48 protein-coding genes and 1 pseudogene (1 of these 49 running past the window's edge) are annotated in these 57,671 nt (G+C 31.0%); 31 read left to right on the top strand and 18 right to left on the bottom strand.

Going from position 1 to position 57,671, the window contains the following annotated elements:
* The 11 genes from MK851_RS13575 to MK851_RS13525 all read left to right on the top strand — a co-directional run.
* On the top strand, positions 1–414 hold the 3' portion of the coding sequence (locus tag MK851_RS13575; RefSeq protein ID WP_303510909.1) for a type IX secretion system membrane protein PorP/SprF. It extends 534 nt beyond the left edge of the window; only the last 414 of its 948 coding nucleotides appear in the window; the start codon falls outside the window, past its left edge; it ends in the stop codon at positions 412–414.
* 66 nt (positions 415–480) lie between these two features.
* Positions 481–1,311 carry a 23S rRNA pseudouridine(2604) synthase RluF gene (rluF, locus tag MK851_RS13570; RefSeq protein WP_320244377.1) on the top strand — a complete coding sequence of 277 codons (831 nt, stop codon included), beginning with the start codon at positions 481–483 and terminating at the stop codon, positions 1,309–1,311.
* A gap of 70 nt (positions 1,312–1,381) precedes the next feature.
* A complete protein-coding gene (tgt, locus tag MK851_RS13565; protein WP_303510913.1) occupies positions 1,382–2,512 on the top strand; it encodes a tRNA guanosine(34) transglycosylase Tgt in 1,131 nt (376 codons plus the stop codon).
* A 1-nt stretch (position 2,513) separates the two neighbouring features.
* On the top strand, positions 2,514–3,599 hold the full coding sequence (locus MK851_RS13560) for an LptF/LptG family permease (protein ID WP_303510915.1): 1,086 nt from the start codon (positions 2,514–2,516) through the stop codon (positions 3,597–3,599).
* Positions 3,586–4,485 (top strand): DMT family transporter, encoded by a 900-nt coding sequence (locus tag MK851_RS13555; RefSeq protein WP_303510917.1) that lies wholly within the window; start codon positions 3,586–3,588, stop codon positions 4,483–4,485. Before MK851_RS13560 ends, MK851_RS13555 begins: the two co-directional genes overlap by 14 nt.
* A 106-nt stretch (positions 4,486–4,591) precedes the next feature.
* Positions 4,592–5,545, top strand: a complete 954-nt coding sequence (locus tag MK851_RS13550; protein WP_303510919.1) for an acetyl-CoA carboxylase carboxyltransferase subunit alpha — start codon at positions 4,592–4,594, stop codon at positions 5,543–5,545.
* Positions 5,546–5,668: 123 nt separating this feature from the next.
* Positions 5,669–6,088, top strand: a complete 420-nt coding sequence (locus tag MK851_RS13545) for a hypothetical protein (protein WP_320244376.1) — start codon at positions 5,669–5,671, stop codon at positions 6,086–6,088.
* Between the two features lie 142 nt (positions 6,089–6,230).
* Positions 6,231–7,313, top strand: coding sequence for an efflux RND transporter periplasmic adaptor subunit (locus MK851_RS13540; RefSeq protein ID WP_320244375.1), 1,083 nt, complete (start codon positions 6,231–6,233; stop codon positions 7,311–7,313).
* A gap of 24 nt (positions 7,314–7,337) precedes the next feature.
* Complete coding sequence (locus MK851_RS13535) at positions 7,338–10,586, top strand: efflux RND transporter permease subunit (protein WP_320244374.1); 3,249 nt, start codon at positions 7,338–7,340, stop codon at positions 10,584–10,586.
* Positions 10,576–12,027, top strand: a complete 1,452-nt coding sequence (locus MK851_RS13530; protein WP_320244373.1) for an efflux transporter outer membrane subunit — start codon at positions 10,576–10,578, stop codon at positions 12,025–12,027. Before MK851_RS13535 ends, MK851_RS13530 begins: the two co-directional genes overlap by 11 nt.
* Positions 12,028–12,181: 154 nt before the next feature.
* Positions 12,182–13,054, top strand: coding sequence for a cation diffusion facilitator family transporter (locus MK851_RS13525; protein ID WP_303510926.1), 873 nt, complete (start codon positions 12,182–12,184; stop codon positions 13,052–13,054).
* A 52-nt stretch (positions 13,055–13,106) separates the two neighbouring features.
* Here the strand turns inward: MK851_RS13525 and MK851_RS13520 are convergent, their stop codons facing one another.
* A complete protein-coding gene (locus MK851_RS13520; RefSeq protein WP_303510928.1) occupies positions 13,107–13,739 on the bottom strand; it encodes a 7-carboxy-7-deazaguanine synthase QueE in 633 nt (210 codons plus the stop codon).
* Positions 13,740–13,825: 86 nt separating this feature from the next.
* Here MK851_RS13520 and MK851_RS13515 point away from each other — a divergent pair, with 86 nt between their 5' ends.
* From MK851_RS13515 to MK851_RS13500, 4 genes are all read left to right on the top strand, one after another.
* On the top strand, positions 13,826–15,346 hold the full coding sequence (locus MK851_RS13515) for a helicase HerA-like domain-containing protein (protein ID WP_320244372.1): 1,521 nt from the start codon (positions 13,826–13,828) through the stop codon (positions 15,344–15,346).
* 41 nt (positions 15,347–15,387) lie between these two features.
* Positions 15,388–15,948 carry a hypothetical protein gene (locus MK851_RS13510; protein ID WP_303510932.1) on the top strand — a complete coding sequence of 187 codons (561 nt, stop codon included), beginning with the start codon at positions 15,388–15,390 and terminating at the stop codon, positions 15,946–15,948.
* A 65-nt stretch (positions 15,949–16,013) separates the two neighbouring features.
* Positions 16,014–16,556, top strand: a complete 543-nt coding sequence (locus MK851_RS13505) for a hypothetical protein (RefSeq protein WP_320244371.1) — start codon at positions 16,014–16,016, stop codon at positions 16,554–16,556.
* Positions 16,557–16,748: 192 nt separating this feature from the next.
* Positions 16,749–17,117, top strand: a complete 369-nt coding sequence (locus MK851_RS13500) for a cupin domain-containing protein (RefSeq protein ID WP_320244370.1) — start codon at positions 16,749–16,751, stop codon at positions 17,115–17,117.
* Here MK851_RS13500 and MK851_RS13495 read toward each other — a convergent pair.
* Positions 17,085–17,774 (bottom strand): ZIP family metal transporter, encoded by a 690-nt coding sequence (locus MK851_RS13495; RefSeq protein WP_320244369.1) that lies wholly within the window; start codon positions 17,772–17,774, stop codon positions 17,085–17,087. The two genes, MK851_RS13500 and MK851_RS13495, sit on opposite strands and share 33 nt — an antisense overlap.
* On the bottom strand, positions 17,771–18,499 hold the full coding sequence (locus MK851_RS13490; RefSeq protein ID WP_320244368.1) for a class I SAM-dependent methyltransferase: 729 nt from the start codon (positions 18,497–18,499) through the stop codon (positions 17,771–17,773). The genes MK851_RS13495 and MK851_RS13490 overlap by 4 nt, the downstream gene beginning before the upstream one ends.
* Positions 18,500–18,612: 113 nt before the next feature.
* On the opposite strand from MK851_RS13490, the gene MK851_RS13485 reads away from it, so the two are divergent.
* Positions 18,613–19,794 carry a THUMP domain-containing class I SAM-dependent RNA methyltransferase gene (locus MK851_RS13485; protein WP_303510706.1) on the top strand — a complete coding sequence of 394 codons (1,182 nt, stop codon included), beginning with the start codon at positions 18,613–18,615 and terminating at the stop codon, positions 19,792–19,794.
* Positions 19,795–19,936: 142 nt separating this feature from the next.
* Here the strand turns inward: MK851_RS13485 and MK851_RS13480 are convergent, their stop codons facing one another.
* The 4 genes from MK851_RS13480 to MK851_RS13465 all read right to left on the bottom strand — a co-directional run bounded on the left by MK851_RS13480 (position 19,937) and on the right by MK851_RS13465 (position 23,408).
* Complete coding sequence (locus tag MK851_RS13480) at positions 19,937–21,238, bottom strand: serine hydrolase (protein ID WP_320244367.1); 1,302 nt, start codon at positions 21,236–21,238, stop codon at positions 19,937–19,939.
* A gap of 10 nt (positions 21,239–21,248) precedes the next feature.
* Positions 21,249–22,676, bottom strand: a complete 1,428-nt coding sequence (locus tag MK851_RS13475; RefSeq protein WP_320244366.1) for a serine hydrolase — start codon at positions 22,674–22,676, stop codon at positions 21,249–21,251.
* Position 22,677: 1 nt separating this feature from the next.
* Positions 22,678–23,112: a MarR family winged helix-turn-helix transcriptional regulator gene (locus MK851_RS13470; RefSeq protein WP_320244365.1), complete on the bottom strand. Its 435-nt coding sequence runs from the start codon at positions 23,110–23,112 to the stop codon at positions 22,678–22,680.
* A 62-nt stretch (positions 23,113–23,174) separates the two neighbouring features.
* Complete coding sequence (locus MK851_RS13465) at positions 23,175–23,408, bottom strand: DUF4242 domain-containing protein (protein ID WP_320244364.1); 234 nt, start codon at positions 23,406–23,408, stop codon at positions 23,175–23,177.
* 50 nt (positions 23,409–23,458) lie between these two features.
* Between MK851_RS13465 and MK851_RS13460 the strand changes: the two are divergent.
* Positions 23,459–24,105, top strand: a pseudogene (locus tag MK851_RS13460) (transposase); the annotation flags it as partial.
* A gap of 340 nt (positions 24,106–24,445) precedes the next feature.
* Here the strand turns inward: MK851_RS13460 and murB are convergent.
* Positions 24,446–25,456 carry a UDP-N-acetylmuramate dehydrogenase gene (gene murB, locus MK851_RS13455; RefSeq protein ID WP_320244363.1) on the bottom strand — a complete coding sequence of 337 codons (1,011 nt, stop codon included), beginning with the start codon at positions 25,454–25,456 and terminating at the stop codon, positions 24,446–24,448.
* Positions 25,457–26,647: a pyridoxal phosphate-dependent aminotransferase gene (locus MK851_RS13450; RefSeq protein WP_320244362.1), complete on the bottom strand. Its 1,191-nt coding sequence runs from the start codon at positions 26,645–26,647 to the stop codon at positions 25,457–25,459.
* A gap of 233 nt (positions 26,648–26,880) precedes the next feature.
* On the opposite strand from MK851_RS13450, the gene MK851_RS13445 reads away from it, so the two are divergent.
* Entirely contained in the window at positions 26,881–28,146 is a 1,266-nt protein-coding gene (locus MK851_RS13445; protein WP_320244361.1) for a retropepsin-like aspartic protease, read from the top strand.
* 45 nt (positions 28,147–28,191) lie between these two features.
* Here the strand turns inward: MK851_RS13445 and MK851_RS13440 are convergent, their stop codons facing one another.
* The gene (locus tag MK851_RS13440) at positions 28,192–28,596 is read right to left on the bottom strand and encodes a DUF1573 domain-containing protein (protein WP_303510686.1); all 405 of its coding nucleotides are present in this window, start codon (positions 28,594–28,596) and stop codon (positions 28,192–28,194) included.
* 186 nt (positions 28,597–28,782) lie between these two features.
* On the opposite strand from MK851_RS13440, the gene MK851_RS13435 reads away from it, so the two are divergent.
* Together MK851_RS13435 and MK851_RS13430 are read left to right on the top strand one after the other, a co-directional pair.
* Positions 28,783–31,422: a valine--tRNA ligase gene (locus MK851_RS13435; RefSeq protein WP_320244360.1), complete on the top strand. Its 2,640-nt coding sequence runs from the start codon at positions 28,783–28,785 to the stop codon at positions 31,420–31,422.
* Between the two features lie 160 nt (positions 31,423–31,582).
* Positions 31,583–35,347, top strand: a complete 3,765-nt coding sequence (locus tag MK851_RS13430; RefSeq protein WP_320244359.1) for a transglutaminase domain-containing protein — start codon at positions 31,583–31,585, stop codon at positions 35,345–35,347.
* Positions 35,348–35,412: 65 nt separating this feature from the next.
* Here the strand turns inward: MK851_RS13430 and MK851_RS13425 are convergent, their stop codons facing one another.
* Genes MK851_RS13425 through MK851_RS13410 form a run of 4 tightly spaced genes read right to left on the bottom strand, consistent with a single transcriptional unit; the run spans position 35,413 to position 38,307 of the window.
* Complete coding sequence (locus MK851_RS13425) at positions 35,413–36,141, bottom strand: head GIN domain-containing protein (protein ID WP_320244358.1); 729 nt, start codon at positions 36,139–36,141, stop codon at positions 35,413–35,415.
* Between the two features lie 22 nt (positions 36,142–36,163).
* Positions 36,164–37,234, bottom strand: a complete 1,071-nt coding sequence (locus MK851_RS13420) for a hypothetical protein (protein WP_303510676.1) — start codon at positions 37,232–37,234, stop codon at positions 36,164–36,166.
* Positions 37,221–37,751: a hypothetical protein gene (locus tag MK851_RS13415; RefSeq protein WP_320244357.1), complete on the bottom strand. Its 531-nt coding sequence runs from the start codon at positions 37,749–37,751 to the stop codon at positions 37,221–37,223. The genes MK851_RS13420 and MK851_RS13415 overlap by 14 nt, the downstream gene beginning before the upstream one ends.
* Positions 37,741–38,307 carry an RNA polymerase sigma factor gene (locus MK851_RS13410; RefSeq protein ID WP_408034060.1) on the bottom strand — a complete coding sequence of 189 codons (567 nt, stop codon included), beginning with the start codon at positions 38,305–38,307 and terminating at the stop codon, positions 37,741–37,743. Before MK851_RS13410 ends, MK851_RS13415 begins: the two co-directional genes overlap by 11 nt.
* A gap of 198 nt (positions 38,308–38,505) precedes the next feature.
* Between MK851_RS13410 and MK851_RS13405 the strand changes: the two genes are divergently transcribed.
* From MK851_RS13405 to MK851_RS13360, 10 genes are all read left to right on the top strand, one after another.
* The gene (locus MK851_RS13405) at positions 38,506–39,363 is read left to right on the top strand and encodes a hydroxymethylglutaryl-CoA lyase (RefSeq protein ID WP_303510666.1); all 858 of its coding nucleotides are present in this window, start codon (positions 38,506–38,508) and stop codon (positions 39,361–39,363) included.
* 2 nt (positions 39,364–39,365) lie between these two features.
* Complete coding sequence (locus MK851_RS13400; protein ID WP_320244356.1) at positions 39,366–40,172, top strand: hypothetical protein; 807 nt, start codon at positions 39,366–39,368, stop codon at positions 40,170–40,172.
* A gap of 37 nt (positions 40,173–40,209) precedes the next feature.
* Positions 40,210–41,769, top strand: a complete 1,560-nt coding sequence (locus tag MK851_RS13395; RefSeq protein WP_303510662.1) for a bifunctional metallophosphatase/5'-nucleotidase — start codon at positions 40,210–40,212, stop codon at positions 41,767–41,769.
* A 130-nt stretch (positions 41,770–41,899) separates the two neighbouring features.
* Entirely contained in the window at positions 41,900–43,081 is a 1,182-nt protein-coding gene (locus MK851_RS13390; protein WP_320244355.1) for a DUF4856 domain-containing protein, read from the top strand.
* Between the two features lie 104 nt (positions 43,082–43,185).
* Complete coding sequence (locus tag MK851_RS13385) at positions 43,186–44,286, top strand: imelysin family protein (RefSeq protein ID WP_320244354.1); 1,101 nt, start codon at positions 43,186–43,188, stop codon at positions 44,284–44,286.
* The gene (locus tag MK851_RS13380; protein ID WP_320244353.1) at positions 44,279–45,646 is read left to right on the top strand and encodes an HTTM domain-containing protein; all 1,368 of its coding nucleotides are present in this window, start codon (positions 44,279–44,281) and stop codon (positions 45,644–45,646) included. Before MK851_RS13385 ends, MK851_RS13380 begins: the two co-directional genes overlap by 8 nt.
* Positions 45,621–48,113: a TonB-dependent receptor domain-containing protein gene (locus MK851_RS13375; protein WP_320244352.1), complete on the top strand. Its 2,493-nt coding sequence runs from the start codon at positions 45,621–45,623 to the stop codon at positions 48,111–48,113. The genes MK851_RS13380 and MK851_RS13375 overlap by 26 nt, the downstream gene beginning before the upstream one ends.
* A 243-nt stretch (positions 48,114–48,356) precedes the next feature.
* Positions 48,357–48,884 carry a hypothetical protein gene (locus MK851_RS13370; RefSeq protein WP_320244351.1) on the top strand — a complete coding sequence of 176 codons (528 nt, stop codon included), beginning with the start codon at positions 48,357–48,359 and terminating at the stop codon, positions 48,882–48,884.
* Positions 48,885–49,093: 209 nt separating this feature from the next.
* A complete protein-coding gene (locus MK851_RS13365) occupies positions 49,094–50,599 on the top strand; it encodes an ATP-binding protein (RefSeq protein ID WP_320244350.1) in 1,506 nt (501 codons plus the stop codon).
* A 3-nt stretch (positions 50,600–50,602) separates the two neighbouring features.
* Complete coding sequence (locus MK851_RS13360) at positions 50,603–51,346, top strand: response regulator transcription factor (protein ID WP_320244349.1); 744 nt, start codon at positions 50,603–50,605, stop codon at positions 51,344–51,346.
* Here MK851_RS13360 and MK851_RS13355 read toward each other — a convergent pair whose 3' ends face one another.
* The 3 genes from MK851_RS13355 to MK851_RS13345 all read right to left on the bottom strand — a co-directional run bounded on the left by MK851_RS13355 (position 51,347) and on the right by MK851_RS13345 (position 53,082).
* Positions 51,347–51,616 carry a hypothetical protein gene (locus tag MK851_RS13355; RefSeq protein ID WP_320244348.1) on the bottom strand — a complete coding sequence of 90 codons (270 nt, stop codon included), beginning with the start codon at positions 51,614–51,616 and terminating at the stop codon, positions 51,347–51,349.
* 5 nt (positions 51,617–51,621) lie between these two features.
* Positions 51,622–52,209 carry a hypothetical protein gene (locus MK851_RS13350; RefSeq protein ID WP_320244347.1) on the bottom strand — a complete coding sequence of 196 codons (588 nt, stop codon included), beginning with the start codon at positions 52,207–52,209 and terminating at the stop codon, positions 51,622–51,624.
* Between the two features lie 117 nt (positions 52,210–52,326).
* Positions 52,327–53,082 (bottom strand): hypothetical protein, encoded by a 756-nt coding sequence (locus MK851_RS13345; protein WP_320244346.1) that lies wholly within the window; start codon positions 53,080–53,082, stop codon positions 52,327–52,329.
* 247 nt (positions 53,083–53,329) lie between these two features.
* Here MK851_RS13345 and guaB point away from each other — a divergent pair, with 247 nt between their 5' ends.
* Complete coding sequence (gene guaB, locus MK851_RS13340; protein ID WP_303510631.1) at positions 53,330–54,805, top strand: IMP dehydrogenase; 1,476 nt, start codon at positions 53,330–53,332, stop codon at positions 54,803–54,805.
* A 207-nt stretch (positions 54,806–55,012) separates the two neighbouring features.
* On the opposite strand, the gene MK851_RS13335 is transcribed toward guaB, so the two are convergent.
* Positions 55,013–57,478: a TonB-dependent receptor domain-containing protein gene (locus MK851_RS13335; RefSeq protein WP_320244345.1), complete on the bottom strand. Its 2,466-nt coding sequence runs from the start codon at positions 57,476–57,478 to the stop codon at positions 55,013–55,015.
* Positions 57,479–57,671: the final 193 nt, after the last annotated feature.

Raw genomic sequence — 57,671 nt, 5'->3', positions numbered from 1 at the left:
GATTTTCAAACGGGAGAACCAGAAGTATTGAGAAAATATATACTTTTTACATCTTACACTTTTACGAAATTAAGCAGAAACTTTGAACTAGAGCCATCAATGTTAGTGGAGTATAGAGAAGCAGACAAACGTTCTAGAACGGATATGAATATTAAAGCTAGAAGAGGAATAAGAGATGGGTATGTTTGGGCTGGTTTAAGTTACACGTTCTTAAACGACCAGTTTTTTCAACCAAATGCTATTGCTCCATTACTTGGTTTAAAGAAAAACAACCTGTATATGTCGTATGGTTTTAGTATCAATATGAATAAAACGCAAGATTATAATTACGGAACACACATGATTACACTTGGGTTTGATTATGAAAGAAGACCAAGTTTAGCACGTTGTACTCAAAAAATGATCATGTTTTAATAATAAAAAACATAAATTATCAAATCCTCAAGTGTTAGCTTGAGGATTTTCTTTTTCTTTGTATTAATGGAAAAAAATAACGATACATCAATAAATCTAAATAAATATATCAGTAGTACAGGTATTTGTTCACGTCGTGAAGCAGAACGCTTTATTACGGAAGGAAGAGTTACCATAAATGGAAACCCTACCCAGTTAGGAAACAGAGTTCATGAAGGAGATGTGGTAAAAATTGATGAAAAACCATTAAAAGCAAAGCCTAAAACTATTTATATAGCGTTAAACAAACCAGTAGGTATTGTTTGTACTACAGATAGTAAAGAGCGGAAAAATATAGTAAAGTTTGTAGGGCATCCGCAACGATTGTTTCCTATTGGTCGATTAGATAAACCTTCAGAAGGATTAATTTTTTTAACCAATGATGGTGATATTGTAAACAAAATATTACGAGCAGGGAATAACCACGAAAAAGAATACATTGTTTCGGTTAACAAACCATTCGATGAACGCTTTATAAAAAGAATGAGTAATGGAATTCCAATTTTAGGAACTGTAACAAAAAAATGCAAGGTAGAACGTGTAAATGATACTACATTTAAAATAACCTTAGTACAAGGCTTAAACCGTCAAATAAGACGCATGTGTGAATACTTGGGTTACGAAGTAAAAAAATTAAAGCGCACACGTATTATGAACGTAACTTTAGGAAGTTTAAAAGTAGGAGAGTGGCGAGAATTATCATCTAAAGAAATGGATGAAATTAATCGTCTTGTAGCAGGTTCGTCAAAAACATACGAAGAAGCAGAAAAAAAGACTAAAACTACTTCTCCTCAAAAAACTAAACCCAAGAAGAAAGTAGATTTCAAAACTAAGTTTGGAAGAAGAAGAAAAAGTTAAAAATCAGTAATAAGAAACTTTTAACTATCTACTTTTAAACATTCAACTTACATGTGTATCTTTGCCACTTATGCAATTTGACTTAAAAATAACAGATCCAAAAAGTAAAGCACGAGCAGGTGTTATTACTACTGATCACGGAATCATAGAAACTCCAATATTTATGCCTGTAGGTACAGTAGCTACAGTTAAAGGAGTACATCAATCAGAATTAAAAGATGAAATCAACCCTGATATTATTTTAGGAAATACATATCATTTATACTTACGTCCAAAATTAGAAACTTTAGAAGCTGCAGGAGGTTTACATAAGTTCATGAATTGGGACCGTAATATTTTAACTGATAGTGGAGGATACCAAGTATATTCTTTATCAGGGAGAAGAAAAATTAATGAAGAAGGAGTTAAATTTAAAAGTCATATAGATGGATCTACGCATTTTTTTACACCAGAAAATGTAATGGAAACACAACGTACCATCGGGGCAGATATAATTATGGCTTTTGACGAATGTACACCGTACCCTTGTGATTATAACTATGCAAAGCGATCTATGCATATGACACATCGCTGGTTAGATCGTTGTATAAAACACTTTGAAAAGACACCTCCAAAATACGGATACAGTCAGTCTTTATTTCCAATTGTACAAGGAAGTACATACAAAGATTTACGTAAACAATCAGCAGAATATATAGCAAATTCAGGAGCAGAAGGAAATGCTATTGGAGGACTATCAGTAGGAGAACCTGCAGAAGAAATGTATGCAATGACTGAAGTAGTTACAGCAATATTACCTGAAGATAAGCCACGCTATTTAATGGGAGTTGGTACACCAATTAACATTCTAGAAAATATAGCATTAGGAGTTGATATGTTCGATTGTGTAATGCCTACACGTAACGCACGTAACGGAATGTTATTTACAGCACACGGAAGCATTAACATCAAGAATAAAAAATGGGAAAAAGATTTCTCTCCAATTGATGAAATGGGAATTACTTGGGTAGACACCATGTACTCTAAAGCATACTTACGTCACCTTTTTGCTTCAAGAGAAATGTTAGGAAAACAAATAGCTTCTATTCATAATTTAGGATTTTATTTATGGTTGACTCGAGAAGCACGTAAACACATTATAGCAGGAGATTTTGCAGAATGGAAAGATAAGATGGTAAAACAAATGGATAAACGTTTGTAATTTGAAAATACTAGATTGGTACATATTAAAACGTTACTTAACAACTTTCTTGTTTACATTACTTGTTTTAATACCTATAGCAGTAGCTATTGATATTGCAGAAAAGGTTGATAAGTTTTTACGAGAAGAAAACTTAACACTGTTTGAAATAGTTAACGATTACTATAAAAACTTTATTATTTATTATGCTAATACATTTATGCCATTAGCATTATTTATAGCAGTTATACTATTTACTTCTAAGCTAGCAAGTAATACAGAAATTGTAGCAATTAATAGTTCTCAAGTATCATTTACACGATTTTTATATCCATATTTTATAGGAGCAACTATAGTTTGTGCAATTGCACTCTCAATGAATCACTTTTTTGTACCTTCAAGTAGTAAAACAAGGAAAGCTTTTGAAAAAAAGTATTTAAAGAAAAAAAAGTATGCAGATACTTCCATTCGCGAGTTTAGTTTACAATTAAATGATAGTACTTATGTATATATCCAAAACTTTGATTTAAAAAGAAATTCAGGGTATAACTTCTCAATTGACTTATATGAGGGTATTAAGTTAAAAAGAAAACTTACTGCTGATAATATTAATTGGAAGGAAAAGGATAGTACATTTAAACTATATAACTGGAAAGAACGAAAAATTTTTAAAGAAAGAGATAGTATCTTTTCAGGAAGAAGCTTAGATACCACATTTACATTTACACCAGAAGATTTTAATTACAAGAATATTATGGCACAAGAAATGAACTCTCCAGAGTTGGTTAAGTTTATTGAAGTGTCTAGAAAAAGAGGAATAAAAAACTTAAACGCTTATTTAGTAGAACTATACAAAAGAACAAGTTTACCAATTGCCAGCTACATACTAACATTAATAGCTGTGGGGCTAGCACATAGGAAAAGTAGAGGAGGTATAGGAGTTAATTTAGCCATAGGTATTAGCGTTATGTTTATTTATGTTTTCTTTTTAAAAGTAGCAGAAGTATTAGGAGCCGTAGCAGGAGCAAATGCCCTGTTAAATGTTTGGATACCTAATATAGTATTTGGTTTATACGCTATTTATTTATATTTCAATGCAAGGAGATAAATTAAAGAATTACTTACTCTTACACTTAATCGTTTTTATTTGGGGGTTTACAGCAATACTAGGAGCATTAATATCGATAGATGCAGTTCCTTTAGTTTGGTATAGAATGTTATTAGCAGTAGGTTTTATTGCTTTATATTTTATAATAAGAAAGAAGTCATTTAAAGTAGAAAAGAAAGCATTAATTAAGTTTGCCGTTTCAGGGGTAATTATAGCAGTACATTGGATAACTTTTTTCAAAGCAATAAAAGTATCAAATGTTTCAGTAGCTTTGGTAATGATGAGCACAGGAGCTTTTTTCGCTTCATTCATAGAACCTTTTTTCTTTAAAAGAAGAATAAAACTAATTGAAATAGTCTTAGGCTTGCTAGTAATCGTAGGTTTATACATTATTTTCAATTTTGAAAGTCAGTATACGCTTGGAATTATTTATGCGCTAATATCAGCCTTTTTATCAGCCTTGTTTTCAGTATTAAATGGAGTGTTTATAAAAAAACATGAAGCCAATACTATTTCGTTTTACCAACTATTATTTGGAGTATTAGGAGTAACTATATATTTATTGTTTACACAGAAGTTTTCATTAGCGTTTTTCCAATTACAAGTAACTGATTGGGTATATTTATTAATTTTAAGTAGTGTTTGTACAGCCTATGCATTTATTGCATCTGTGAAGGTAATGAAGTATCTAACACCTTATACAGTAATGCTTACGATTAATTTAGAGCCTATATATGCTATTGTTTTAGCATTATTAATATTTGGAGAGAAAGAACAAATGAATCCAGAGTTTTATTATGGAGCATGTATCGTCTTAATAGTAGTAGTACTAAACGGAGTACTTAAAAATGCTTCTTCAATAAAAAAGAAAATCATAAAAAAATAGTATTTTAAGAAAAGCGATGGAGGTAAACTGTACAATTTTTTAGTATGTTTGCCTTTACAAACAACTAACTATAAAATTAGAAAATCAAACTATATACAAGAATACAATGGAATATTTAGATTTTGAAATGCCAATAAAGGAACTAGAAGATCAGTTGGCAAAATGTTTTGATATAGGAAAAGAAAGCGATGTAGATGTAACAGCTACATGTAAGAAAATTGAAAAAAAATTAGAGAAAGCAAAAAAAGATATATATAAGAATTTAACTGCATGGCAACGAGTACAGTTATCTCGTCATCCTAATCGTCCTTATACTTTAGATTATATAAAAGCGCTTTGTGGGGATACATTCATGGAATTACATGGTGACCGTAGTGTAAAAGACGACAAAGCAATGATTGGTGGATTAGGTAAAATTGGAGATCAATCATTTATGTTTATAGGTCAACAAAAAGGATACAACACCAAAACACGTCAGTACCGTAATTTTGGTATGGCTAATCCAGAAGGATACCGTAAAGCATTACGTTTAATGCGCATGGCTGAAAAATTTGGAATTCCAGTAGTAACTTTTGTAGATACTCCAGGTGCTTACCCAGGATTAGAAGCTGAAGAGCGTGGACAAGGAGAAGCAATTGCTCGTAATATCTTTGAAATGACTCGTTTAAAAACTCCAATTATTACAATAATTATAGGAGAAGGAGCTTCGGGAGGAGCTTTAGGAATAGGAGTAGGAGATAGAGTATATATGTTAGAAAACTCTTGGTACTCAGTTATTTCACCAGAAAACTGTTCTTCAATTTTATGGCGTAGTTGGTCAGAAAAAGAAAAGGCAGCAGAAGCATTAAAATTAACTGCTGAAGATGGTATGAAACTAAAAATAGTAGACGATATCATTCAAGAACCATTAGGAGGAGCACACTCTGATCGTGAAGGAGCTTTTAAAGCAGTACAAGAACAAATTATAAAGGCTTACAAAGAACTTAAAGATATACAAGATAATGACTTAATAACTCAGCGTATGGAAAAATATGCCAATATGGGAGTGTATAAAGAATAGTTTGAAAGTCCTTAGAAATAACAATATTAAAACTCGCCAATTGGCGAGTTTTTTGTTTTATAAATATTTTACAATATTATTTGTTTGTTAAATGAATTTATATATATAATTTTGCCGACCGAAATGAGTAATACATTTAACAAATATCTTTTTCTATTAATATTCTTATTAAAAGGATGGTCTACATCATATGCAGATCATAACAATTTTAATAAGAGTATATCAGTGCCTGTTTTAAATTCAGCCTGTGTAGAGACCCAAATTGTTACTCAAAACACCATTAACTTAGCTTTTGATAAACAGCATCAAGATTCTGAAAGAGAGAATTATTTTGAAATCAGCGAAATTGAGGACAAAACTCAAGATGAAAATGAAGTAGATGAAAGTTTGTCAAAATTTGGAAGTTACTTATCAGCCATTTTACATGCGCAGTTTTTTGAGAGTCAGTTTTGTGTAGTAAAAGAAAAAACACAACGCTTTAAAGAGTACACTTTTAGCTCAATTTTAAAACTACATGTAGAATTTCAAATTTTTATAATTTGATACCTTTCCTTTTAAAGTAAGTCTAAATTCATCATTTAGTTTACTTTATATACTTACACATAAGAATTTAATTAAATTTTTAGAATAACCATTGATTTTCAATGGTTACACACTCACTCTAACTTTACAAATACATACAAAAATGAAAAAAAACTTCATTTTCATGAGCCTATTTGCGCTATTAATTCATATTAGCTGCGAATCAAAAAAGGAATCTAAACACCCAGAAACCAAATTCCTTGTAACCAATCCCATTAAAAAAGACACGTCAATAACCAAAGATTATGTAAGTCAAATACATGCTATTCAGCACATAGAAGTAAGGGCATTAGAAAAAGGATATTTAAAGAAAGTATTTGTTGATGAAGGACAGCATGTGAAAAAAGGGCAACGTATGTTTCAAATTTCACCAAATGTTTACAAAGCAGACTTACAAAAAGCAAAAGCTGAAGCAAAAGCAGCTGAAATAGAATATAAAAATACACAGTTATTAGCGGAAGGAAACGTAGTTTCTAAAAACGAATTAGCCTTAGCAAAAGCAAACTACGAAAAAGCAAAAGCTGAAGTAATGCTAGCACAAACACACCTAGGTTTTACAAGTATTAAGGCACCATTTAATGGTATAATGGACCACTTAGATGTTAGAAAAGGAAGTTTGTTAGATGAAGGAGAGCTCCTAACAACACTATCAGACAACAGTAAAATGTGGGTATATTTTAATGTGCCAGAAACAGAATATCTAGACTACATAATGAGTCAAGATAAAGACAAGAAAAAAGAAGTAACACTTTTAATGGCAAATAACAAACCATTCAATCAAAAAGGAATAGTAGAAACGATTGAAGGAGAGTTTAATAATGAAACAGGAAATATTGCCTTTAGAGCAACTTTCTCAAATCCAGATGGAATTTTAAGACACGGAGAAACAGGAAGTATTTTAATGGAAGTTCCATACGAAGGAGCCTTAATAATTCCACAAAAAGCCACTTTTGAAGTATTAGATAAGAAATATGTTTTTGTAGTAGATAAAAACAATACAGTAAAACAGCGAGAAATTACTGTAGAAGCAGAATTACCACACTTATTTATAGTAGAAAAAGGACTTACAGAAAACGATAAAATATTGTTAGAAGGAATCCGTATGGTAAAAGACCAACAAAAGATACATGTTGAGTTTAAAGAGCCAAATGCTGTAATGTCTAGTTTAGACTTATATGCAGAGTAATCAAAAACTAAAATTCAACAAAACATGTTTAGTCAATTTATAAAAAGACCAGTACTAGCGATTGTTATTTCGATAATAGTTGTTTTTACGGGGTTGTTATCAATAAAACAACTCCCAATATCACAGTTTCCACAAATTGCACCAACCACGGTAAACATATTTATCGCCTATCCAGGTTCAAGTGCAGATGTATTGGTAAACTCAACACTAATTCCTCTAGAAACAGCTATCAATGGAGTACAAGGAATGCGTTATATCGCTTCCGATGCTACAAGTGCAGGAGAAGGAACCTTACGTGTAATTTTTGAACCAGGTACAGATCCCAACCAAGCGGTAGTAAGGGTAAAAACAAGGGTAGATCAAGTAATGCCCTTATTACCTGAGTTAGTACAGCGAGAAGGGGTAATTATTACTCCAGTACAACCAAGTATGTTAATGTATGTGAACCTTTTCAGTAAAGAAAAAAACAATGATGAGAAGTTCCTATACAACTATGCATACACTAAAATGATACCCGAGATTCAACGTATTAATGGTATTGCTAGTGCTAAAATTTTAGGAAGTAGAAAATATGCGATGAGAGTTTGGTTAAAACCCGACCGAATGAGAGCCTATAATATTTCTGCGGAAGAAATTTTAGAAGCTATGGAAGACCAAAGTATTTTGGCAAGACCTGGAAGACTGGGAAGAAGTTCAGGAATCAAATCACAATCACTAGAATACGTACTTACCTATCAAAACAGGTATAACGAACCAGATCAGTACAAAGACATTATTATTCGAGCAAATGAAGAAGGAGAAATTTTAAAGCTTAAAGATGTTGCCGAAGTGAAGTTAGGGAGTGAATTCTTTGATATTTACTCAAATTTAGATGGGTATCCATCAGCATCTATTGTTTTAAAACAAACCTTTGGAAGTAACGGTAGTGATGTAATAGCATCGGTAAAAGAAAAGCTAAAAGAATTAAAAGAAGATTTACCACCTGGTATTGATTTTAAAATTAGTTATGATGTTTCTAACTTTTTAGATGCCTCAATAGAACAAGTAATACATACGCTTAGAGATGCTTTTATTTTAGTAGCAATTGTGGTATTTCTATTTTTAGGAGACTTACGATCAACCTTAATTCCAATTATAGCAGTGCCAGTTTCTTTAATTGGAGCATTCTTTGTCATGCAACTTTTCGGGCTTTCAATAAACTTAATCACCTTATTTGCATTAGTATTAGCGATAGGTATTGTAGTAGATGATGCTATTGTGGTTGTAGAAGCTGTTCATTTAAAAATGGAGAAAGAACACCTTACACCTTACCAAGCATCTAAGGCAGCATTAGGAGAAATAGGGGGAGCTATTTTAGCAATTACGCTGGTTATGGTTTCTGTATTTGTACCAATTTCTTTTATGACAGGTCCCGTAGGAGTTTTCTACAGACAGTTCTCTATAACAATGGCGGGTTCTATCATTATTTCAGCAGTGGTAGCATTAACATTAACACCAGTATTGTGTGCAATGATGTTAAAGAACAACCAAGGAAAAGAAAGAAAAAAATCAATTGTAGATAAGTTTATTGATTGGTTTAACAAAGGGTTTGAAAAGCTTACTGGAAGATATGTAAAAGTGTTAAACAAAATTGTAGCACGAAGAATGTTAACCTTCGGAGTATTACTAGCTTTCTGTGCAGGAATATTTATCACCAATAAAACGTTGCCTGCAGGTTTTATTCCTAGTGAAGATCAAGGAATGATTTATGCAATTATTCAAACACCACCAGGTGCTACTTTAGAACGCACAAATGAAGTAGCAAGAAAACTACAACAAATTTGTGAAGAAACTGAGGGAGTAGAGTCGGTTTCATCTTTAGCAGGATATGAAATTATGACCGAAGGTAGAGGGTCAAACGCAGGTACCTGTTTGATTAATTTGAAACCATGGTCAGAACGTCATCATTCAGTTCACGAAATCATGGAAGAACTAGAAGAAGAAACCAAAGACTTAGGAGCGGTTATAGAATATTTTGAACCACCAGCAGTACCAGGTTTTGGATCTTCAGGAGGATTCTCAATGCGTTTATTAGATAAAACAAACTCAACAGACTATCACGAGTTTGAACGTATTAATAACAAGTTTATGGAATCGTTATCAAAACGAAAAGAGCTTACTGGGTTATTTACTTTTTATTCTGCAAACTATCCGCAGTACGAATTAAAAATCGACAATAAAAAAGCGATGCAAAAAGGAGTGACCATTGGTAAAGCCATGGAAAACCTAAACATTTTAATAGGTAGTACCTATGAACAAGGTTTTATCCGTTTTGGTAGATTTTTTAAAGTATACACACAAGCAGCGCCAGAATACAGAAGAATCCCTTCAGATTTAGAAAAGCTATATGTTAAAAATGAAGAGGGAGAAATGGTGCCTTATTCAGCTTTTATGAGTTTAGAGAAAAAACTAGGACCTAATGAGATAACACGGTACAATTTATATAATTCAGCGGCTATTAGAGGGTTACCAGCACGAGGATACACAAGTGGAGATGCTATTAATGCGATTAAAGAAGTATCAGCGAAAGAGCTCCCTAGAGGGTATGATATTGCTTGGGAAGGACTTACCTATGATGAAGCAAGAAGAGGTAATGAATCAGTATATATATTCATTATTGTTTTAGCCTTTGTATACTTTGTACTAGCAGCGCAGTACGAAAGTTTTATACTACCATTAGCTGTAATTTTATCGCTTCCAGTAGGAGTGTATGGTTCATTTACATTATTAAAATTAATGGGCTTAGCAAATGATGTATATGCACAAATAGGTATTATTATGCTGGTCGGTTTATTAGGTAAAAATGCGGTATTAATTGTAGAATTTGCCGTATTAAAACGAAGTCAAGGAGCTACAATTTTTGAAGCAGCTATTGAAGGTGCTAAAGAACGGTTCAGACCAATTTTAATGACTTCATTTGCATTTATAGCAGGACTAATACCTCTAGTTATAGCACACGGAGCAGGAGCTATTGGTAATAGAACTATTGGTGGATCGGCTTTAGGAGGAATGTTAATAGGTACAATTTTCGGAGTTTTAATTATACCAGGTCTCTATTACATATTTGCTAAAATGAGTGATGGAAGAAGCTTAATTAAAGACGAAGCTAATGAACCAGTTTCTGAAGAATTTATAAGAATAAATGAAGTTGAAGGAAGTAAAACAAAAGCTAAAATAGCAGAGCTTAAAAAACTTCTAAAGAAAATAATTAAAAGAGAAAACAATGAAAACTAAAAGAAGAAGTTCATTTATAATAAAAAAAGCACACTTTTTAAGTGTGCTTACCCTCTTAGTTTTGTGCTCTTGTGTATCAAATCAAGTAGTAAGAGAAGAAAATAAGGCGGTACCAGAGAATTTTAAGAACCAACCTGCAGATTCATTAAATACAGCGACTATTAAATGGCGTGACTTTTTTTCAGACTCACATTTAATTTCTCTGATAGATACAGCTTTATCAAACAACCAAGAGTTGAACATAATGTTACAACAAGTAGCTATTTCAAAAAATAACATCAAAGCAAAAAAAGGAGAGTATTTACCATTTGTAAATATGTATGCCGGGGCAGAAGTAGAAAAGGTAGGGAAGTATACTAGAAATGGAGCCGTTGAAGAAAATTTAAATATTCACGAAAATGAAAAATTTCCAGAGCCATTAACTGATTTTTCAATAGGACTTTCTGCTTCATGGGAGTTAGATGTTTGGAAGAAGTTACGAAATGAGAAGAAAGCAGCAGTACTAGAATACTTAGCTAGTGTTGAAGGAAAAAACTTTATGGTAACTAATTTGGTTTCAGAAATTGCAAATTCATATTACGAATTAGTAGCATTAGATAATGAATTATCTATGGTTTCACAAAACTTAGAAATTCAAAAAAATGCATTGCAAATGGTGAAGCTTCAAAAACAAGCTGCAAGAACAACTGAATTGGCAGTACGTAGGTTTGAAGCGAGTGTACTTAAAAACCAAAGTCACCTATATGAACTTCAACAAGAGATAGTAGAAACTGAAAATAAAATTAACTTTTTAGTAGGAAGATACCCACAACCTATAGAAAGAAACTCAAATAATTTTATTGATAAGTCCATAGAAGGAGTAAAAGCAGGAATTCCATCACAACTGTTACAAAACAGACCCGATTTAAGGAGAGCTGAATACGAATTAGCAGCAGCCAAATTAAATACTAAAATTGCACGAGCTAATTTTTATCCATCAATCGGTATAAAAGCAGGAGTAGGGTTACAAGCATTTAAACCTAAGTTTTTAACATCAACACCAGAATCGTTAGTGTATTCTTTAGCAGGTGATATTGTAGGGCCTTTAATCAATAGAAAAGCTATAAAAGCAGTTTATAAAACAGCCAACAATAAACAATTACAAGCTGTTTACGAATACGAAAGAGCTATTTTAAATGCGTATTTAGAAGTAGCGAACGAGCTTTCAAAAATTGATAACTTGAAAAACAGTTATGATTTAAAAAAGCAACAAGTAGAAGCATTAAACGAATCTATAGACCTTTCAATTCGTTTGTTTAAATCGGCAAGAGCAGAATATACAGAAGTGTTGTTAACACAAAGAGAAGCATTAGAGTCTAAAATAGAAATTATAGAAACTAAAAGAGATCAATTATTAACAAACGTAAAAGTATATAAAGCCTTAGGAGGAGGCTGGAACTAATTTTTTTCATTCGTTATTAACTATTAATTGTTGTTAAAGTGGTAGTTTTTATTAACTATCCAAAAGACTCGCTAACTGGCGAGTCTTTTTTATTCAATACTTTTCAAGTACCTTCGTAATACCTCATAAAAAGAGATTGTAATATCATAATTCAATGAGTAAAGAAGAGTTAGCTATAAAAACCACCTACTTTAGTATTCTAAGTAATACTAGTTTAGCAATTATTAAAGGATTAGCAGGTATTTTTGGAAACTCATACGCATTAATAGCAGATGCAATTGAATCTACTACCGATATTTTTTCTTCTATTTTAGTGTTGTTAGGATTAAAATATGCGAAAAGACCCGCAGATAAAAACCATCCGTACGGACATGGAAAAATAGAACCTTTAATCACCTTTGTAGTAGTAGCCTTTTTGGTAACTTCAGCTACAGTTATAGCCTATGAAAGTATACAGAATATTCAAACACCACACAAAACTCCTAAACCATGGACGTTACTCGTTTTAGGAGCAATTATTATTTGGAAAGAAATATCTTTTCAAGTGGTTATAAGAAAAAGTAAAGAAATTAATAGTTCTTCCTTAAAAGCAGATGCGTGGCATCATCGAAGTGATGCAATTACCTCTGTAATGGCATTTATAGGTATTTCCATAGCTCTTATTTTTAAAGAAGGTTATGAAACAGCTGATGATTGGGCAGCTTTATTAGCCTCATTTTTTATTTTATACAATAGCTATTTAATTTTTAGACCAGCGCTGGGAGAGATAATGGATGAACATGTATACGATGATTTGATAGAAGAAATAAGAGGAAAATCTATGGAAGTAGCAGGTGTTTTAGGAACAGAAAAATGTTTTGTGCGTAAAGCAGGAATGAAATATCATGTAGATTTACATGCCATTGTTGATAGTACCATTACAGTAAAAGAAGGACACGACATTGCTCATAAATTAAAAGATTATTTAAGAGAAAAACTCCCAGATTTGGAGCATGTTTTAATTCATATAGAGCCTAATGAATACTAAAAAAAGCAACCTTTAGGTTACTGAGCGTAGTCGAAGTAAGGTTGCTTTTTGTTTATGGTATATTTAAATACTTGTGTGTTTGTAAGGAAATTTTCCATTGTGGATGTTCCATTACATAATCAACAATTTGTGGAGTCATTTTTTCCTTTTTACTCCATTCAGGTTGTAAAAATAACGTACATTTTTTACCAACTTTAGCAGCTTGTTCTTCTGCAAACTGAAAATCATTTTTATTATGAATAATCATTTTCAATTCGTCTGCTTCTTGGTAAGCACGTTCTAAAGGTAATTTGTTTTTTTTAGGAGACAAACAAAACCAGTCCCAAACCCCTGAAAAATCATACGCTCCAGAAGTTTCAATATGTGTTTTAATACCTTTTTCTTGAAGTTGCTCTGTAATATAATCTAAACTCCACATTAAAGGCTCTCCACCTGTAATAACTACAGTTTCGGCATATTTCTTTGCGTTTTCAATAATGATATCCGTTTTTGTAGGTGGATGTAAATTAGCATCCCAACTTTCTTTTACATCACACCAATGGCAACCTACATCGCAACCACCAATACGAATAAAATAAGCAGCAGTACCAGTGTGTGCTCCTTCTCCCTGAATCGTGTAAAACTCTTCCATTAGCGGAAGCATTTCTCCTGTGTTAATTAACTCTTGTACTTCTTTTTTCAACATAAGGGTGCAAAGATAGGCAACATTAAAAATTAATGAATGATTTTTGTTACTTTTACGTGTTTTTATCACAAAAAAGGTCAAGAATAATGAGTAAAACCGAAGCGTTTTTCAATTACATCAAAGAAGGCTATACACCAAAAGGAGAGTTTATTACACTAGGAGCAGGAATGTTAGGAGAAGAAACAGTAACTAATGCCCATGTAAATATTCCTTTAAAAACATTAAACCGTCACGGATTAATAGCTGGAGCAACAGGAACAGGTAAAACAAAAACCTTACAAGTACTGGCGGAAAACATGTCAGAAAAAGGAATTCCTGTGTTGTTGATGGATGTAAAAGGTGACTTAAGCGGATTGGCACAACCAAGTCCTGGGCATGTAAAGATTGATGAACGTCACGAAAAAATCGGAATACCATTTACTCCAACAAAATTTCCAATAGAAATCTTATCAATTTCAGAACAAAATGGAGTACGTTTGCGTGCTACAGTTTCTGAATTTGGACCAGTATTATTATCGCGGATATTAGATTTAACTGAAACACAATCAGGAATTGTAGCGATTATTTTTAAATATTGTGATGATAATCAATTACCATTATTAGACTTAAAAGATTTCAAGAAAATTCTTCAATATATTACCAATGAAGGAAAGGAGGAAATTAAAAAAGAGTATGGACGAATCTCTACCGCAAGTACAGGAGCAATTCTTAGAAAAATTATTGAAATTGAGCAACAAGGAGGTGATTTATTCTTCGGAGAAAAATCGTTTGATGTTGACGATTTAACTCGAATAGATGAAAACGGACGTGGAGTTATTTCTGTACTACGTTTAACAGATATTCAAGATAGACCAAAACTGTTTTCAACCTTTATGCTACAGTTATTAGCCGAGGTGTATGAAACTTTCCCAGAGCAAGGAGACAGCGGTAGACCAGAATTGATAATTTTTATAGATGAAGCTCACTTAGTGTTTGATGAAGCTTCAAAAGCTTTGTTGAGTCAGATTGAAAGTATCGTAAAGTTAATCCGTTCAAAAGGAATAGGATTGTATTTCGTTACACAAAATCCAAAAGATGTTCCAGAAGATGTATTGGCTCAGTTAGGAATGAAAGTTCAACATGCCTTACGTGCATTTACGGCAAAAGATAGAAAAGCAATTAAATTAGCAGCCGAAAATTATCCAGATTCTGAATATTATGATACTAAAGAAGTATTAACACAGTTAGGTATAGGAGAGGCGTTGATTTCTGTTTTAAATGAAAAAGGAATTCCAACTCCGTTAGCGCGAACAATGTTACGTGCACCAATGAGTAGAATGGATGTATTAACAGAGAAGGAAATTAAGCAAGTTTTAGACAATTCGAGATTAATTCCGAAATACAACGATGCCATAGACAGAGAGAGTGCATACGAAATGTTGAATGAGAAGATTGAAAAAATAAATGAAGAGAAAATCAAAGAAGCTCGTAAAGAGGAAGATGAAAGAACAAGAAGAAGATCTTCAACAGGTAGTAGAAGTACTCGTATGAACCCAGTAGTAAAAGTATTAACGAGTGCTACTTTTATTAGAGCAGCTTTTGGGATTTTGAAAAAAGTACTAAAATAACAAATAGAAGAAATAGACGTTTTAAACATAAAAGAAGACCAATGAGAACATTAATGAAACCTTTAGTTATCGCAGTAATATCAGTATTATTTATCCAATGTGGTAATAGCAAATTTGATATTGCTAAAGGAAAAGTAGGAAAGTTAACTACTAAAACAACTGTTAACGAAATTGAAAACGTATTTAAGCAAGACTCAGTAGTTAAAGTATTAAGTGAAGGAGCTAAAGGAAATAATCTTTTTCAAGAAGATGATAAGTACTTGGTATATGAAAAAGGAGGTAAACATTTGTTAACCATTACTCCAAAAGAACAATTAGATTCTATATCAACTATTAAAAGTATTGAGATTTTTGACGATCGTTTTAAAACAAAGTCAGGAATCAATATAAAATCTACTTTTCAAGAAATTAACGCAAATACTAAAGTTAATAAAGTTGAATCATCATTTTCATCAGCAACGTTATTTATTGACGACTTAAATGCAACAATAACGATTGATAATGAAGATTTGGGTTTAAAAGAATTTAGTACTCAAAAAGTAACCGTTGAACAAATTCCTGATTTAGCAAAGATTAAATCGTTTACCATTTGGTTTAACTAAAAATATTCAAAGCCGAAACATCTGTTTCGGCTTTTTAATTAATAATAGCTACGTAATTTTAAAATATGGAAGTAATAAAAATAGTATTTTTTGTATTGGGAGTTTTTTTTGGAGAAAACAGCAGAATAGGAGCGGAGAAAACAACCGTTACAGTAAACCCAAAAGAGCAAACAGTAACCATTGTTCAAGAAAATATATTTGCACTAATAGTAAAAGAAGGAGATAGTTTACAGGTTAGCTCAGAATTAAAAAAAATAATAGCAAGAAATTGGAGGAAAGAAATAGAAACCTATCCATCAAAATCATGTACTTTTTATGTTACTGATAACGATAATTTGAACGCAAAAATTATATTGAATTATCCTTCGGAAAAAGAACTAAAAGATTTTGCACTAGACTTTAACCAAGAAACAAAAGAGTTCTCTTTAATAAACATTCCTGATTGGAATGTTGAAACAGAAGATGGAGCATTGAAAGGAAACTATTGGAGATTTAATGCAGATGATAACTTTACTTTTGTTGTTACTCCTTTTAAAAACATGCCAGATAAGTTTAAAAGTGCTAAAAGGAGCCTTACATCAATTTGGAAAGCTGAAAAGGATAATTAAAAGAGACATAATAAAAAAAAGTTTTTTATTAGCCTAATGCCTTGATGTTAAAGTTTCGTGCCGTAGTATCAGCGACCCTTGCTGTATAGGTGTAAAAAATAGTTAAGTTCGTAAAAAGGAATTATGTCTTAAAAAGCAAAAAGACATTTAAGATGAATTTGAGAAGCTGGAAACACTAGTAAATAAAACAATATGAGTAAAAAATATACCATTCAAAAAAGTCCGTTTGTAGTGCCAACTACCGATGGAAAATTAATTGAAGAACATTTTGGAAACGTTACTGATGGAAATTCAAAAGTAAGTATAGCATACATGGTAGCTCCAGCAGGTTGGAGTGAGCCTTTTCAAATACCAGAGTTTGAAGAATACACCTATATTATCAAAGGAAAAAAGCAATTCAATATTGATGGAGAAATTATAGTGCTAGAAGCAGGACAATCTATCAAAATTGAAAAAAATGTACGTATTCAATATTCAAATCCATTTACCGAACCTTGTGAATATGTAGCGGTGTGTTTACCTGCTTTCTCAGTGGGGTTGGTGCATAGAGAAGATAGTTAATAAGACTCCTAAAATAATAGCTGCAAACTTTTTGTAGTTAAATTTATGGTTTTCGGTGCTTTCAAAAAGAATAATGGTTGAAATGTGTAAAAACACACCAACTATTAAGGCTGTAATTTCTGTATGATATTGTTCTATTAAAGGAACTTTGTTAGATACTAAAATACCTAAAGGACTCATTAATGCAAATACAGTTAAAAAGAAAAATACTGCTTTTTTCGAATATTTTGCATGTAATAAAAAGGTAGTTAAAACAATAGCAATCGGAATTTTATGTACGATTATTGCCCATAACAAATTATCATCTGCGTGATGAATTGGCAATCCTTCTGAGAAAGCATGAATACATAAACTAATGAATAGTAACCAAGGAAATTCTGAAGAGTCAGAATGTAAATGGATATGTCCGTGTTCAGCACCTTTAGAAAAAGATTCCAATACTGATTGAATAATGATTCCCACCAAAATTAAGATACCAACTAAATTTGTGTTATCGGTATGGTGATATACTTCTGGCAATAAATGTAAAATGGTTACCGAAAGTAAATATGCACCACTAAAGGCTAATAATAAGCGAACGAAGGTGTTACTAGGTTTTAGTGTAAAAACAAATAAAACACCTACTAAAACAGAAACAATTAGCAATAAGTAACTCATTTTGCAACAATAATTAAACGGTCAGAAGATTGTGAATTAAAATCATTAAGGTTGTAATCGCCAAAAATATGTGTTATCTGTAAGCCAACACTATCAAAATATGGTTGTAGCTTTTCTAACGTTAAAAACTTAACGCGCTCTGTGTATGAGCGTGCTTTCCCATCAGCAGTAAAAGAAATATGTTTTAAGATAAATCCGTCTTTAATTTCTTTTTTTATATTGAATTCAATGCCGTCAATCGTTTTTACTTCTTCCTTTACTAGCATATTTTTCACTCTTTCAACATTTAAAAAGTCTAATACAAATACTCCGTTTTCTTTTAATCCGTTTTTAATACTTCTTAACACAGCGATGTCTTCATTATCATCTTCAAAATAACCAAAACTAGTAAAGAGATTAAACACAGCATCGTATTTACTTTCAATAGGCTTTCGCATGTCCCAAACCTCAAAATGAAGCGTATCATTTTCAAATTGCTTAGCATGTTCAATACTATTTTCGCTTAAATCACCTCCAACAACATCATAACCTAACGAGTTTAAGTACACTGCATGACGTCCTTTACCACAAGGCAAATCAGCAATACGACTCAATTTAGGTAGTTGTAAAAAAGCAGTAATATTTCGCATAAAAAACTGTGCATCGGCATCGTTTCTATGCTTGTATAAAATATGATAATATGGTGTGTTAAACCATGAAGTAAACCAATCTGTTGTTGTATTCATAACTATAAAGGTCTGCAAAAATACGCAAAACTTACGTTTTTTATATTCAAAGTAGAAAAGATTCACAACAACCCAAAATTAACTGTACTTTTGCAGTGAAATTTTACAGTTACATGGAAAAAGATTTTAAAATGACTGCCGTAACGATGGCAGGTTTAGAAGGAGTTTTAGCTGACGAGTTACGTCAACTAGGAGCAATGGAAGTGAAGGAAGGAATACGAAGTGTTACTTTTAAGGGGGATAATGGATTTATGTACAAAGCAAACATTGCATTGCGTACTGCTATTCGTATTTTAAAACCCATAAAACGTAGTAAAATTTTTGATGAAGAAGATTTATACGAAGCGATTCAGCGTGTAAAATGGGAGCGTTTTTTAGATGTTGATGGAACGTTTGCGATTGGTTCTGTAGTAAATTCTAATAATTTTACAACAAATTCACATTACATCAGTTTAAAATCAAAGGATGCTATTGCCGATTACTTTATGCATAAGTATAAGAAGCGTCCGAATGTAGATTTAAAATATCCAGATGTAAAAGTTCATATTCATATTCATAAAGAATGGTTAACCATTTCGTTAGATTCATCTGGCGATTCGTTGCACAAGCGTGGATATCGTAGTGCAACGAATATTGCGCCTATTAATGAGGTATTAGCAGCAGGATTAGTGTTGCTTTCTGGATATAAAGGTGAGGAGAATTTTATTGATCCGATGTGTGGTTCAGGAACTATTTTAATTGAAGCGGCAATGATTGCAAATCAAATTCCTGCAAACATTAACCGTAAGCATTTTGCTTTTGAAAACTGGAAAGATTATGACGAAGATTTATACTTTGTTATTCAAGATTCATTGCTAAAGAAAATACGAAGTTCACATTTTAAAATTATGGGCTTTGATAAAGCTCCGTCTGCGGTTAGAAAAGCACAACAGAATATTATCAATGCAAATTTAGAAGAATTTATAGGAGTCCATCACGTAAACTTCTTTAACTCTAAGAAAGAAGTGTTTGGTAAAACTACAATTTTATTCAATCCGCCTTATGGTGAGCGTTTAAATATTGATGTAGAAGAGTTTTACACAAAAATAGGAGATACTTTAAAGAATAATTATCCAAATTCAACAGCGTGGTTAATCACATCGGATATTCAAGCTTTAAAGCATGTAGGTTTACGAACGTCAAAAAGAGTTCCGCTTAAAAACGCCGATTTAGATTGTCGTTTTGTTAAGTACGAGTTGTATGAAGGTAGTAAGAAAGCTAAGAAGAATACTTCTTTTACTGATGAAGAAGAATAAAAAACTCCGCTGTAGAGCGGAGTTTTTTGTTGATGCTAATTATTTAATAAAAATAATTCGCGTAACTTCTCAGGGTTTATTTCTAAACTCTTCTGATAATTTTTAGTAGTATAGTATCAAAATTTAGGGAGTATTTAATTACTTAATTAGCTTTCTTTTTAATTTCAGCAACTCCAGCTTTTCTAACTATAATTTTGGTCACTTTACCTTTTTTGTTTTTAATAAATTCAATAGTCTTGTCATTATTAGCAATAAAAAACTTGACATCAGACTCAGGTAATAATTCAGTATCATAGTTAGCGTAGTATAGTTTTTTATTCCTTTTAAGAATTGTAACACTTCCATAATATCCAGCATACTCACTGTATAGTATAGGGTTTATTTTTACTAGTTGATGTTTGTACGGAAGCTCAACAGACTTTTTGAAAAGAATTGCAGCTAGTCCGTAAGCGATTAAATAGGAAGGGGATTGATTGTTAGATAATACGGTAATAAAAATGTTATCATTGGTAAATTTATTAAACGAAGTCATGGCTCCATAAAACCCTCCATCGTGGGCTATTAATTTATGGTTTTGATTATAAAAAGGATTTACCATTAAGCCAAAACCAAATTTTTGATCATTATATGAGGTAAGTACCTTTTTTTTAGAGACTTCGTTTAGTATAATTGTACTGTTAAAAAGAGCTTTATTCCAGAGGTATAAATCTTCTACAGTAGAGTAGATACCATCATGCCCAATATTAAAACTCCAGTTTATGTAAGGGTTTTTTATGAGCGTATCATCTTTTTTATAATAGGTTTTAGCAGATTTAAAAACGATTGAATCATTGGTACTTACACCTGTATTGTACATTTTAGCTTTATCAAATAGATTTACTTTAAGATATGCTGAATATGATTGATTATAAATTTTTTCAATAATACGTGCAAGTAAGTAATACCCAATATTACTGTATGCTGTATTTGAACCAGGTTTAAACAACAAAGGTTTTTGCATAATATAATTTGCTACAGAATCTTTATCTAATGATGTTTTTGTAAGATATAACTCATCATAATCCATTTGGAGTCCAGCATTATGTGTTAACATCATTTTAATTGTTATTTGGTCTCCTTTAGGAAAATCTGGATAATATTTAACAAGTTTATCATCGAGCGACATTTTACCTTTTTCGATCAACTGCATAATGGCAACAGCTGTAAATTGTTTTGATACGGAAGCTAAGCTAAATTTAGTGTCAATTGTATTTGGAATTTTCCACTCATAATCAGCAGTTCCATATGCTTTTTTTAATAAGGTGGAGTCATTTTTAGTAACTAATACTGTTCCTGAAAAATTATTAATGCTTGCTTGGGCATCCATGTAATTTTCTAATGTTGTCTCTTGTTGAGCAAAAGCTAATGGTGTAATTAGTATGAGTAGAATAGTGTAGTATTTCATTTAATTACAATTAAATAGATTTTAATTCTTTTAGTTTCTTTACAGCGTTTGTATTATCAGGATTATGCTCGAGGCTTTTTTGATAATTTTTGATAGCTTTTTTTATTTGACCATTTTCCATATAAGCTTCTCCTAAAGAATTATATGCATCATAAGACTCAGGAAAGGAGAATGTTTCAAGTATGAATAAATCAATAGCTTTTTTATAAAAACCTCTTTTTATCATTTCATAACCTTTGGCATTCAAGTCTATTTCAGAAAGTTTGAATTTTGAGTTTTTAATTTCTGTTTTAGCTTCTTCAATACCGTTATTCAAACAAGTTTTAATTATCTTTTTAGTAAAAAAGTAGTTGTCTAGCTTTGGAGTTGTGCCTGAGATTGTTTTTTCTATAAAAAAACGAGCATCAAAAAAGCCTTGATCTAGATCTTTATTAGTTAAAAGTATTACGATGTAATTTTGTTTTTCAAAAACTCGCCATTCAGCACCAGTACCGAAATGTCCTCCACTGTGACCATAAATTCCTGAACCTTTAGTTTCTGCAAACTGCATTCCGTACCCATACCAATTGTTTTTTGGTTCTTTTTTCATAAGGTCAGTATAGGTTTTGTTTAAAAGCTTATTGTTTTTAAAGGCTACTGTAAAGTTATACAAGTCCCCCACGTTTGTGTATCCACCTCCAGCTGGAGTACCTTTTACACCTCCCATGAAAATTGTTTTTTGTAATTGGTTAGGGTAATTATTTGAAAGAGTGTAGTTTTCAGAAGCATTTTCAATAGTATGATCAATATCAAAATTACCTGTATTTTGCATACCAGCTTTAGAGGATATATGCTCTTGTACATACTCATTATAAGGTAATTTTGTGATGGCTTCTATAATTCTACCTAGTACAATATAATTAGTATTTCTATATGCAAATTGTTTGTTAGGCTTAAACTCTAAAGGCTCATCTTCATACAGATACGAAAGTTGCTCCGTAGTTCTATTTTTATCTTTAGAGGTATTTAAGAACTTTTCGGAATGAAAATAGTTAGGTAATCCACTTCTATGTTTTAGTAATAACTCTATAGTAATAGAGTCTCTAGCTTCTTTATTCTGATAGTTAGGAAGAAACTTACCGATATTATCTTGTAATGATAATTTTCCTTCTTGAATTAATTGAAATATAGCAACAGCAGTAAAAGATTTGCCTATAGAAGCGTAAGAAAATTTTGTTCCCGTATTGTTTTTTATTTTGTGTCCCAGGTGAGCAAACCCATATGCTTTTTTTAATAAAATGCTATCATTCTTAGCAATTAAAAGAATACCATTAAACCCATATAAAGAGTCTAAGTAATTAGCAATTTGATTTATTTTTTGATTTTTAATAAGAGTGGATTTCTTCTTTGCGCAAGAAAAAGTAATTATAAGTACAAGTAAATAGATTAATCTCTTCATTTTAAGAATTACAATTTTTAGTTATTTTTTTTAAAGTTTCATATAATTGCTCTAACTCTTCATCTGAAATAGCATTTAGGGCGGTTTCTCTATTTATTTGTATTATAGGTTTGAGTTTTTTTATAATTATTTTACCTTTTTTAGTTATCTCTAGCCTAGCTTTTCGTTTGTCTTGATTATCTGTTGTTTTTATTAAGTAATCTTTCTTTATCATCAATTTCACAATACGTGTCATAGATGCGTAGTCTTTAAAAATTAAATTGGCAATTTCTGTTTGGGTTTTATAATTACTTTCAAGAAGAAGTAAAACTAATGCTTGATCTACAGTAATATCAGGCACTACTTGTAGGATATTTTGCTGACTTAATTTACGATATGTTTTTATAGTTTCTTCAATAGAGTAGAGAACAGTAGTTGTAGGTGTGTTGAAATTCATATTGTTTGATATATCAATCAAAAATAAAGATATATTTGATATATCAATTAAAATAATTTATATTATTTTAATTGCTCCATGGTAATAGAATCATAAATGGTTGAAGTTTTATTTAAAGGAAATCTACCTTTTTCGGCGTGTTCACGAATCTTTGATTCATTCGGAGCATTATAGATACAGTATCTTTTATCTTCTACATAGCTATGAACCCACTGTATTTTAGGTCCTAGTTTCCCCAAAACATCACAAGAAGTTTGTGAAATTTCTTTTAGTTCCTCAGGTGTAATCTTCCCCAAAAACCGAACTGTTTAAAATTAGCATAATAATCTTAACTTTAGACAGTATTATGAGAAAAAGTAAATTTTCACCGCAACAGATTGCGAAGATTTTAAAAGAATTCGACAAGGGCAAGAGTGTTGACCAGATAAGTCGTGATCACGGCGTAAGTGCTGCTGCATTTTATAAATGGCGTTCAAAATATGCTGGGATGAATTCAAAAGAATTAAAACGACTCAAAGAACTAGAACAAGAAAATTATAGGTTAAAACAAATGTATGCAAGTTTAGCTCTAGATCACCAGATGGCTAAAGAGGTTATAGAAAAAAAGCTCTAAAGCCCTGTCGTAAACGAAGTATTACTAAAGAACTTATTCATTACGGCATCAATAGGGCGTGTCGTGTGTTAAATATGAGTAAAAGTGTGTATTACTATAAGCCACAGCCTAAAGATGATAAGGTTATAGAAAAAGCATTACAACAAAAAGCTAAAAACCATTCAGCAGAAGGATTTTGGAAAGCTTTTGATCGCTTACGTGAAGAAGGAAAGCCTTGGAATCACAAGCGTGTACATCGTGTTTATGTAGCCTTAGGATTTCCCTTAAGAAGGAAGGCGAAGAAACGCTTACCTGCAAGAATTAAAGAACCTCTAGAAGTTCCAAATATATTAAACCATACTTGGAGTATGGATTTTGTAATCGACGTCTTAGAAAACAAAATAAAAATGTATTTTTGGAAAACTAAACAGTTCTAATCTGGGGAAGCTTACATTTGACATAGAAAGTGGAGTTTGATTCTGCCAATCAAAGTTACCATATTTTTTTAACCAAGTTCTGATAGTAGCTCCTAGTTGAATAAGATATTTAGATAGAGCTTGGGTACGCGTGAGCAAACCTTGTTCAATCTCTTGAACTACTTGAAGTTTGAAGGACAAGGAATAGTCTTTCTGAGTACGTTTTACATAAGTTGTTTTCATTACACTTGAATTTTTGTGTAACGATATTTCAGGACGGGACATGATATAGAAATAAAAAAGAGAATCTTAGGGTTCTCTTTTTTTATTTAATAATATTAACTTCTATTTCAAGATTTATGTCAAATTTATCTTTAATAGTCTGTTGGATTTTTTGCGCTAACTCGTAAATTTCTTTGCCCGAAGCATTACCATAGTTAACTAAAACTAAAGCTTGTTTTTCATGAACCCCATAATTACCAAAACTCTTTCCTTTAAATCCGCTTTGTTCAATAAGCCAACCAGCTGGTACTTTAATTTCAGTGTCTGAAATTACATAGGAAGGAATATTAGGGTGTTTTTCTTTAAGCTTTTCAAAATGATCTTTAGAAACTACTGGATTTTTAAAGAAGCTTCCGCTATTACCAATTTCTTTTGGGTTGGGTAATTTAGATTGACGAATAGCAATAACAGCATCAGAAATATCTTTAATGGTTGGATTTGTTATTCCTTTTGAAGATAACTCAGACTCAATAGCTCCGTAGGAAGTATTAAGTTTATGGTTGTTTTTAGTGAGTTGAAAACTTACTGATGTTAACACATATTTGCCTTTAGCTTCGTTTTTAAAGATAGAATTACGGTATCCAAATTGGCACTCTTCCGCAGAAAAAGAAACCAATTTACCTGTTCCAATTTCAATAGCTTCCACCTTTGTTATAGTGTCTTTTACTTCAACACCATAAGCCCCAATGTTCTGGATTGGGCAAGTACCTACATTCCCAGGAATAAGTGACAAGTTTTCCAGTCCGCCATAGTTTTGAGAAACGCACCATAAAACGAACTCATGCCAGTTTTCACCAGCATTTACAGTTATGTGGGTATCGTTATGATTTTCTCGATCTATTGAAATTCCTTTAATATCAATATGTACAACTAGGGTTTCAATGTCTTTAGTAAGTAACATATTACTACCACCAGAAATTAAAAAGAGGTCTTTTTCTTCTTTTAAAAGTTGTTGTAGTTGGTATACAGAAGTAATAGAAACAAAACGTTTGGCATTTACATTAATACCAAACGTGTTGTATTCTTTTAAAGATATGTTTTCTTGAATATTCAATTAACTATTATATTTTTCTATGGCGATTTTTAATATTTCAACCGAACGTTTTAAATCAGTTTTATTTAAAACATAGGCAATACGAACTTGATTCTTTCCTTCACCTTCGGTAGAGTAAAAACCACTTGCAGGGGCTACCATTACCGTTTCGTTATTATCATTGAATTCTTCTAAAATCCACTGTGCAAAATCGTCAGTATCTTTTACTGGTAATTCAGCAACACAGTAAAAAGCACCTTTAGGATTAGCAACTTTTACTCCCTCAATTTTTTGTAATTCAGCAATTAATGTGTTTCTACGATCTTCATACTCTTCAATAACTTCATCAAAATAACTTTGAGGAGTATCTAAAGCAGCTTCACTAGCAATTAGAGCATATGTTGGTGGGCTTAGACGTGCTTGTGCAAATTTAAGAGCAGTATTAATGAATTCTTCGTTTCTTGAAACTATACAGCCAATTCTTGCACCACACATACTGTAACGCTTCGATACAGAATCAATCATAATAGCATTTTGCTCTAAGCCTTCCAAAGCCATTATTGAGTTGTGTTTTTCTCCACCGTACGTAAACTCACGATATACTTCATCAGCAATTAAAAATAAATCGTGTTTTAATACAATTTGTTTTAGCTTTTCAATTTCTTCTTTGCTGTATAAATATCCAGTTGGATTCCCTGGGTTACAAATTAAAATAGCTTTAGTTTTTGGAGTAATTAACTTCTCAAAATCTTCAATAGCAGGTAAAGCAAAATTGTCTTCAATTTTAGAAATAACAGGAACCACTTTTACTCCTGAAGCAGTAGAAAAACCATTATAGTTAGCATAAAAAGGCTCAGGTATAATGATTTCATCACCTGGGTCGGTTATACTGCCAATACTAAAAAGTAGAGCTTCTGATCCTCCAGTAGTAGCAATAATATTATTTGCAGTTACATGAATGTCGTTTTTAGCATAGTAGTTTGCTAATTTTGTTCTGTACTCTTCAGAACCTTCAGATCTAGCATATGATAATACTTCTATACTATTATTTTTTACTGCATCTAAAGCAATTTGTGGTGTTTTAATATCAGGTTGACCAATATTTAAATGATAAACCTTTGTCCCATTTTTTTTAGCAGCCTCAGCAAAAGGAACCAATTTACGAATTGGTGATTGAGGCATTGCGTTTCCTTTACTAGAAATTGATGGCATTTTTAAATTAAATTAGTTGTTTGAAAGGCAAATTTGCGAAATATATTTGAGAGTATTAGAATGTTTACGGTGAAAAAATCGGTTAAAAAAATCATAAAAAACAGAATTTCTAAAATGAAGATTGTATCTTTAAGTATATAACCATAAAATAAGTTCTTTTGAATAGATTATTACTCTACTTTTTTACACTTCATTTAAGTGTGTCTGCATTTACTCAACAAAATTTTCAGTTTTTGGGAAATGAAACAAAAAAACAATCGATAAGATTTCAATTAATCAACAATTTAGTAGTTATTCCATTGGAAATTAACGGGCATCAGTTATCATTTATATTAGATACAGGTGTAAATAGAACAATTTTATTTAATCTGACCTCTAAAGATAGTATTGGTTTGAATAATGTAAAAAAAGTATTTATAAGAGGTTTAGGTAGTGGAGAACCAGTAGAAGCCTTATTTTCTAGAGGGAATAATTTTAGAATTAAAAATATTACTAGTTCTAATCAAGGGTTATATGTTATTTTAAAAGATGCTTTTGATATTTCTGCAAAAATGGGGACAACCATTCACGGTATTATAGGGTATGACTTATTAAAAGATGTTATAGTAAAAATTAATTATGTAAATAAACGAATTGATTTTTATAATCCTAAAACATATGGTCTGAATGTATGTAATAAATGTGAAAGTTTTCCTTTACAATTTTATAGAAATAAACCTTATATAGATGTTAATGTGCAGGTTGATACATTGGGAACAAGAATGTTACCAGTAAAACTATTAATTGATACAGGAGGTAGTGACGCAGTTTGGTTGTTTGAGGGAACAAAAAAAGAGCTTAAAACACCTAAGAAGTTTTTTAAAGATATAATAGGGGAAGGTTTTAGTGGTACTATTTATGGAAACCGAAGTAGAATTCAGAAAATTTCTATCGGAAAGTTTAAAATAGGTGAACCAACAGTGTCTTTTTTAGACTCTTCATCAACTTTTAATGCAAGACAATTTAAAGAAAGAAATGGGAGTATTGGTGGAGGTATTTTAAAACGATTTAAGGTTTGGATTGATTATCCGAATAAAAGAGTTGTTCTTAAAAAGAACGCTTCATTAAATAAAGGGTTTTATTACAATATGAGCGGGTTGCATATTGTGTATGATGGACAAGAGTTAATAAAAGAGAAAGGAACAACTAAATTTACAGATAGTTATAGTGCAAATAATCAGACTGCTAAAAATAATATAATTTCTTTAGTAAGTACTTTTTTTTATCGATTTAAGCCTAAGTATAAAATAGATAAAGTAGTGGAAAACTCACTTGCTTTTAAAGCAGGTCTTCAAGTTGAAGATGTAATAAAAAGAATTAATGGGAAAGCTGCACATGAATATCATTTGAATGAAATTATAGATATGTTTCATACAAAACCTAATAAAAAAATAAGGATGGAGGTTGAAAGAAATGGTGTTAAACTTAAATTTATGTTTAGGTTAGAACAAAGAATATAAAAAAAAGCTCAACTTAAGTTGAGCTTTTTATATTAAGATAAATCCTTAACTATCACTTACTGTACTTTTCTCTTTTGCAGGAGTAGCATCCTTTACAATAAATCCTTTAATTTTAACTCTTTTTCTTTTGTTTTTAGCATTTGAAATAACAGTTAAAGTTTTAGAGAAACCACCTAATCTTTTTGTATCGTAAGAAACTTCAATTTGTCCTTTTTTACCAGGCATAATAGGTTGTTCAGGTTTTGTAGGTACTGTACACCCACAAGGTGATACGATATCCTTAATAATAATAGGTGCGTCACCTACGTTTGTAAATTCAAATACGCGTTTTCCTTCAGACCCATGAGCTATTTTTCCATAGTCAATAGTTTCAGATTCAAATTTAAATTCTTGAGCGCTTACTGTTAAGGTGATAAAGCAAACAGCGATAAATGATAAAATTGTTTTCATAATGGTAAAATTAATTTTTAAGGGTGTTAACCGCTACAAATTTAGTATTATTTCTTTAAGTTCTAAAAAAACAACCTCTAATTTTCTGTACCTCATAGATAGTTGTATTTTTGCTAATCGAATTTCAAAAACAATGCCAAAGGTTAAAAAATGTTAAATTATTAACCATAAAGATACACATAACATATGAATATTCCATCAAAATATAATTCTAAAGAAGTAGAAGGAAAATGGTACGATTACTGGATGAAGCATAATTACTTTCATTCAGAAGTAGATGAACGCGAACCCTATACAATTGTTATACCGCCACCAAACGTTACAGGAGTATTACATATGGGGCATATGTTAAATAATACTATTCAAGATGTGTTAATTCGTCGTGCCCGTTTGCAAGGAAAGAATGCATGTTGGGTTCCTGGTACCGACCACGCTTCAATCGCTACTGAAGCAAAAGTAGTAGCGAAGTTAAAAGAACAGGGTATTGATAAAAATGATTTAACACGTGAAGAGTTTTTAGCACATGCTTGGGAATGGAAAAACGAATACGGTGGTATTATCTTAGATCAATTAAAAAAGTTAGGAGCTTCTTGTGATTGGGAACGTACCGCATTTACTATGGATCCTGCATTATCAGAATCGGTAATTAAGGTGTTTGTCGATTTATATAATAAAGGATTAATTTATCGAGGGTACCGAATGGTAAATTGGGATCCTGAAGCAAAAACTACACTTTCTGATGAAGAAGTAATCTACGAAGAACGTCAAGGAAATTTATATTATTTACAGTACAATATAGTAGGCTCTGATGAAAAAGTAACTATTGCAACTACACGCCCAGAAACTATTTTAGGAGACACAGCTATTTGTATTAATCCAAACGATGAGCGTTTCACACATTTAAAAGGTAAAAAAGTAATTGTTCCTTTATGTAATAGAGAAATTCCAATTATTGAAGACGAATATGTAGATGTTGAATTTGGTACGGGGTGTTTAAAAGTAACTCCTGCACATGATGAAAATGATAAAGCTTTAGGAGATAAACATAAATTAGAAGTAATTGATATTTTTAATGAAGATGCTAGTTTAAACTCATTCGGATTACATTATGAAGGAAAAGATCGTTTTGTAGTTCGTAAAGAAATTACCAAAGAATTAGAAGAAAAAGGGTTTTTGGTGAAAACTGAAGTTCATACCAATAAAGTAGGAACTTCTGAAAGAACTAAAGCGGTAATTGAACCAAGATTATCAGATCAATGGTTCTTAAAAATGGAAGACTTAGTAAAACCAGCTATCGATGCTGTTTTAGGAGAAGATAGAGAGGTAAAGTTATTTCCAAAAAAGTTTGAAAACACCTATCGTCACTGGATGGAAAACATTCGTGATTGGAATATTTCTCGTCAGTTATGGTGGGGACAACAAATTCCTGCTTTCTATTTTGGAGAAGGAAAAGAAGACTTTGTAGTAGCTGAAAATATTGAAGATGCTGTAAAACTAGCTCAAGAAAAAACAGGAAATACATCTTTAACTGCCTCTCACTTAAAACAAGATCCAGATGCCTTAGATACATGGTTCTCTTCTTGGTTATGGCCAATGTCAGTTTTCGACGGAATCCGTAATCCTGAGAATGAAGAAATAAAGTATTACTACCCAACAAACGATTTAGTAACAGGTCCAGATATTTTATTCTTCTGGGTAGCACGTATGATAATCGCTGGATACGAATATAAAGATCAACGTCCATTTGAAAATGTATACTTAACAGGATTGGTGCGAGACAAGCAACGTAGAAAAATGAGTAAATCCTTAGGGAACTCACCAAATGCCTTAAAATTAATAGAAGATTTTGGTGCTGATGGAGTTCGTGTAGGGTTATTATTAAGTGCAGCGGCTGGAAACGATTTATTATTTGATGAAGATTTATGCCAACAAGGAAAAGGATTTGCTAATAAAATTTGGAATACTTTCCGCTTAATTAAAGGTTGGGAGATTGATGAGAGTTTAGCCCAACCAGAAACTGCTAAAATAGGACTAGCTTGGTACGAAGCGAGGTTTAGTAAAGTATTACTAGAAATAGAAGATCACTTTAGTAAGTATCGTTTATCGGATGCATTAATGGCTATTTACAAGTTAATTACTGATGATTTTTCTTCATGGTTATTAGAAATCGTTAAACCAGGATACCAACAACCAATTGATGCAAAAACATACAAGGCTGTAATAGAAGTATTAGAGAATAATTTAAAAGTATTGCATCCATTTATGCCTTTCTTAACAGAGGAAATTTGGCAGCATATTACTGAAAGAACTCCAGATGATGCTTTAATTATTGCTAAATATCCAACAGTTGGAGAAACAAATGAAGAATTAATTACAAATTTTGAGTTTGCTACAGGTGTGGTTTCAGGGATTAGAACGATTAGAAAAAATAAAAATATTTCATTTAAAGATGCGATAGAATTATCTGTTGTAAATAATGAAAACTTTACAAAAGAGTTTGATGTAGTAATTCAAAAGCTAACCAATGCTTCAGAAATAAATTATGTTACCGATAAGGTAGAGGGCGCAGCATCTTTTCGTGTAAAATCAAATGAATATTTTGTTCCAATTTCATTAGATACAATTGATGTAGAAGCAGAAATAACTAAGCTAAATGCAGAGTTAAAAAGAGCTGAAGGCTTTTTAATAGGAATTCAAAAGAAGTTGTCTAATGAGCGATTTGTAAGTAATGCACCAGAGCAAGTAATAGTTTTAGAACGCAAAAAAGAATCAGATACATTAGCTAAAATTGAAACGATAAAAGCTAGTTTAGCTTCTCTACAGTAAGTTAATTGTTTAAATAAATAAAAAAGTCCGCTGTAAACTTACAGCGGACTTTTTTTATGATTTTTTAGGATATTATGTTCTATTTACTTAGGTTTGGATTAGTTTCAAAAAATGCTATATTTAAAAACCTACTATGATTTATTATTTTACCTACCCAAGAATGAAAAACATATTTACTTGTATGCTTTTTCTATTTCTTTCTTTAACTATAAATGCGCAAAAAAACCTCGAAATATGGAGTGCTTTGTTAGATAATAACCGGGATAAAGCACTTAGTTTAGTAAATAAACTAAATTATGAAGATGATGTTGAGAATCTAATTCTGAAGAAGCTAGTAGAAATGGAGAATGGTAATATGCGTAGTGACCATGAACTATTGAAGAAAATTTCTAATTATGAGAACTATGAAAACTATATGTTTTCTAATTGGACAATGAATTACTTTTTTAGTGATTATTTCGATATGGGTTTTAATTCTGAAACATATGAGTCACCTCAGTTTATAGATGCTTCTCAGGTAAAGAATACAACAGTAAAGAATGGACTTTTATATTTACAATCGATAACTAAAAGGAACCTTAAAGATTGGGACTCTTATACTATGTTGATGAATAATATCAATGCGATAAAAGGTTGGGAGTATTGCGGTGTTTTTGAAAATTTAAATTCTAGCGGTATAGATATGCCCTATCCTCCAGAAGAAAAATCGTCAAATAAAGAGATTTTTGATGCTCAGAGTAACGGAGATGCACAATGGTATAAATCACCAAACAATTCTGAAGTATATAACTTTTTTACCAACCACTCGGAATATGGGGCGGGAGTTCATTACGCTCAAACATTTATTGAGTCTTCAGAAAATCAAAGAGTTTTACTGAAATTAGGTAAAGGAGGGATGATTCGTTTTTGGCTTAATGATGTACTGGTTCTGGAAGATGACAATCAATATAATACAGAATTAGATGCTTATACTTATGAAGTAAACCTTCAAAAAGGTGTTAATAGGTTCTTAATTAAGTTGGCAGCAAATGGAAGTAATCCTTATTTTATCTTAAGAATGGAAGACTTAGAAGGAAAACCTTTAAAGAATTACAAGACATCGTTTGTTAATAGAAATTATAGAAAAAGTAGTGTAAAAGAGATAGACCCTAAACTAATCCCTCATAGTGTAGAAAAGTATTTTGAGGAAAAACTTAAAAATCCAGATAACGACATTAACTTGACAAAATTTAATTTGTTTCTTACTTATTATAGAAATGGAAGAATAAATAAAGCAATGAATCTTTTGGAAGATTGGTATAAGAAGCATCCTAAGAGTTCATTAATACGAACTTGTTTAGCGGAATGTTATAGTGCAAAAGGGGATGATAGTGCTTTAAAAAGAATACAGGATAATTTAAAAAGAGAAGATCCAAATTACTACATGTCTTCTTTTTTAGAATATCAAAAATTTGATGACTTAATGAGGTTAGATATTGATGCATATGAAAAGAAAATGATAAAGATTAAAAATTCAATTAATTATCCATTTATTGAAAAAGTATCTGATTTCATGATTTTCTTACGTCGAGAAAATAAGTTAGAAATGAAAGGTAAGTTAAAAGAGCTGCTAGAAGATAAAACATTGCCATCAACTATGAAATCTGTTTTTTCTGAATTTTATTCTAAACTTTTTAATGATGATAAAGCCACAATAAACATCTTAGAAAAATATAATAAATCTGAGTTTAACTCAGAAGTTATAAAGTATTTAGGTTACTATTATAAAAAACAAAATAGAGTTGAAGAAGTAGTTAATTTGTATACTGAGGTTATAAACAGGTTTAGTTATGATAATGATTTTTTATATAGATTAATTCAATTACTCCATGACACAAATCAATATAAAAGATCTTTACCTTTTATAGAAAAAGGAGTAAAAAACTACCCAAATTCATATGCTTTTATAAAGGCAAAAGGAGATACTTATGTTCAATTAGGAAAGAAAAAAGAAGCTGTAAAATTATATAAAATAGCTCTAGAAAGAAGTCCCTCAGATCATAAATTGAGAAAAAAAATTAATGATTTAGAAAATAAGAAGAATGTACTTGATGAATTTAGTTTAAAAGATGCTTACAGGTATATAAAGCAAAATAGAAATAAAAATACCACAAATAACTATGGTATAAATACTTTATTAAATCAAATAACGGTCTTAAGTCATAATAGAGGAGGAGGAGAATTTCAAGAAACTTTTATTCAGGAAATAACATCTTTGAATGGTGTAGATATTTTTAAAGAATACAACTTAGGTTTGTCGGGAGATTATCAAATAAAGAAAGCAGAAATAATAAAACCTAATGGAGAATCTATTCCTGCAGATCGTAATGGAGCTAACCTTGTTTTTTCTGGATTAGAAATAGGAGACGTTGTATATGTAGATTATGTAACAACTTACTCAACTTATGGTAGGTTTTATAAAGATTATATTTTAAGTCATGGATTTAAAGGATATCATCCTATTTCTAAAAATACTTATAGACTCTTAACTGTAGATAAAGAAGTAAACCAAATAGTTAAGAACGGTGAGGTTAAATATCATACATATAAAAAAAGAGATTATTATGTTCATGAATGGGAACTAAACAATGTGCCCGGTATTCCAATAACAGAAGATTATATGCCAGCTTTTAATGATGTAGTAACAAGGTTAAGTGTTAGCTCTATTGACTCTTGGAATGATATAGCTTCTTGGTATTCTGATATCGTTAGAAAGCAGTTAAAAGTAGATAAAAAGGTAGAAGAAGTATTCAATGAAATATTTATAGATGGATATAAACAATTATCAGAAAATCAAAGAGCTAAAAAAATTTATTATTATATAACAGACAATTTAAATTATAGTCATGTAAGTTTTAGACAGGGAGGGTATGTACCACAAAAACCATCAAAAACCATAAAAACTAAACTAGGAGACTGTAAAGATTTTTCATCTTTATTTTTAGTTTTAGCAAAAAAAGCCGAGTTAGATGTAAATATGGTTTTAATCCTTACTGCAGATTATGCTAAGAACCAGCTATTGCTTCCAAGTACCGATTTTAATCATTGTATTGTTAAGGTAAAAATAAATGGAGAAGCTCAATTTTTAGAGCTTACAGATAAGCATTTACCATTTAAATCATTACCAATGTCTCTTCGTGAAGCAACTGCTTTAGAAATACCTTATGATAACTCAACCAAAGTTGTTGAAGGTTTATTTAAACTAAACAATGTACTTAGAGAAAAAGCAAAATTTATAAGTATTACCGACTTAAATTTACATAAAGAAGAGTCAGAGATTGAGTTAGAGACACAAGTCACTGGTCATTTAGCATCTTATTATATTGATGTTTTAACAAATAAAGAAGGTGAATTATTAAAAGATGAACTTCATCAAGAGATTTCTAATAGAACAAGTGAACCCGTTAAATTTAATGATGTTGAAAAAATAGAGATAAATAAAGACAAAGGAACAGCTTTATATAAAATGAAATTAACTTCAGATATAAAAATAAACAAAGTAGCGGGTTTACAGACGTTTAAAGTGCCGTTTTTTTTAAATCCATATAATAATTTAGTTATTCAATTAGATAAACGATTGTATCCAATAGATTATAGAAAATATGAAAATTCTGATTATTATAGAGAAAAAATAATTGTAAGGCTTAAAGAGAATGAAGAGTTTGTAGGCTTACCAGAAAAAAGTACTTATAGTTTTAAAAATCATAGTTATTCAATTTCTTACAAGCTAATTAATAAAAATCTTTTAGAAATTGATATTGAGTCTAATGTATCTTCTGATTTGATTACCCCTAAAGATTATATTCAGTTTAAGAATTATGTAGAAAAAGTTCTAGATACAAGAGAGGTTCTAATTGCTTTTAAAAGTATAAATCAGATAGATTAAGGTTAGTACCTTTTAAAAAAAATCCGCTGTAAACTTACAGCGGACTTTTTATATAGTGAGGTACTTTAATTTCTATCAATAACACTTCCTGAGCCTAAAGCTGTCTTGTCTATGTCTGATGGTTTTCCTTTATAGTATATACTTCCAGAGCCTACTATTGTAGCTTTAATTCTATTATTAACAGTGGCTGATACATCACCAGAGCCAGCAATACTAGCTTTTAAAGAACTTGTTTTTAAATCATATGCTTTTACATTTCCCGAACCACCAATAGAACATTTTAAGTTATCACTTTTTCCTTTTAGCATAATGTTTCCTGAACCGCCAATAGAAGCTTTAACAGTATTAGCGTCTACACTAGCTATAATGTTTCCTGAGCCTCCTAAGCCAAAAGAAACTACATCAGCTTTTATACGCTTTTTTGCAATTACATTTCCTGACCCTCCCAAAGCAACAGCTTCAATTTTTTCAAAAGGAATGGTTACTGTTAGCTTTTTTGTTGCTTTAATATTAGTGTTTTGTTTAAAGTGTACATTTAATTTTCCGTTTTTAACTTCAGTTTCAATGTACTTTAAAATATTTTCTTCTCCTTCTAAGGTTACTTTACCTTCAGTTCCATCAATTAAATAAACATCAAAGGAACCTCCAACGTTTACTTTATCAAAAGAACTAATCTTTCTAGTTTCTGTAATAACTTTTCCGTTACCTTTAATTTTTTTTGAATTCCACCAGCTTTGTGCCTGTATTTGGAAACTAATAAAAAGAGTTAATAATAAGATTGCTGATTTTTTCATCGTAGTATAATTTATAAGTTGGTTAATCATTTAATTTTAAAGAAACGCCTCCATATTTAGATTTTATAGTAATGGTAGAATTAGAATTCCCTTTACCAAAAGCCCCTTCGTAATATTTTTTTGACGATTTATTAATGCTTTTAAACATGTCTACATGGTTTTCAGGATATCCAAACCCGGCATACCCTAAGTCAACAGTAAAATTAAAGCTGTTATTGCTATTAGTACCAAGTTTAATTCCAGCATAACTTCCATCAATAACAATGTTTTCAAACCCTTTTTCAATATTTCTAACTCTAACACTACCATAATCGGTATTAATCTTTAAGTTTTTTCTAAGAGTTCCTATTTTTATACTTGCGTAATCAGAATTACCACTAATATTAGAAGCATCATCTATAGAAATACTTCCATAATCAGTATTAAAATCAACGTTGGTTGCAGTACCAATTTTCATAGTAGAATAATCGGCATTAACTTTTAAGTTTTCTGATTTTATAATAGCTAACTTTGAGTAATCAACACTTAAGTTTCCAGATTTCATAAAGTTAATTTCAGAAGTACCACAGTAATCTAAATTAATATTATTAGTTTCATTTAATAACTGGTCTATTTGAATTTTACCATAATCACAATTAATATTGGATTTACCTTCTAGTTTATCTAATTCAATGTTTCCGTATTTATTATTTAAATCGGCATTATTGGTAATTGGCATCTTAACAAAGTAATTAATCTTGTAGTTTGTGTTATTACTGCCCCACCAAGACCAACTAGATTTTGTTTTTTCAATAATTGTTCTTGCTTCTACTAAACTAGGAGTAGCTTCAAATTGTACATCAATAGCTTTTAGTTTACGCTCAACATTAGATAAATCACTCCCTTTTACGGTAATTTTTACGTTGATTTCTATTCTGTTTTCATTCCAAGTAGTTACGTTTACATTACCGTATTTATTGTTAATGTATAAGGTAGCATTTTTGTTAACAGAAAAAGTTTTACGTATGTTTTTGCTTTTTTCGTGTTTTTTATCATTAGCTACTAAAAGTGTAGGAACGAATAAGAGTAGGAAAAGTAGTTTATATAATTTCATCTTCTAATATTTCTAATTTTGTGGGGTTTTGTTGTAACTCTAATCGTAAAAGAAGTTTTTCTAAGACATCTAATCGTTGTTGATAATTTTGTATCATTTCTCTGATGATTTGATGTTTATTTTCTCTTTTAGATAATTCTTTTACAAGAGCTTTATATTGGTCTTCTAGCTCTTCAATTTCATTTAAAGAGTCTTCAATAACGATTTCAGTTTCTAAACTTCTATATTGTTCAACCTCTTTTAGTTCTTGATTTATGGTTGTAACAAAAAAGTTTTGAGCTTCTGCCATTTTAGGTGAAACATCAGCTAAGTCGTATGTGTTTTTTTGCTGGTAGCTACCAAGGTAAAAACCTAAAACCAATACTACAGATGCTGCAATACCCATCCAAAAAAAAGATGGTTTTTTAGGTTTTTTTGGAGCTTCTAGCTTGCGCTGAAATCGATTTAAATGTCCTTGATGAGGCACAAAAACATCAAAATCATTCTCTTTAAAAAACTGATGCAGTTTATCCTCCATATACTTGTGTTTTATTAGTATTACTAGTTAGTACTTGTTTTAATTTCTTTTTTGCTCTTGATACTGTTGTTCTTACATTTTCGTTAGTATAATTTAGTATTTGAGCGATTTCTTCATAATCATAACCTTCAATTAAGTTTAAAGTCAATATAATTCTGTAATTATCCTTTAAGCTTTGTAAACAGTTTATAACTCTCTTAATTTCTAGTGAGCTATAATCTATTTCAATGTCATCAACCTCATGACTAGGAATCACATCCATTCTTACTTCATCATATCGAGTAACTTTTTTTAATTGGGTTAAACTCTTGTTAATTACAATTCTTTTTAACCAAGCTCCAAAAGCAACTTCACCTTTAAAAGTATCTAATTTCGTAAAAGCAGTTAAAAATGCTTCTTGAATTAAATCTTCTGCTTCGAATTCGTCTTTTAAAATACGATATGATGTATTATACATAGCTTTGTAATAGCTTTCATATACCTGCATTTGTGCAGAGTTATCGTTTTTCTTACAACGTTCGATTAGTTGGTTGATATGTGTTTGTTGCGACTCCAATGAAATCATTCTATACTAGAGACAATTTAACTTTTAAATTGTGACAGTTTAGATCAATAAAAGTAAAATATTTTTTATAGTTTAAATTTTTATATTGATATTTTACTGATAATTAAAGTGTTGTATGTTTTCTTTTTTGTTAGGGAGTGGAAGGTTAAGACAAGTAAAAAATGAATCAAAATATGTATATTTGACACAATGGTTAACAGTGTTAAAATTATCGAATGTCCAAGGGACGCAATGCAAGGAATTAAAAGTCATTTTATTCCTACAGAGGCGAAGGCTAAATATATCAATTCACTGTTAAAAGTTGGGTTCGACACTATTGATTTTGGAAGTTTTGTATCACCAAAGGCAATTCCACAAATGAGAGATACAGCTGAAGTTTTATCGAAATTAGATTTATCAGCAACTAAAAGTAAACTTTTAGCAATTGTAGCAAATGTACGTGGAGCAAACGATGCATCTCAGTTTGAAGAGATTGATTATTTAGGATATCCTTTTTCGATATCAGAAAATTTTCAAATGCGAAATACGCACAAAACAATAGAACAATCAATAGATACTTTAAAAGAAGTATTAGCTATTGCTAATCGAACAAACAAAGAGGTAGTAGCTTATTTATCAATGGGGTTTGGAAATCCGTATGGTGATCCATGGAGCGTTGAAATAGTAGGAGAGTGGACAGAAAAACTTTCGTCGTTTGGTGTTAAAATCTTATCTTTGTCAGATACAATTGGAAGCTCAACACCTGAAGATATAAATTACTTATTTTCAAACTTAATACCAAGTTATCCTCAAATAGAATTCGGAGCTCATTTACATACAACACCTGCCAAATGGCACGAAAAAGTTGACAGTGCTTTTAAAGCAGGTTGCCGCCGTTTTGATGGGGCTATAAAAGGCTATGGAGGTTGTCCGATGGCAAAAGATGAATTAACAGGTAATATGCCAACAGAAAAGCTATTGTCTTATTTTACAGCAAATAAAATAACAACAAATATTAAACCAATGAGTTTTGAAAGTGCCTATAATAAAGCACTAGAAGTTTTTTAAACATGACGAAATTAAATATTTTTTTTCTTTTTTTCTTTTTTTCAGCCTTTTCACAATCTGTAGATAGTGAAAGGATAGGAGTATGGAATGTGAAAGGGAGTAGAATAATTAAAAATCAGTCAGTAAGCGATGAATTAGCAGCCTATTATTGGGGTGAATTTAATAGGATTTTTCCAAAAGAACTCACTCAGAAATATATAAAACGTATCGTTTTAATGACGGACGGAGTGGATGAGAAAACTGGAGCTTTAGTTGCATTGAGTTCAAAAAATGACAAATGGCAATTAGAAATTGATATTAGAGATGTTAATTTTGAAACTAAAGATAAAAGAAGGCTTCATGAATCTGTGTATACTTTAGTGCACGAATTTGGACATTTACTAACATTAAATAGAACTCAAATAAGACCTACAAATAAAAATGAACAAGAAGAAGGAGAATTGTATTTAACTCTTGAAGGTGAGGCCTATAAAGATAGTTATATCAATAGGTTTGTTAATATTTTTTGGAAGGGTTCTTTATTAAACCGTTGGGATGTTATTCAACGAAAATATTGCTATACGGAAGCAAATTGTGTAGAAAAACTGTATGATTTATATTTAAACAACCGAACAGAGTTTCTTACAGATTATGCTGCTGAAAGCCCAGAAGAAGACATTGTAGAAAGCTGGACTGCTTTTGTGTTAAGACCTAGAATAAAAAAGCCTAGAACAATAGCACATAAAAAAATAAACTTCTTTTACCAGTTCCCAGAATTGGTAGAATACCGAAAAATGATTAGGGAAAACACACGTCAATATCTTCACTAGAATTCGTAAATTTGGTTTCCTTATAAAGAAAAACCAAATGAAGCAATTTAAAACCTTATTACTACTTTTAGCAACATGTTTTTTAGTAAGTTGTGGCTCTTCTCAGAAGAAAACCAACACAATATCTTCAAAAACAGCGTATCAGTTTAAAAAAGATACTGATAAAACCTATTTTACAGTACTACAACTAAACGATGTATATGAAATAGCTCCAATTCAAGGAGGAATGTATGGTGGAATGGCTAGGGTTGAAACGGTACATAAGCAACTTTTAAAAGAAGATAAAAATACGATGTTAGTGTTGGCAGGAGATTTTTTATCCCCCTCTTTGCTTGGAACAATGAAGTATAATGGAGATAGAGTAAGAGGGAAACAGATGGTAGAAGTTATGAATGCTATGAATTTTGATCTTGTAGCATTTGGAAACCATGAATTCGATTTAAGTTACACACACTTACAAGACCGCCTAAATGAAAGCAAGTTTAATTGGATATCTGCCAATGTGTTACATAATGTTGATGGTAAACATTCTTATTTCCATAAAATTGTTGATGGTAAAAAAGAAACTTTAAAAGATTCTTTCATTAAAGAATTTAAGAATTCTGATGGAACGAATTTAAAAGTAGGGTTTATTAGTGTTTGCATTCCTTCAAATCCAAGAAACTATGTGCATTATGGAGATATGTACAAAGAGATACAACGTTCATATAACGAAATAAAAGATAATGTTGATATTGTATTAGGATTAACTCATGCATCACTTACACAAGACAAAAAAATAGCAAAACTTTTACCAAACGTGCCACTAATAATGGGCGGACATGAGCATACCAATAGTTACGATAAAGTTGGAAATGTGACAATTACAAAGGCAGATGCTAACGCAAAAACAGCCTATATTCATAGATTTGAATATGATCCTAAAACAAAAGAAGTTAACTTTAAATCAGAGTTAAAAGAGATAAATAAATCTATCTCTGAAGATGCTAATGTGAAAAATGTTGTAGATAAATGGCAAGTGGTTTTAGAAGATAAAATAGGAGAGGTAGTCTCTAATCCTTATGAAGTAATATACAAAGCAACCGAACCTTTAGATGCAAGAGAAAGCACTATTAGAAGTGTACAAACCAATATGGGGAGAATTATAGCGGAGTCTATGAGTCTAGCTTATAATAATAAAGTAGATTGTGCTTTAGTAAATGGAGGATCAGTACGTATAGATGATGTATTGGCTGGAGACGTAAATGCTGTAGACATTTTTAGAGTACTACCTTATGGAGGTAAGGTTTTAAAGGTTAAAATTAAAGGAAGTTTATTAAAGAAAGTATTAGATTTTGGCGTAGAGTCTTCAGGAACTGGTGCCTACTTACAGCGTTTTAATGCTAAAAAAGAAAATGGAGAATGGATGCTTAAAAATGGTAAACTTCAAGAAAGTCGAACTTATACAGTTGCTTTTTCAGATTATTTATTAAGAGGGCTAGATATTCCTATACTTTCAAATAAAAGCGAAGGAGTTATAAACGTTTATAAACCTAAAGCAGGAGAAATAGCATACGACATACGTAAAGCAGTTGTTAATTACCTTAAGAAAAAATAATTACCACTAAACTTTCAAATAGTTATCAAAAAATAAAATTTATTTAAAATAAGTCTTAATAAGATTTGTAAGGTTGATTTTCTTATATAAATTTGCCGAATAAAATTAATTAAAACTTAATCTAAATAAAATGAAAAGAGTAATCCTTTCTATGATAGCTGTGTCAGCTTTAGTATTTACATCTTGTTCAGATGATAATGATGTAAAACAACCAGTAGAAGCTCCAGCTACCTATGCTTTTAATGGAAAAGACAATAAATCTAACGTTAGTTTTTCAGGACAAGTAGCACGTTTAAAAATGGCTAAAGAGTTAAAGGATGCGCTTGGAATTAATACCAAAACTCTGGCTCAGTTAGAAGAAATGTTTAAAGAGGGTACAGGTTTTGAAGATGTATCATTAAACACTTCAGGGAAAAAACTTAGAGGTACTGTGGCTTCTGCTACAAACTCTAACGTAGATGCTGTAGAAACAGATGAGTTAAGGTTAAAAATGGACGGATGGATTGAAGACCATGCCACAGAAGTATATGCTAATTGGAATACAGATGCAGCTGCAGGTACAGCAGGAAAACTAATTACAGGTAGTAGAACAGTTTATGTAAATGCTAAAGGAGTTGAGTACAATCAAGCAGTAGCTAAAACATTAATAGGTTCTGTGATTGCAGATCAAATGATAAACAAATATGTTTCTCAAAAATTTATTGATGATAATAAAGCAGATCATGAAGCTGGAAAACCATATAAAGGAGATGCCACCAAAAATTATACAGCTTTACAACATGGTTGGGATGAAGCTTATGGATATTTATTTGGTTTAGAAGAAGATCCTGCAAAACCAGTTAATTCTTTAGATGATAGAAAAGGTTTCTTGAACTCTTATATTAAAAGTGTTGATAACGATAGTAAGTTTAAAGGAACTTTTGATGATGTGTACAATGCATTCAAATTAGGAAGAGCAGCAGTAGATGCTAATGATTATGAACTAGCAAGCAAGCAAGCTGAAACTATTAGAGTATCAGTATCTAAAGTAATAGGGGTTATGGCTGCACATTACCTATTAAAAGGAAAAGGAGCTAAAGATGCAAATAGTTTACATGCATTATCTGAAGCATATGGTTTTTTACAATCACTACGATTTGTTGAAATTAACGGACAACAAGTTGAAAAAAATCAAATCGCAGGTACTATAACAATGTTAGAAGCTGATAATGGTTTATGGTCTATTACAGATGACCAATTAGATCAAATTGCATCTAGGTTAGGAACCTACTTTGGTTTTACAACAGAAGATGTAGTTAGTTTAAATGACTAAACTATTAAATGAGATAAATTAAAAATAACCATGTACAGTTACGTGGCTATTTTTTTTTATTTTTGCTTGTTTATTTAGATTAATAAAAAATTAATTAAAACAAGATGAAAAAAATCGTATACATATGTGTACTCTCTTTAATTGTTGCTTGTAGTTCAAGTAGTAATGATGATTCCAGTACATCAACACCAGATGATTTTAATAGAAAAGAAATGTTGACTTTTTGGGCTGATCAAATGATTATTCCTGGATATAATGATTTTGTAGAGAAAACAGAGTTATTAAATGAAACAATAAATAAATTTACAACAACAGTAAACACAGCTAATTTAGTTGAGGCAAGAACTGCATGGAAAAATGCTTATATAACTTGGCAAAAAATTTCGTTATTCCAAGTAGGTAAAGCCCAAGAAATAAACATGGTTGGTTATATGAATACAATACCAACGAATGCTACTCAATTAGATGATTATGCTAAGTCGGGAACTTATAACTTAGAATCACCTAATTTAATAAGTGTACAAGGTTTTCCTGCTTTAGACTATTTACTTAATGGAAAAGGTACTGATGAAGAAACAGTAACTTTTTATACAACAACAGAAAATGCAGCTAAGTATACACAATATTTAAAAGATGTAAGTAACAGAGTTTACAACTTATCTAAACAAGTTAAAGATGATTGGAACGGAGGTTACAAGCAAACTTTCATTGAAAACGATGGATACTCAATATCAAGTAGTGTAGATAAATTAGTAAATTTTTATGTTGTAGCTTTTTTTGAAAAACAATTAAGAGACCCTAAAATAGCAAATCCATCAGGAGCAAGAACAGGCATACCAGATGTAACCTTGGTTGAAGGCTTTTATAAAAAAGACATCTCTAAAGAATTATTTATAACCGCGTTAACAGCAACAAAAAACTTTTATAAAGGAATAGGTTATAATGGAAGTAACGGTAAAAGTTTACAGCAGTATCTAGAGTTTTTAAAAAGAAAAGATTTAGCAGATTTAATAAACACAAACTTTACAAAAATAGAAGATAAGGCTAGTTTATTAAAAGATGATTTTACAGATCAAATTCAAAATGACAAAAACGTGTTTTTAAATACTTACGAAGCTATGAAAACAGTATTAAAAAACTTTAAACCAGATATGATGAGTGCTATGAGTATTAAAAATACTTCGAGCGACGCTGATAATGATTAATTCAGTACAAAAATATTTTAAAAAAAATACGGAAGCTGCTCCACTTGCAGTATTTCGTATTTTTTTTGGGTTTATGATGTTTTGTAGCATACTACGTTTTTGGTTAAACGGATGGATAGAAGAACAATATATAAAACCAAAATTTTTCTTTTCATACTACGGATTCGAGTATATAAAACCATTAGGTAACTATACCTATTTATTATTTTTTATTTGTGCAATAGCTGCCTTACTTATAATGTTAGGTTATAAATATAAAACAGCGGCAATTACGTTTTTTTTTAGTTTTACTTACATTGAATTAATGGATAAAAGCTATTATTTAAACCATTATTACTTTGTAAGTTTAGTAGCATTCATTTTAATTTTTCTACCAGCAAATGCTTATTTTTCTTTGGATGCAAAACAAAATAAAAAAATAGCCTATCAAAAAACACCTAATTGGACTATAGACGCAATAAAGTTACTATTAGGTATTGTATATTTTTATGCAGGATTAGCAAAACTAAATTCCGATTGGTTGTTTAGAGCCTCTCCATTATGCATATGGTTACCTGTACAAAATAATCTACCATTAGTAGGTTTTTTAATGTCTAAAACATGGTTTCACTTTGCTATGAGTTGGGCAGGAGCCATATACGATTTAACAGTACCTTTTTTATTATTAAATAAACGAACACGTACCATAGCATTTGTTACAGTAGTTGTTTTTCATGTATTTACACGAATACTATTTTCAATAGGAATGTTTCCTTATATAATGATTGTCTCAACCATTATATTTTTCAATCCAAAAGTGCACCATAAAATACTAAATAGTATAGCAGTCATATTTAGTATCTCTAAGGGTTATTTCGATCAAGGAAAAACCTTGGTAACTACCCAAAAACTAACATTAACAAGAAAGTTTTTAATACTATTCTTTATGCTACAAATAATTATTCCTTTTAGGTATTTGTTGTACCCTGGAGAGTTATTTTGGACTGAAGAAGGATACCGTTTTTCTTGGCGTGTCATGTTAACAGAAAAAGCAGGCTATGCAGAGTTTAAAATAATTGATGAAGAAACAAAAAAGCAAGTATATATTGATAATAGCGATTATTTAACAACATTACAAGAAAAACAAATGAGTTTTCAATCAGATTTTATACTTGAATTTGCTCATTTTTTAGGAGACACCTACAAGAAAAAAGGAATGAAAAACCCTAAAGTGTATGTAGATAGTTATGTAACATTAAACGGTCGACTTAGCACACAATTTATAAATCCAAAAGTAGATTTATACCAACAAAAAGAAAGTTTTAAACACAAAAATTGGATTATACCATTTAACCATGAAATCAAAATTAAAGGTCTGTAGCATTATTTTTATCTTATTTTTAGCTGTGCAAACAGTGGTAGCGCAATATACCATTTCAGGAAAAATAGTTGATGAAAAAGGGAACCCTATTAATAATGTTGAAGTTTTTGATGCTTCAGGCGGAAAGTTGGCAACATCAGACGCTCAAGGAAATTATAAAACCAAACCATTACAATCAGGAAACTATTCATTGGTGTTCTTTTCTTATAACTTCGAGATGAAAGAAGATGTATTAACTATTGGAAATAAAAATATAGTAGTAAACATAACTCTTTTAAAGTTAGACGAAGAACTATCAGAAGTAATCATCAATCAAAGGCTAAGAAAAGTATTTAGTTTAAAAAGATTAAAAGCAGTGGAAGGAACTGCTATTTATGAAGGAAAAAAAACAGAAGTAGTTTTATTAGATCAAACAGTAGGAAATAAAGCGGCGAATAACGCACGCCAAATATACAGTCAAGTAGTTGGACTCAATATTTACGAAAATGATGATGCTGGATTACAGTTAAACATTGGAGGTAGAGGCTTGGATCCTAACAGAACATCAAACTTTAATACACGACAAAACGGTTACGACATTAGTGCAGATGTATTAGGGTATCCAGAAAGTTATTACACACCACCAGCAGAGGCCTTACAAGAAATCCAAATTGTAAGAGGAGCTGCATCATTACAATACGGAACACAATTTGGAGGGTTGTTAAATTTTAAATTTAACGAACCTAATAAGAGTAAAGAATTTGAGTTCATAACAAGACAATCTACAGGGTCTTTCGGTCTTTTCAATTCTTTTAATAGTGTTGGAGGTACAGTTGATAAAACAGGTTATTATGGTTACATAAATTATAAAAGAGGAGATGGTTTTAGACCAAATTCAGAATTTAATTCAATAAATATTTATGGTCATGTAGATCATAAACTATCAGAAAAAACAACTTTAACAGTAGAAGCAACATATTTAAATTATTTAGCTAAACAAGCTGGAGGGTTAAATGATAGAATGTTTAATGAAGATCCTTTTCAAAGTAACAGATCAAGAAACTGGTTTCGTGTAAACTGGAATTTATGGGCGGTAAAACTAGATCATAATTTTACAGAAGACACGCGCCTAAGTGTTAACTTATTTGGATTAAATGCTTCGAGAAAAGCCATAGGGTTTAGAGGGAATTATAAATCAAGTAATGTAAGTCCTATAACCTACGTAGATGAACCTTTTGCAGATGGAAATTATGCTACGAGAGATTTAATTAACGGACAATATAAAAACTGGGGAACAGAAGTTCGCTTTTTATCAAACTATAATTTTAGAGGGCAAAAGAATACCTACTTACTAGGTGTAAAATATTACAAAGCAAATAATTCAGAACAGCAAGGAGCAGGGTCTAATAGTGTAGATGCAGACTTTACATTTGCAGATGTAGATGCCTATGCCTCATCTAATTTTAAATTCCCAAATACGAATGTAGCATTATTTGGAGAACATATTTTTAAGCTATCAGATAAATTCTCAATAACTCCTGGATTTAGGTTAGAATACATAAAAACAGGAAGTAATGGTGATTATAAAACAGTATTGTGGAATAATGAAGACCTACAAAACGGAGAGCCGTTACCTAATGGAATTAATACGTTTAGAGACGATAGAACAAAAGAAAGAAGCTTTGCTTTATTTGGTATTGGTGCAAGTTATAAACGATCAACAAAGTTAGAAATTTATGCAAATGCTTCTCAAAACTACCGTTCAGTAACCTTTAATGACATCCGTACGGTAAGTCCTACTTTTAAAGTAGATGAAAACATAGATGATGAAGAAGGAGGCACAGCAGATATTGGAATAAGAGGAAAAATTAAAAACATTGTAACCTATGATCTAAGCGGGTTTGGACTGTTTTACAACAAAAGAATCGGAATTTTTTGGGTAAGTAGCGGATCCGATGCAGGAGATAGGTTAAGAACTAATGTAGGAGATGCTTTTATTTATGGTTTTGAAGGTTTTACAGATGTTAGTTTGGTAAATGCATTTAAACTGTCACCAAACTACGTGCTAAATACCTATGTAAACCTAGCGTTAACACAATCAGAATATACAGATTCATTAGAAAAATCGGTAATAGGAAATCAAGTAGAGTTTATACCGAACCTAAACTTAAAAACAGGAGTAAAGTTTGGATATAAAAACTTTTTAAGTAGCTTACAGTTAACGCATTTGTCTGAGCAACAAACCGATGCTACACATGCAACAGTAGATAGCACACATCCTAGTTACGGAACAATAGGTCCTATACCAGCATATACAATTGTAGATGCTTCTTTTTCATATTCGTATAAAAAATGGAAGCTAGAAACAGGAGTTAACAACCTATTAGACGAAAAATACTTTACACGCAGGGCAACAGGATACCCAGGACCAGGTATTATACCATCATCTCCAAGAAACTGGTATGTAACATTACAGTTCAAAATTTAAAATAAAGGGAGATACTTAGTTTTCTCCCTTTTTTTGTTAGTTACATGGTATTAGCACATTGTTTCATTGTGTTTATAACGGTTTTCTCTTACTGTAAATAATATTTACTTTCCCAATAGGAGTATGAGAAATTTCACAAAAGACAAATTTCTCTATAACCTCTATAAAATAGTAACAAACTATTTTTTCTTTTCTTTTTATAATTGTAAATTTAGCCAATAACCAAATTTAAATTATAAAAACATGGGAAACCCAGTAAACGTTAACGGAGTTACATTAACATTAAAAGATTTTAGAAAATTTGACACCAATATTAGTGTTGATAATATACCAAAAGGACCTTTAGTTAACATGTCAGGTCTTGAAGGTAGTACAAGTAACCCTTTTACTGTAACGGTTTTAGCATACTTACCAGATAACCCTTTGAAGCCAATTGAAAATACCACTGGTTTACAACTGCAAGGAAATGAAATCTATTTAAACTATTATGGAATTATTCCAGTTCAAATCCCAAATAAAGAAGGAGGGTATAATATGGTAAGTTGTAGAGATTTTAGAGTAGATTTTAATTGTGATCAAGTGGCTAGTCAATATGATTTGTATTATATAGAATATATTTATGAATTGGAAGAAGGGACTGAATTAGCGGACATGATTCTTGTTAGGAATAACAATACAAATCCAATTTTGAAAAATGTAAATGAAGGACCTATAACAGATAGAGGAACAGTTACAGCACCAGCAGAAACAGAACCACCAACAGAATTTTAATTTTGAGTAAATTAAGTTCTATTATAGGAATAATAACTTTGTTTTTTTTTCAGGTTAATGGTCAGCCTAAAAAGAAAAACAAAGTTTTTATTGAAAGAGGTTATTCTATATGCCAAAAATATAAGAATGAAACTTTTTGTAAGGCCTTAAACTTTTATAAAGAAAAACAGTATGATTCCTGTTATACTTACAGTAGCAAAGCTTTATTATTGACTAATAAAGAGGAAGAAATTACTTATATTAACTTTATGCAAGCGTATAGTGCTTATAAAAAAGGTTTTTATAAAAAGGCTTTGCAAAGCTTACATTCAATTACTGATGATAAGGAGAATATCTTAGAAAAACAGGTTTTATTAGGAAGTGTATACTTAAGTTTAAAAAAATATAATAAGTCAATAAATCATTACGAAAAAGCTTTAGAAGAAGGGCCTGAAGTTTTCAGAAAAAAAAACATTTACCATAATTTAGGAGTTAATTTTTTACAAAAAAGAATTTTTGGAAAAGCTAACGAATATTTTTCGAAAGAAGTTTCTCTAATAAAGAAGAAAGATACTGCGGCAATAATTAGAACCAAAATTGATTTAGCAAACCTATATTATAATCAATACTTAGACGATAAGGCAATTCCGTTGTTTAAAGAGGCTTATGATCTGTCCAAATTATACTCAGATTTTAACCTTAAACAAATATCTGTAAGAAACATGGCAGTTGTGGAGAAGAATAGAAAAAATTATAAAAAAAGTATAGAGTACTATATGGAGTATGGTAACTGGAAAGATTCTATTTGGAACCGTGATAAAATTTGGGAGCTTACAGAAAAAGACAAACAATTAGCCGTAGCACAGAAGCAACAAGAAATTGTATTACAAGAAGAGCAGTTAAAGCGTCAAGCAGTGGTGCAAAAGAGTTTGGTAATAGGAGCTTCAGGTTTATTAGTTTTTTTGGGGTTTTTAGGCTATTTTTATAGAGAGTTAAGAAGTAAAAACAAGTTTATTACTCAGCAAAAAGAGGAGTTAAACGTAGCAAACAAAACCAAAGACTATTTGTTTTCTGTAGTGTCTCACGATTTACGTTCACCAATTAATACAATTAAGCGACAGCACGAAAAGCTAAAACGACAGTTAAAAAACAAAGAATACGATGCGGTAAGTGAAACTACTAACAATGCTATTGCATTAACTGAAAGCACGAGTCACTTATTAAATAATGTATTGCATTGGTCATTAGAGCAAAACAATCAGTTATCGTTTAAAGCAGAAGAATATCCTTTAAAACCATTGGTAGAACAGGCTGTTTATAACTTTGAAGAAATTGCAGAAGCTAAAAACATTGCACTAACTACAACGTTAGAAGCTACTATTTTGGTAAAGGCAGATAAGGAATCTCTAAAAATAGTATTGAGAAATTTGTTAGATAATGCACTAAAATACACAGGAGAAAACGGTGAAATAGCAATAAAAACCTATAATGACTCTGAAGAATTTAGTACCATTGAAATTAAAGACACAGGTTTTGGAATTTCAGAAGAAAAACTAGCAAAAATAAAAGGTTTAGAAGATTTAAGTATTGATAAAATTAACAGATCTGAGGGTGTAGGGCTAGGTATGTTACTGTGTCAAACACTTATTAAGAAGAATAATGGAAAATTACTCATAGATAGTGAGTTGGAAGTGGGGACAACTATACGAATTTTGTTACCCAACGCAAGCGCATAAATTATGAAAAAACTACAATTACTATTGTTAGAAGACTTAGAGGAAGAAGCTTTAGAACTTTCTTCTTTTTTGGAAGATAATGATTACGAAGTATCGTTAGCAAAAAATGCGGTAGAAGCAGAAAAACTGATTAGAAATCGTTTTTTTGACGTCATTATACTAGATATTATGATTAACGGAAAACCAGACGGAATTTCGTTAGCACACCGTTTAAATAAAGAAGGAATAAATGTTCCTTTCTTGTTTTTGACAAGCATGCAAGGAAGAGAAATTTTTGATGAAGCAAAACTAACCAATCCGTTAGTATATTTATTAAAGCCTTATAACAAACTAGAATTGTTGTTCTCTTTAGAATTAGCAATAGAGTCTTGTTATCAGCAAAGTAATAGTATAAGCTTAACATCAGATAATGCAGTGTTAAGTCCCGCTTTTTTATTTATAAAGAAAAAAAGAAGTGTAGTGAAAGTAGATGTAGCTGCTATTAATTATGTAGAAGTGAAAGAAAAATACTGTAGCTTAATTTGCGATTCAGGAAATTACCTAATAAAGTTGTCATTAACCAAGCTAAAAGATATGTTGTCTAATCCAGATTTTAGACAAGTACATAGGAATTACTTAGTAAACGTTAAGAAAATTAAAGAAATTTACTTTGAAGACAACCTTATTGTTTTAGATAATGAAGAAAAAATTCTCTTTAGTGAGCGTTATAAAACAGCATTTATAAAAGAGAATACAATCTTTAGATAGTTACACTACTTTAGAAACTAAACTTATTACAAAGCCAAAGCCATTTTCAATATTAGAAATAGCTTTGGCTTTTTCATTATTGCTAATAGTAGCATCATCAATAAGTTTAAGTGTTTTTATGGCGTTTGCATTCGTAATTTTACTTTCCTTAATAAAAGCATCCACTTCGCTAAGCTTTAGGTTAGTTAAACTAGCCAACTGTTTGTTAAACTCAGCATTAGTTTGTGAAGCAGCTTCTTTAGCTATATTGTTCCAATCTATAGAATTCATAATGGTTATTTTTCAGTAATTACTTTTTCAATGGTTATCAATTTATTTAGTACATTTCCAGTTTTACCAATACTTTGATTAATGGTGTTTTCAATCTTTTTTATATCAACCTTATTACCTGTGAGTTGATCTATCGCTTGCAAAGCCTCTTTTTCTGTGGTTTTTACTTTTACAGCAGAGTTAATTAAGTATTGAAGCGAAGTAGTAGCTCTGCTATAATCGCTATAATTAGAATTTAGTTGGTTTAAAATATCTTGCCTTTGTAAATCCAATACACTTTGAAGCGAATCTTTTTTGCGATTAATAATAGGAACAATACTGTTAAGAATGTTTGGTAATTCCTTTTTATAATCTAAAGAATCTGGTAATAAACCCTCAAACTTTTTTAATAGCGTAGGAGTGTACCTGTTTTCAAAAAATAAGTTTATTTTTTTCTTTCGCTCATCAAAAAGTCTGTTGATTAAAGACACATTTAAAGCATGCATATTATCTGCTTCTTTAATAACTTCTTTGGTTAGTGTAACAGTAGAACTTGGAATGCTAGCACAAGAAAGTAGAAAAAAGCTAAGAATTGATACGTAAAAATACTTCATAAGTGTAATTTTAAAGTTAAAAAGAGGTTGCTACAATGTTGAGCTAAGTTTGGTTAGTATGCTGTAAGCTCTATTATAATCACTTAACGGTGCAACCTCTTTTATTTTTAGTAATAGTTATTTATTGGGTTTAGGTACGATAAAAATAGATTTAACTCTATCTATAATACCTTGTAATATGCTAAAAATAGCTTCAGAAGAAAACCCACCAATCAGTGCTAAAACACCTTTATTAAAAAGATCGATGTCTTCAGGGGTTTTGGTGTAAAAAGAAATAATTTCCGACATAATTAGTCCAGCAATAATACCAAGTACTATTTGAGCCAAATAAGAAATAGACTCTTCAGAAACCATAGTTGAATTTTTAATAGAATTACTAACTTTTTTCAATAAATAAAAAACAACGCCTAGACCAGCAACAGAGGCTAAATAAGACAGGTTTAATAATAAAGGCACCCCTGAATTATTCATTAAACCTTTATCTAATGAGCTATTATTTACATTAGGAGAAAGCGCAGTAATAATAAATAAAATCAAGAAGAAAAGAGCTAGTAAAATAAGATTTCTAACTATAGGAAGCTTACTGAAAATAGATTTATTTTGTCCTTCATTACGAAGAGTTTTGGTATATTCTATAGATTTTGGCGTTGCAGGAGTAATGTTTTTAACAAGAATATTGTGCGCGTTAATCAAATCATTTAAATCCTTGCTCTCAATCAAAGAGTTCACTTCAGTATTAATAGTAATACCGTTGTAAATAGCATACGATAACATATTATTAATTTCAGTAATTAATTCTTTAAATACCTTAGGATAAACATCGGCAGTGTCAGCTACTATCTTAGTGTCTTTTATCAGGGTACTGGTTTCCATTAGTTGTAGGTTTATGAATTGGAATAGGGTAAACACATACTAAAATTAAGAATGATATAGAAAAGAATAAGGGGAGAAACCTTGAGCGTATAAAAGTTGATTATTAGCGTTATTGATAGAAGGGTAAAGCAATAAACAAAAGATAAAATATAAAACGATTTACTTAACTTAAAATTAAAGGTAGTTTTTGCATTATTTGTAGTACATTTGCATGCAATTAATTAACAACACACTAAATTGATTGCATATGCAAGCTCATCAAGCTAAAATATTAGGTGAAGGATTAACGTACGACGACGTTTTATTAGTTCCAGCCTATTCAGAAGTACTTCCAAGAGAAGTTTCAATCCAAACAAAATTTACCAGAAACATAACAATCAATGTTCCAATAGTATCTGCAGCTATGGATACAGTAACCGAATCTGCTATGGCTATTGCTATTGCTAGAGAAGGAGGAATAGGAGTGTTGCATAAAAATATGACGATTGCTCAGCAAGCTCAGGAAGTACGTAAGGTAAAACGTGCAGAAAGCGGAATGATTATCGACCCAATAACCTTATCGTTAAGTGCTATTGTTTTAGATGCTAAACAAGCAATGCGTGAGCATAAAATTGGAGGTATTCCAATCGTTGATGAAGCAGGAAAATTAGTAGGAATTGTAACCAATCGTGATTTACGTTTCGAAAAAAATAACGAGCGTCCTATTGTTGAAGTAATGACTTCAGAAAATTTAGTAACAGTTGCTGAAGGAACTTCGTTAAAAGATGCTGAAGTTATTTTACAAGAAAATAAAATAGAAAAGTTACCAGTTGTTAATGATAATGATAAGCTTGTAGGCTTAATTACCTTTAGAGATATCACAAAACTAACACAGAAGCCAACAGCAAACAAAGATACTTTTGGACGTTTACGAGTAGCTGCAGCATTAGGAGTAACACACGATGCGGTGGATAGAGCAGAAGCATTGGTAAATGCAGGAGTAGATGCAGTTATTATTGATACAGCGCACGGACATACACAAGGAGTAGTGTCAGTATTAAAAGAAGTAAAAGCAAAATTTCCAGAATTAGATGTTGTTGTAGGAAACATTGCAACACCAGAAGCAGCTAAATATTTAGTAGAAGCAGGAGCAGATGCAGTAAAAGTAGGAATAGGACCAGGGTCTATTTGTACAACACGTGTAGTAGCTGGTGTAGGGTTTCCACAGTTTTCAGCAGTGTTAGAAGTAGCTGCAGCTATTAAAGGAAGTGGAGTCCCAGTAATTGCCGATGGAGGTATTCGTTATACAGGAGATATACCTAAAGCTGTTGCAGCAGGAGCAGACAGTGTAATGTTAGGATCATTATTAGCAGGAACCAAAGAATCTCCAGGAGAAACTATTATCTACGAAGGAAGAAAATTCAAATCGTACCGTGGAATGGGATCTGTTGAAGCCATGAAACAAGGATCAAAAGATCGTTACTTCCAAGATGTAGAAGACGATATTAAAAAGTTAGTTCCAGAAGGAATTGTAGGACGTGTTGCTTACAAAGGAGAATTACAAGAAAGTATTCACCAATTTGTAGGCGGGTTACGTGCAGGAATGGGATACTGCGGAGCAAAAGACATTGAAACCCTAAAAAACACAGGGAAATTTATCCGTATTACAGCAAGTGGAATTAACGAAAGTCACCCACACGATGTAGCTATTACGAAAGAAGCTCCTAACTATAGTAGACGATAAAATATAAAGTTATTGCAAATCCAATCCTTTGGATGGAAGCAATCTAAAATATCAAACGCCGTTAATTTAATTATTAACGGCGTTTTTTTGGGTGTTATTCTCTAAGGAGAATAACCATGATAGTTTGTTTAAACTTCTAATGTTAATAAAAAAGAGAACTATACGTACAGTTCTCTTTTTTATTAAGTTGTTATATATAATTAAGAATTAAAATCCTTCACCACCTCCATCTAAATCACCATTTTGTTCAGGACGTTCACGTTTTTTATTTTGATTGAATCGGTAGGTAAAGCTTAAAGAAATTTGGCGTTCTCTCCATTGAAAAGAACCATCATTTATTGTTTTAAGAAGTCCGTTATCATCATATAAGTAAGTAGTACTTTCTCGTTTACGAGAGTTGAATAAGTCACTAACATTTAATACTAAAGATGCTTTTTCTTTAAATAAGTCTTTACTTAAGGCAACATTAGCCATAAACATACCTTCTCTGTCACTTTGTGCAGTAGATTGTGGTCCACGGTACATTAAGCGTGTTTGCCATTGTAGTTTCCAAGGAAGAGTAACACGAGAATTAAAACGAGCAAACCAACTACTATTGTTAACTTCTTTTAAAGGAGTGATAACTTGATCTCCGTTTGCGGCAGTATATACATAAGTAAAGGCATCTGTATTAAACTTAAAATAATTAAAAGAAGCTGATAATCTAACTTTTTTGGTTGGATTATAGTTTGTTGTAAACTCAAATCCATAACGGTTTTCATCATTTAAGTTTACAGGTTGTCTTACTGTTACATTAGTTAATACTCCGCCTACTTCTCTTTCTTCTAAGATTGAAACTCCTTGAATAATATTCGTAGAATATTGATAGTATAATGAAGCTCCTAAGTTAAGTTTACTAATTCTTGTGTTATACCCTAAATCTAATGAGTTTGTAAAAGTAGGATCTAAGTCTGGGTTTCCTCTAAATACATTAGTAGCAGAACTACGACTTTCAAAAGGGTTTAAAAACCAGTGACGTGGTCTACGTAATCTTCTACTATATCCTAATGAAACATTTTCTCCATCGTTAATTTCATACCCTAAATTAACGGTAGGAAACCATTCGGTGTAGTTTTTTTCTTTAAATTGATCTGTTGTAAATACTGTTAAGTCGATATCAGTGATTTCTGCTCTTAAACCTAATAGGTAGGAGAATTTATTAATCTTACTCCCGTATTGAGAGTAAAAAGCATAAATGTTTTGTTTGAATTCAATAGCATTAGAGGGATCATTTGGAAAAGGATTTCCAGAAGCATCACGTACTCTAAAGTCTGAGTTTAAATCTTGCAATGTAGCTTTATGACCTGCTTCAAATTGACTATTTTCTCCAATAGGTAATACATAATCCATTTGGAAAAGGCGGTCTTTAGAGGTTGTAATTTGTGAATTTTGCTCAGAAAGAGTTCCATCTACAAAAATTTCAGCAGGCTCAGACTCTTCACTGTCACCGTATTGCAAATCAATAGTTAGTTTTTGACCTTCATCGTCAATATTATTGGTATAATTTAAAGAGTATTGCTTGTCTACAGAATCTTCTTTTTCGTTTTCAATTCTTATTTGATTACCATCTAACATTTTGTTTTCATCATAAAAAGTAGTGTTGTTAGTAGCAATATCGTCATCTTTTGAATTTCTATAGAAGAAACTACCTGTAACAGAGCTTTTTTCGTTAATGTAGTATTCTACTCCTAATGAACCATTATAATTATTACTTTTTCTGTCAAAAGTTCTGTCTTCGTCTCTATAATCAGAGATAACACCATTATCATTAAAGTTAGTAAAAAAACTATTTGAATTTCCAGGGCCTTTTCTGTAAGAGTATGCTAAGTTTGAAAAAATATTAAGTTTTTTTGTTCTATAATTTAGGTTGGGAGAAATTCTCAACATATCAGGGTTACCAACAGTTAAGTTTACAGAACCATTGAAACCAGTAATTTTACCTTTTCGAAGAATAATATTTAAAATTCCCGCAGTACCTTCTGCATCGTAACGGGCAGAAGGAGAAGTAATAACCTCTACCTTTTCAATAGCATCAGCAGGAAGGTTTCTTAAGGCATCCGTACCAGTTAATCCTACCAAAGCAGAAGGTTTTCCGTCAATTAAAATACGTACATTTTCATTACCACGTAAGCTTACAGCCCCTTCAGCGTCTACATTTACTGATGGTACATTGTCTAAAACATCAGAAGCATTACCACCTTTAACGGTCATATCTTTTCCAACATTGTAAATCTTTTTATCTAAACGAATTTCAACGGTAGATTTTTCTGCAATAATTTCAACTTCTTCTAATGTTTCAGCATCTTCAGAAAGTAGAATAGTTCCTAAGCTTTTATTTTCTGTTAGAGTATGATTTCCTAAACTTTTAGTTTTAAAGCCTATAAATTCAACTTTTATATCATATGTACCAGATGAAGCATCTATAGAGAAACCTCCATTGGCATCGGTAACTCCTCCAATAACTTGTTGTGTGTTAGCATTTTTTAATACTAAAGTTGCGTACTCTAAAGGTTGTTTAGAGTTTGTTTCTAAAACTTTACCAGTTAGAGTAATTTTAGAACCGATACCTTTTGTAGTACGCTGTGCAACAGCTGTAAAACTAATTAGTAAAATAAGTAATGTAATTTTCTTCATTATGTTGATTTATAAAGCTTGTTTGACCGCAAATTTCTCTAAAGGTTTAACGGGGCTTAGTTAAAAGAATGTTAAATAAAAAAAGGATGCGTATTAGCATCCTTTTTTATTAAATTATGTCTCGTCCTAAAATAAGTTGACACAATTTAGACTTATTTTATGAAAAACAATGTATCCAAGAAGAAACGCACAC

The sequence above is a fragment of the Tenacibaculum sp. 1B UA genome, from assembly GCF_033978845.1.
Lineage (GTDB): Bacteria > Bacteroidota > Bacteroidia > Flavobacteriales > Flavobacteriaceae > Polaribacter.
Note: the sequence above shows the minus strand (reverse complement) of the source record. Positions and strands in the feature narration are given on the sequence as shown.

What these genes read in the sequence shown, in the direction of transcription:
- rluF (WP_320244377.1), top strand. Translation starts at nt 481, where the DNA reads ATGGAAAAAAATAACGATACATCAATAAATCTAAATAAATATATCAGT.
- tgt (WP_303510913.1), top strand. Translation starts at nt 1,382, where the DNA reads ATGCAATTTGACTTAAAAATAACAGATCCAAAAAGTAAAGCACGAGCA.
- MK851_RS13555 (WP_303510917.1), top strand. Translation starts at nt 3,586, where the DNA reads ATGCAAGGAGATAAATTAAAGAATTACTTACTCTTACACTTAATCGTT.
- MK851_RS13550 (WP_303510919.1), top strand. Translation starts at nt 4,592, where the DNA reads ATGGAATATTTAGATTTTGAAATGCCAATAAAGGAACTAGAAGATCAG.
- MK851_RS13545 (WP_320244376.1), top strand. Translation starts at nt 5,669, where the DNA reads ATGAGTAATACATTTAACAAATATCTTTTTCTATTAATATTCTTATTA.
- MK851_RS13540 (WP_320244375.1), top strand. Translation starts at nt 6,231, where the DNA reads ATGAAAAAAAACTTCATTTTCATGAGCCTATTTGCGCTATTAATTCAT.
- MK851_RS13535 (WP_320244374.1), top strand. Translation starts at nt 7,338, where the DNA reads ATGTTTAGTCAATTTATAAAAAGACCAGTACTAGCGATTGTTATTTCG.
- MK851_RS13530 (WP_320244373.1), top strand. Translation starts at nt 10,576, where the DNA reads ATGAAAACTAAAAGAAGAAGTTCATTTATAATAAAAAAAGCACACTTT.
- MK851_RS13525 (WP_303510926.1), top strand. Translation starts at nt 12,182, where the DNA reads ATGAGTAAAGAAGAGTTAGCTATAAAAACCACCTACTTTAGTATTCTA.
- MK851_RS13520 (WP_303510928.1), bottom strand. Translation starts at nt 13,739, where the DNA reads ATGTTGAAAAAAGAAGTACAAGAGTTAATTAACACAGGAGAAATGCTT.
- MK851_RS13515 (WP_320244372.1), top strand. Translation starts at nt 13,826, where the DNA reads ATGAGTAAAACCGAAGCGTTTTTCAATTACATCAAAGAAGGCTATACA.
- MK851_RS13510 (WP_303510932.1), top strand. Translation starts at nt 15,388, where the DNA reads ATGAGAACATTAATGAAACCTTTAGTTATCGCAGTAATATCAGTATTA.
- MK851_RS13505 (WP_320244371.1), top strand. Translation starts at nt 16,014, where the DNA reads ATGGAAGTAATAAAAATAGTATTTTTTGTATTGGGAGTTTTTTTTGGA.
- MK851_RS13500 (WP_320244370.1), top strand. Translation starts at nt 16,749, where the DNA reads ATGAGTAAAAAATATACCATTCAAAAAAGTCCGTTTGTAGTGCCAACT.
- MK851_RS13495 (WP_320244369.1), bottom strand. Translation starts at nt 17,774, where the DNA reads ATGAGTTACTTATTGCTAATTGTTTCTGTTTTAGTAGGTGTTTTATTT.
- MK851_RS13490 (WP_320244368.1), bottom strand. Translation starts at nt 18,499, where the DNA reads ATGAATACAACAACAGATTGGTTTACTTCATGGTTTAACACACCATAT.
- MK851_RS13485 (WP_303510706.1), top strand. Translation starts at nt 18,613, where the DNA reads ATGGAAAAAGATTTTAAAATGACTGCCGTAACGATGGCAGGTTTAGAA.
- MK851_RS13480 (WP_320244367.1), bottom strand. Translation starts at nt 21,238, where the DNA reads ATGAAATACTACACTATTCTACTCATACTAATTACACCATTAGCTTTT.
- MK851_RS13475 (WP_320244366.1), bottom strand. Translation starts at nt 22,676, where the DNA reads ATGAAGAGATTAATCTATTTACTTGTACTTATAATTACTTTTTCTTGC.
- MK851_RS13470 (WP_320244365.1), bottom strand. Translation starts at nt 23,112, where the DNA reads ATGAATTTCAACACACCTACAACTACTGTTCTCTACTCTATTGAAGAA.
- MK851_RS13450 (WP_320244362.1), bottom strand. Translation starts at nt 26,647, where the DNA reads ATGCCATCAATTTCTAGTAAAGGAAACGCAATGCCTCAATCACCAATT.
- MK851_RS13440 (WP_303510686.1), bottom strand. Translation starts at nt 28,596, where the DNA reads ATGAAAACAATTTTATCATTTATCGCTGTTTGCTTTATCACCTTAACA.
- MK851_RS13435 (WP_320244360.1), top strand. Translation starts at nt 28,783, where the DNA reads ATGAATATTCCATCAAAATATAATTCTAAAGAAGTAGAAGGAAAATGG.
- MK851_RS13430 (WP_320244359.1), top strand. Translation starts at nt 31,583, where the DNA reads ATGAAAAACATATTTACTTGTATGCTTTTTCTATTTCTTTCTTTAACT.
- MK851_RS13425 (WP_320244358.1), bottom strand. Translation starts at nt 36,141, where the DNA reads ATGAAAAAATCAGCAATCTTATTATTAACTCTTTTTATTAGTTTCCAA.
- MK851_RS13420 (WP_303510676.1), bottom strand. Translation starts at nt 37,234, where the DNA reads ATGAAATTATATAAACTACTTTTCCTACTCTTATTCGTTCCTACACTT.
- MK851_RS13415 (WP_320244357.1), bottom strand. Translation starts at nt 37,751, where the DNA reads ATGGAGGATAAACTGCATCAGTTTTTTAAAGAGAATGATTTTGATGTT.
- MK851_RS13405 (WP_303510666.1), top strand. Translation starts at nt 38,506, where the DNA reads ATGGTTAACAGTGTTAAAATTATCGAATGTCCAAGGGACGCAATGCAA.
- MK851_RS13400 (WP_320244356.1), top strand. Translation starts at nt 39,366, where the DNA reads ATGACGAAATTAAATATTTTTTTTCTTTTTTTCTTTTTTTCAGCCTTT.
- MK851_RS13395 (WP_303510662.1), top strand. Translation starts at nt 40,210, where the DNA reads ATGAAGCAATTTAAAACCTTATTACTACTTTTAGCAACATGTTTTTTA.
- MK851_RS13390 (WP_320244355.1), top strand. Translation starts at nt 41,900, where the DNA reads ATGAAAAGAGTAATCCTTTCTATGATAGCTGTGTCAGCTTTAGTATTT.
- MK851_RS13385 (WP_320244354.1), top strand. Translation starts at nt 43,186, where the DNA reads ATGAAAAAAATCGTATACATATGTGTACTCTCTTTAATTGTTGCTTGT.
- MK851_RS13380 (WP_320244353.1), top strand. Translation starts at nt 44,279, where the DNA reads ATGATTAATTCAGTACAAAAATATTTTAAAAAAAATACGGAAGCTGCT.
- MK851_RS13375 (WP_320244352.1), top strand. Translation starts at nt 45,621, where the DNA reads ATGAAATCAAAATTAAAGGTCTGTAGCATTATTTTTATCTTATTTTTA.
- MK851_RS13370 (WP_320244351.1), top strand. Translation starts at nt 48,357, where the DNA reads ATGGGAAACCCAGTAAACGTTAACGGAGTTACATTAACATTAAAAGAT.
- MK851_RS13360 (WP_320244349.1), top strand. Translation starts at nt 50,603, where the DNA reads ATGAAAAAACTACAATTACTATTGTTAGAAGACTTAGAGGAAGAAGCT.
- MK851_RS13355 (WP_320244348.1), bottom strand. Translation starts at nt 51,616, where the DNA reads ATGAATTCTATAGATTGGAACAATATAGCTAAAGAAGCTGCTTCACAA.
- MK851_RS13350 (WP_320244347.1), bottom strand. Translation starts at nt 52,209, where the DNA reads ATGAAGTATTTTTACGTATCAATTCTTAGCTTTTTTCTACTTTCTTGT.
- MK851_RS13345 (WP_320244346.1), bottom strand. Translation starts at nt 53,082, where the DNA reads ATGGAAACCAGTACCCTGATAAAAGACACTAAGATAGTAGCTGACACT.
- guaB (WP_303510631.1), top strand. Translation starts at nt 53,330, where the DNA reads ATGCAAGCTCATCAAGCTAAAATATTAGGTGAAGGATTAACGTACGAC.
- MK851_RS13335 (WP_320244345.1), bottom strand. Translation starts at nt 57,478, where the DNA reads ATGAAGAAAATTACATTACTTATTTTACTAATTAGTTTTACAGCTGTT.